The sequence below is a fragment of the Treponema sp. OMZ 798 genome (assembly GCF_024181385.1).
In the GTDB taxonomy this organism is placed as follows: Bacteria; Spirochaetota; Spirochaetia; order Treponematales; family Treponemataceae; genus Treponema_B.
In genome coordinates, this window is sequence record NZ_CP051305.1 from 2,018,373 (window position 1) to 2,076,043 (window position 57,671).

The 57,671-nt window shown below is 39.0% G+C and carries 55 protein-coding genes, 1 tRNA gene and 3 pseudogenes (2 of these 59 cut by a window edge); 28 read left to right on the forward strand and 31 right to left on the reverse strand.

Annotation, left to right across the window (positions count from 1 at the left end; translation table 11 throughout):
- Positions 1-472: the 3' portion of a GNAT family N-acetyltransferase gene (locus tag E4O07_RS09370; RefSeq protein ID WP_253685180.1), read on the forward strand. 35 nt of this gene lie to the left of the window's left edge; 472 of the gene's 507 nt are visible here — the last part of the coding sequence; its start codon lies off the left edge, out of view; its stop codon occupies positions 470-472.
- Between the two features lie 39 nt (positions 473-511).
- Here E4O07_RS09370 and E4O07_RS09375 read toward each other — a convergent pair.
- Positions 512-682, reverse strand: a pseudogene (locus E4O07_RS09375) (AAA family ATPase); the annotation flags it as partial.
- A gap of 106 nt (positions 683-788) precedes the next feature.
- Between E4O07_RS09375 and E4O07_RS09380 the strand changes: the two are divergent.
- Entirely contained in the window at positions 789-1,340 is a 552-nt protein-coding gene (locus E4O07_RS09380) for a hypothetical protein (RefSeq protein WP_253685181.1), read from the forward strand.
- 2 nt (positions 1,341-1,342) lie between these two features.
- Here E4O07_RS09380 and prmC read toward each other — a convergent pair whose 3' ends face one another.
- A complete protein-coding gene (gene prmC / locus E4O07_RS09385) occupies positions 1,343-2,323 on the reverse strand; it encodes a peptide chain release factor N(5)-glutamine methyltransferase (protein WP_253685182.1) in 981 nt (326 codons plus the stop codon).
- 6 nt (positions 2,324-2,329) lie between these two features.
- Positions 2,330-3,415: a peptide chain release factor 1 gene (prfA, locus tag E4O07_RS09390; RefSeq protein WP_253685183.1), complete on the reverse strand. Its 1,086-nt coding sequence runs from the start codon at positions 3,413-3,415 to the stop codon at positions 2,330-2,332.
- A 131-nt stretch (positions 3,416-3,546) separates the two neighbouring features.
- Between prfA and E4O07_RS13410 the strand changes: the two genes are divergently transcribed.
- From E4O07_RS13410 to E4O07_RS09400, 3 genes and pseudogenes are all read left to right on the forward strand, one after another.
- The gene (locus tag E4O07_RS13410; protein ID WP_256487849.1) at positions 3,547-3,675 is read left to right on the forward strand and encodes a hypothetical protein; all 129 of its coding nucleotides are present in this window, start codon (positions 3,547-3,549) and stop codon (positions 3,673-3,675) included.
- Positions 3,676-3,911: 236 nt separating this feature from the next.
- Positions 3,912-4,109: pseudogene (locus E4O07_RS09395) on the forward strand (DNA-binding domain-containing protein); the annotation flags it as partial.
- Between the two features lie 63 nt (positions 4,110-4,172).
- Positions 4,173-5,501: a leucine-rich repeat protein gene (locus tag E4O07_RS09400; protein WP_253685184.1), complete on the forward strand. Its 1,329-nt coding sequence runs from the start codon at positions 4,173-4,175 to the stop codon at positions 5,499-5,501.
- A 215-nt stretch (positions 5,502-5,716) separates the two neighbouring features.
- Here E4O07_RS09400 and E4O07_RS09405 read toward each other — a convergent pair whose 3' ends face one another.
- From E4O07_RS09405 to E4O07_RS09450, 10 genes are all read right to left on the reverse strand, one after another.
- On the reverse strand, positions 5,717-5,917 hold the full coding sequence (locus E4O07_RS09405; RefSeq protein ID WP_002684168.1) for a DUF3791 domain-containing protein: 201 nt from the start codon (positions 5,915-5,917) through the stop codon (positions 5,717-5,719).
- Positions 5,914-6,396: a DUF3990 domain-containing protein gene (locus tag E4O07_RS09410; RefSeq protein WP_253685185.1), complete on the reverse strand. Its 483-nt coding sequence runs from the start codon at positions 6,394-6,396 to the stop codon at positions 5,914-5,916. The genes E4O07_RS09405 and E4O07_RS09410 overlap by 4 nt, the downstream gene beginning before the upstream one ends.
- Positions 6,393-6,623 carry a DUF3791 domain-containing protein gene (locus E4O07_RS09415; RefSeq protein WP_253685186.1) on the reverse strand — a complete coding sequence of 77 codons (231 nt, stop codon included), beginning with the start codon at positions 6,621-6,623 and terminating at the stop codon, positions 6,393-6,395. Before E4O07_RS09415 ends, E4O07_RS09410 begins: the two co-directional genes overlap by 4 nt.
- Positions 6,624-6,671: 48 nt before the next feature.
- Positions 6,672-8,654 (reverse strand): replication restart helicase PriA, encoded by a 1,983-nt coding sequence (gene priA, locus E4O07_RS09420; protein ID WP_253685187.1) that lies wholly within the window; start codon positions 8,652-8,654, stop codon positions 6,672-6,674.
- Between the two features lie 9 nt (positions 8,655-8,663).
- Positions 8,664-9,491, reverse strand: a complete 828-nt coding sequence (locus E4O07_RS09425; protein ID WP_253685188.1) for a uracil-DNA glycosylase — start codon at positions 9,489-9,491, stop codon at positions 8,664-8,666.
- A gap of 8 nt (positions 9,492-9,499) precedes the next feature.
- Positions 9,500-10,405 (reverse strand): SPFH domain-containing protein, encoded by a 906-nt coding sequence (locus E4O07_RS09430; RefSeq protein WP_253685189.1) that lies wholly within the window; start codon positions 10,403-10,405, stop codon positions 9,500-9,502.
- 2 nt (positions 10,406-10,407) lie between these two features.
- Positions 10,408-11,271, reverse strand: coding sequence for a methyl-accepting chemotaxis protein (locus tag E4O07_RS09435; protein WP_253685190.1), 864 nt, complete (start codon positions 11,269-11,271; stop codon positions 10,408-10,410).
- Between the two features lie 14 nt (positions 11,272-11,285).
- Positions 11,286-12,053: an oxygen-binding di-iron domain-containing protein gene (locus E4O07_RS09440; protein WP_253685191.1), complete on the reverse strand. Its 768-nt coding sequence runs from the start codon at positions 12,051-12,053 to the stop codon at positions 11,286-11,288.
- An 85-nt stretch (positions 12,054-12,138) separates the two neighbouring features.
- Positions 12,139-12,900, reverse strand: coding sequence for a class I SAM-dependent methyltransferase (locus tag E4O07_RS09445; RefSeq protein ID WP_253685192.1), 762 nt, complete (start codon positions 12,898-12,900; stop codon positions 12,139-12,141).
- Positions 12,900-13,454: a DJ-1 family glyoxalase III gene (locus tag E4O07_RS09450; RefSeq protein WP_253685193.1), complete on the reverse strand. Its 555-nt coding sequence runs from the start codon at positions 13,452-13,454 to the stop codon at positions 12,900-12,902. The genes E4O07_RS09445 and E4O07_RS09450 overlap by 1 nt, the downstream gene beginning before the upstream one ends.
- Before the next feature lie 76 nt (positions 13,455-13,530).
- Between E4O07_RS09450 and E4O07_RS09455 the strand changes: the two genes are divergently transcribed.
- The 10 genes from E4O07_RS09455 to rsmG all read left to right on the forward strand — a co-directional run bounded on the left by E4O07_RS09455 (position 13,531) and on the right by rsmG (position 25,242).
- Entirely contained in the window at positions 13,531-14,745 is a 1,215-nt protein-coding gene (locus E4O07_RS09455; protein WP_253685194.1) for a response regulator, read from the forward strand.
- Positions 14,732-16,762, forward strand: a complete 2,031-nt coding sequence (locus tag E4O07_RS09460) for a response regulator (RefSeq protein ID WP_253685195.1) — start codon at positions 14,732-14,734, stop codon at positions 16,760-16,762. Before E4O07_RS09455 ends, E4O07_RS09460 begins: the two co-directional genes overlap by 14 nt.
- Positions 16,763-16,927: 165 nt before the next feature.
- Positions 16,928-17,842 (forward strand): Rpn family recombination-promoting nuclease/putative transposase, encoded by a 915-nt coding sequence (locus E4O07_RS09465; protein WP_253685196.1) that lies wholly within the window; start codon positions 16,928-16,930, stop codon positions 17,840-17,842.
- An 89-nt stretch (positions 17,843-17,931) separates the two neighbouring features.
- Complete coding sequence (locus E4O07_RS09470; protein ID WP_253685197.1) at positions 17,932-19,086, forward strand: divergent polysaccharide deacetylase family protein; 1,155 nt, start codon at positions 17,932-17,934, stop codon at positions 19,084-19,086.
- A 30-nt stretch (positions 19,087-19,116) separates the two neighbouring features.
- Complete coding sequence (gene tsaD / locus E4O07_RS09475) at positions 19,117-20,133, forward strand: tRNA (adenosine(37)-N6)-threonylcarbamoyltransferase complex transferase subunit TsaD (protein ID WP_253677184.1); 1,017 nt, start codon at positions 19,117-19,119, stop codon at positions 20,131-20,133.
- Positions 20,134-20,143: 10 nt separating this feature from the next.
- A complete protein-coding gene (locus E4O07_RS09480) occupies positions 20,144-20,527 on the forward strand; it encodes a hypothetical protein (protein WP_253685198.1) in 384 nt (127 codons plus the stop codon).
- A 34-nt stretch (positions 20,528-20,561) separates the two neighbouring features.
- On the forward strand, positions 20,562-21,557 hold the full coding sequence (locus tag E4O07_RS09485) for a radical SAM protein (RefSeq protein ID WP_253685199.1): 996 nt from the start codon (positions 20,562-20,564) through the stop codon (positions 21,555-21,557).
- A 95-nt stretch (positions 21,558-21,652) separates the two neighbouring features.
- Positions 21,653-23,002: a TDE2508 family outer membrane beta-barrel protein gene (locus E4O07_RS09490; protein WP_253685200.1), complete on the forward strand. Its 1,350-nt coding sequence runs from the start codon at positions 21,653-21,655 to the stop codon at positions 23,000-23,002.
- 134 nt (positions 23,003-23,136) lie between these two features.
- The gene (locus tag E4O07_RS09495) at positions 23,137-24,510 is read left to right on the forward strand and encodes an aldehyde dehydrogenase (protein WP_253685202.1); all 1,374 of its coding nucleotides are present in this window, start codon (positions 23,137-23,139) and stop codon (positions 24,508-24,510) included.
- A gap of 18 nt (positions 24,511-24,528) precedes the next feature.
- Positions 24,529-25,242 (forward strand): 16S rRNA (guanine(527)-N(7))-methyltransferase RsmG, encoded by a 714-nt coding sequence (gene rsmG / locus E4O07_RS09500; protein ID WP_253685204.1) that lies wholly within the window; start codon positions 24,529-24,531, stop codon positions 25,240-25,242.
- Between the two features lie 46 nt (positions 25,243-25,288).
- Here the strand turns inward: rsmG and E4O07_RS09505 are convergent, their stop codons facing one another.
- The 13 genes and pseudogenes from E4O07_RS09505 to E4O07_RS09560 all read right to left on the reverse strand — a co-directional run bounded on the left by E4O07_RS09505 (position 25,289) and on the right by E4O07_RS09560 (position 37,307).
- A complete protein-coding gene (locus E4O07_RS09505; protein ID WP_253685206.1) occupies positions 25,289-25,966 on the reverse strand; it encodes a metallophosphoesterase family protein in 678 nt (225 codons plus the stop codon).
- A gap of 377 nt (positions 25,967-26,343) precedes the next feature.
- The gene (locus E4O07_RS09510) at positions 26,344-27,459 is read right to left on the reverse strand and encodes a formylglycine-generating enzyme family protein (RefSeq protein WP_253685208.1); all 1,116 of its coding nucleotides are present in this window, start codon (positions 27,457-27,459) and stop codon (positions 26,344-26,346) included.
- Positions 27,456-28,295, reverse strand: a complete 840-nt coding sequence (locus E4O07_RS09515) for a hypothetical protein (protein ID WP_253685210.1) — start codon at positions 28,293-28,295, stop codon at positions 27,456-27,458. The genes E4O07_RS09510 and E4O07_RS09515 overlap by 4 nt, the downstream gene beginning before the upstream one ends.
- Before the next feature lie 83 nt (positions 28,296-28,378).
- Positions 28,379-29,093 (reverse strand): annotated as a pseudogene (locus E4O07_RS09520) (hypothetical protein).
- A gap of 203 nt (positions 29,094-29,296) precedes the next feature.
- Complete coding sequence (locus tag E4O07_RS09525) at positions 29,297-29,920, reverse strand: hypothetical protein (RefSeq protein ID WP_253685212.1); 624 nt, start codon at positions 29,918-29,920, stop codon at positions 29,297-29,299.
- 93 nt (positions 29,921-30,013) lie between these two features.
- Positions 30,014-30,145, reverse strand: coding sequence for a hypothetical protein (locus E4O07_RS13415; protein WP_256487853.1), 132 nt, complete (start codon positions 30,143-30,145; stop codon positions 30,014-30,016).
- A complete protein-coding gene (locus tag E4O07_RS09530; RefSeq protein WP_044901942.1) occupies positions 30,142-30,402 on the reverse strand; it encodes a type II toxin-antitoxin system RelB/DinJ family antitoxin in 261 nt (86 codons plus the stop codon). Before E4O07_RS09530 ends, E4O07_RS13415 begins: the two co-directional genes overlap by 4 nt.
- Positions 30,403-30,626: 224 nt before the next feature.
- A complete protein-coding gene (radA, locus tag E4O07_RS09535) occupies positions 30,627-32,012 on the reverse strand; it encodes a DNA repair protein RadA (RefSeq protein WP_253685214.1) in 1,386 nt (461 codons plus the stop codon).
- 20 nt (positions 32,013-32,032) lie between these two features.
- Positions 32,033-32,863 (reverse strand): Mrp/NBP35 family ATP-binding protein, encoded by an 831-nt coding sequence (locus E4O07_RS09540; RefSeq protein ID WP_253685216.1) that lies wholly within the window; start codon positions 32,861-32,863, stop codon positions 32,033-32,035.
- Positions 32,860-34,461 carry an ATP-binding protein gene (locus tag E4O07_RS09545; RefSeq protein ID WP_253685218.1) on the reverse strand — a complete coding sequence of 534 codons (1,602 nt, stop codon included), beginning with the start codon at positions 34,459-34,461 and terminating at the stop codon, positions 32,860-32,862. The genes E4O07_RS09540 and E4O07_RS09545 overlap by 4 nt, the downstream gene beginning before the upstream one ends.
- A gap of 54 nt (positions 34,462-34,515) precedes the next feature.
- Positions 34,516-35,796, reverse strand: a complete 1,281-nt coding sequence (locus tag E4O07_RS09550; RefSeq protein WP_253685220.1) for an aspartyl protease family protein — start codon at positions 35,794-35,796, stop codon at positions 34,516-34,518.
- Positions 35,797-35,821: 25 nt separating this feature from the next.
- Positions 35,822-36,937, reverse strand: coding sequence for a M56 family metallopeptidase (locus tag E4O07_RS09555; protein ID WP_253685222.1), 1,116 nt, complete (start codon positions 36,935-36,937; stop codon positions 35,822-35,824).
- A gap of 1 nt (position 36,938) precedes the next feature.
- Complete coding sequence (locus E4O07_RS09560; protein WP_253685224.1) at positions 36,939-37,307, reverse strand: BlaI/MecI/CopY family transcriptional regulator; 369 nt, start codon at positions 37,305-37,307, stop codon at positions 36,939-36,941.
- A gap of 182 nt (positions 37,308-37,489) precedes the next feature.
- On the opposite strand from E4O07_RS09560, the gene E4O07_RS09565 reads away from it, so the two are divergent.
- Both E4O07_RS09565 and E4O07_RS09570 read left to right on the forward strand, forming a co-directional pair.
- Positions 37,490-39,310: an ABC transporter ATP-binding protein gene (locus tag E4O07_RS09565; protein WP_253685226.1), complete on the forward strand. Its 1,821-nt coding sequence runs from the start codon at positions 37,490-37,492 to the stop codon at positions 39,308-39,310.
- A complete protein-coding gene (locus E4O07_RS09570) occupies positions 39,303-41,126 on the forward strand; it encodes an ABC transporter ATP-binding protein (protein WP_253685228.1) in 1,824 nt (607 codons plus the stop codon). The genes E4O07_RS09565 and E4O07_RS09570 overlap by 8 nt, the downstream gene beginning before the upstream one ends.
- A 24-nt stretch (positions 41,127-41,150) precedes the next feature.
- Here E4O07_RS09570 and E4O07_RS09575 read toward each other — a convergent pair whose 3' ends face one another.
- From E4O07_RS09575 to E4O07_RS09595, 5 genes are all read right to left on the reverse strand, one after another.
- On the reverse strand, positions 41,151-42,839 hold the full coding sequence (locus E4O07_RS09575) for a motility associated factor glycosyltransferase family protein (protein WP_253685230.1): 1,689 nt from the start codon (positions 42,837-42,839) through the stop codon (positions 41,151-41,153).
- A gap of 2 nt (positions 42,840-42,841) precedes the next feature.
- Positions 42,842-44,374 carry a peptidylprolyl isomerase gene (locus E4O07_RS09580; protein WP_253685232.1) on the reverse strand — a complete coding sequence of 511 codons (1,533 nt, stop codon included), beginning with the start codon at positions 44,372-44,374 and terminating at the stop codon, positions 42,842-42,844.
- Positions 44,375-44,496: 122 nt separating this feature from the next.
- A tRNA-Lys gene (locus E4O07_RS09585) sits at positions 44,497-44,569 on the reverse strand.
- Between the two features lie 163 nt (positions 44,570-44,732).
- Positions 44,733-45,506 carry a TPM domain-containing protein gene (locus E4O07_RS09590; RefSeq protein WP_253685234.1) on the reverse strand — a complete coding sequence of 258 codons (774 nt, stop codon included), beginning with the start codon at positions 45,504-45,506 and terminating at the stop codon, positions 44,733-44,735.
- On the reverse strand, positions 45,507-46,199 hold the full coding sequence (locus tag E4O07_RS09595; protein WP_253685236.1) for a TPM domain-containing protein: 693 nt from the start codon (positions 46,197-46,199) through the stop codon (positions 45,507-45,509).
- 154 nt (positions 46,200-46,353) lie between these two features.
- Here E4O07_RS09595 and E4O07_RS09600 point away from each other — a divergent pair, with 154 nt between their 5' ends.
- The 11 genes from E4O07_RS09600 to pyk form a co-directional block, all read left to right on the forward strand.
- Positions 46,354-46,995, forward strand: a complete 642-nt coding sequence (locus E4O07_RS09600; protein WP_253685238.1) for a hypothetical protein — start codon at positions 46,354-46,356, stop codon at positions 46,993-46,995.
- Positions 46,996-47,037: 42 nt separating this feature from the next.
- Complete coding sequence (locus tag E4O07_RS09605; RefSeq protein WP_253685240.1) at positions 47,038-47,754, forward strand: methyltransferase domain-containing protein; 717 nt, start codon at positions 47,038-47,040, stop codon at positions 47,752-47,754.
- Positions 47,744-50,314, forward strand: coding sequence for a polynucleotide kinase-phosphatase (locus E4O07_RS09610; protein ID WP_253685242.1), 2,571 nt, complete (start codon positions 47,744-47,746; stop codon positions 50,312-50,314). Before E4O07_RS09605 ends, E4O07_RS09610 begins: the two co-directional genes overlap by 11 nt.
- A 44-nt stretch (positions 50,315-50,358) precedes the next feature.
- Positions 50,359-51,960: an ATP-binding protein gene (locus E4O07_RS09615; RefSeq protein ID WP_253685244.1), complete on the forward strand. Its 1,602-nt coding sequence runs from the start codon at positions 50,359-50,361 to the stop codon at positions 51,958-51,960.
- A gap of 6 nt (positions 51,961-51,966) precedes the next feature.
- Positions 51,967-52,833: an SPL family radical SAM protein gene (locus E4O07_RS09620; protein WP_253685246.1), complete on the forward strand. Its 867-nt coding sequence runs from the start codon at positions 51,967-51,969 to the stop codon at positions 52,831-52,833.
- A gap of 79 nt (positions 52,834-52,912) precedes the next feature.
- Complete coding sequence (locus E4O07_RS09625) at positions 52,913-53,137, forward strand: DUF6364 family protein (RefSeq protein ID WP_253677212.1); 225 nt, start codon at positions 52,913-52,915, stop codon at positions 53,135-53,137.
- Between the two features lie 58 nt (positions 53,138-53,195).
- Positions 53,196-53,549 (forward strand): PIN domain-containing protein, encoded by a 354-nt coding sequence (locus tag E4O07_RS09630; RefSeq protein WP_253685248.1) that lies wholly within the window; start codon positions 53,196-53,198, stop codon positions 53,547-53,549.
- A 49-nt stretch (positions 53,550-53,598) separates the two neighbouring features.
- Positions 53,599-54,783 (forward strand): MFS transporter, encoded by a 1,185-nt coding sequence (locus E4O07_RS09635; RefSeq protein ID WP_253730559.1) that lies wholly within the window; start codon positions 53,599-53,601, stop codon positions 54,781-54,783.
- 19 nt (positions 54,784-54,802) lie between these two features.
- Complete coding sequence (locus E4O07_RS09640) at positions 54,803-55,954, forward strand: alpha/beta hydrolase family protein (RefSeq protein WP_253685252.1); 1,152 nt, start codon at positions 54,803-54,805, stop codon at positions 55,952-55,954.
- A 23-nt stretch (positions 55,955-55,977) separates the two neighbouring features.
- Entirely contained in the window at positions 55,978-56,610 is a 633-nt protein-coding gene (gene nth / locus E4O07_RS09645; RefSeq protein ID WP_253685254.1) for an endonuclease III, read from the forward strand.
- A gap of 104 nt (positions 56,611-56,714) precedes the next feature.
- Positions 56,715-57,671: the 5' portion of a pyruvate kinase gene (gene pyk, locus E4O07_RS09650; RefSeq protein WP_253685256.1), read on the forward strand. The gene runs 459 nt beyond the window's last position; 957 of the gene's 1,416 nt are visible here — the first part of the coding sequence; its start codon is at positions 56,715-56,717; its stop codon lies beyond the right edge, outside the window.

A 57,671-nucleotide genomic window follows, 5' to 3' on the forward strand; every position in this document is an offset into this window, starting at 1 on the left:
GGTTGCAGAAATAAATGTTTACGGCTGGCGAAATACTTATAGGGGCATCGTTGATGATAATTTTTTGTTTTGCGAACTATCGGTTGAAAAATCTATAGAACGTTTAAAGGAAAAGCTTAACTTTGAAACAAGCACATCAAAACTGTATCTTTATGAAGATGACAAAGACGGGATAATAAAGGGAATGATGCGTACAGGAATGTGCCGGGACAGCGATAAAAGCGATAGTTTTGAACTCATGGCTATTTATGTCGAAAAGGCCTTTGAAAAGTCGGGAGTAGGCTCGAAACTAATCACCCATTTTGAAAAAGAAGCAAAAGAATTAGGTCTCCATGAGTTATGTATTTGGGTATTTCAAGAAAATGGGATTGCAAAAAGTTTTTATGAACATCACGGCTTTAAACCCGACGGCAAAACTCAAATCCAAGAGGTATTAAAGGCCCCCGAAATGAGGTATGTAAAAATAGTTTAAAAGTTTTATTCTTTAGTCGGCAATCAGCCGGCTTGGCTTCACAAGGTTATCCAAAAAGCCGTATTTTACTTCGTCATTGGGAAAGCCTAATTTGTAAAGCTGAAATTCCTTGTCATAATCTTTTATCGTTAAATAGCCGGACTGGAATAAAATGGGAATAGGATTATTCATATCGGGACGGTAATCCCGTAAGGCATTTTCGGTCATTTTCTACCTTCCTACGAATTAATTGTATCATATTTTTTAAACTTTTATAAGGGGAAACTCGGCTTGCTTTTATGCCGGAAATCGGTTAACATAAAGAAAGGACAAAAAGATGCCGGATAAAATTTCGCACATACTTATTTCAAAAATATATCTCGAAAAAACAAATGACATTAAAGAAAAGGAGTATTTTTATTATGGAGCGATATATCCCGATCTATACGATTTAAGCAAAAAAGAAGAATACTATAAAAGCCATTTTGTACAAAAAGGAGCCGGATATAGCTCAAAATTATTTGAAAACTTTATTAAAAAGCATAGTTATGCTCCGCCCTCATTTTTAAGAGGTTTGGATTTTCATATATTTACGGATCACTTTGTTTCTAAAAATTTGAATAGATATTATTCCTTTTACACCGATATAAAAAACAAAACCGATGAAGAGTTGTCAAAGATATTATCGGATTACGCCCTGCATCATTGCCGAAACGAAAAAATAATTCCGGTAATCTTAAAAGAAGATAACGATGAGCAAATTCAAAATTCTTTTTACGAATTTGAAAAATATAGAAAAACGGATATAGGAGATATTTCATCGGTCAACAAAAAATATCTCGAATTTATCGATGAGATAATCGCTCAATATTTAAGCACGAAATCTTAATTTCACTTTGTGCACTCTATCACTCGGTCGCTTCCTGCAAGGTCCTTATGGATTTGAACCGAAGAAAAACCTGCACTTCTAAAAATCTCCGCGGCTTGGGAGGCGTGGTATTCCCCTGCTTCAACAAAGAGCTTCCCGCTTGCGTTTAAGCCGGAATAAGAGTTTTGTGCCAAGGACGGAAATAGTTCTAGTCCCTCAGCTCCGCCGTCAAGGGCAAGACGGGGCTCGGAGCGGCCGTCCTCCAAAAGACTTTCCGTAAGCTTCGACGGAACATAAGGAGGATTTGCAGTTATCAAGTCATAGCTTCGGTTTGAATCAGGTACACTAGGAAAATCAAGGCGCAAATCGGCCCTTACTGCAAGAGTCTTTTTATATAGAGCGGAAGGCAAAAGAGAAGCCATATTCTTCTTACAAACCTCTAAAGCCCCTTCCGAAATATCCGCAAGCACCAAAAAAAAATTCTCATCAAAATAGTTTTGCACTTCGTAAGTGCTTTGCACTCTTTGCGCCCTCTGCGGTTTATTTAGAATACTTTCGTAAAGCTCCGCCGCAAGAGAGATTCCTATACAGCCTGAGCCCGTGCAAATATCCAAAACAAATAGGGGGTCATTTTTTTCAAATCTTTCACTCGCAAAGTTTAGGGCAAGCTCTACCAAGGTTTCGGTATCGGGCTTGGGGATTAGCACATCTTCATTTACATAAAAGCTTCTCCCGAAAAAACCTTTTTTTCCGATTAAATAGGCGATGGGAAGCCCTGCACTTCTTCTTTTTACGAGAACTTCAAAGTCTTTTTTGTAGGGCAAAAAATCTAAATCGGAATGAGCCAAGATCCAAGAGCGCTCTTTTTTTAGGACATGGGCTATTAAAATATCGGCATCAAAGAGGGCAGCATTCCTTTCATATCCGTTCCTTGTTAAAAAGTGAGACGAAAGAAAGGAATCGGCTGCAAAAAGACGGGCTTCCCTTATCGTAAAAAAAAGCATTAAAAATTATTTATGCTCCAAGTGATGGTCTGCGGCCTTCATCATTTCTTCGCGGGCGGCGATACAAAGAGCATCGATGAGCTCGTCGAGAGTTCCCTGCATAACTGCATCCAATTTGTAAAGGGTTAGGTTAATGCGGTGGTCGGTTACGCGGTTTTGCGGAAAGTTATAGGTGCGGATGCGCTCGGAGCGGTCACCTGAGCCGACCTGACTTTTTCTGTTTTGAGCCCGTTCTGCCTGCTTTTTACTTTCTTCCAAATCATAAAGACGGCTTCGCAAAACGCGCATGGCCTTTGCCTTATTTTTAATCTGGCTTTTTTCATCCTGACAAATAACCACTAAGCCGGTGGGTATGTGGGTAATTCGGACTGCGGAGTCTGTGGTATTAACGCACTGACCGCCCGGGCCGCCTGCACGCATAACGTCGATACGCAAATCTTCTTGATTGATTTCGATTTCGGTTTCTTCGGCTTCGGGCAAAACCGCAACGGTTACCGCACTTGTGTGAATGCGGCCTGAGCCTTCAGTTTCGGGAACACGCTGAACGCGGTGAACGCCCGACTCGTAGCGGAGGCTTCCGTAAACATACTTTCCCGAAATGGAAAAGGTAATTTCCTTGTAGCCGCCAAGCTCCGTTTCGTTTAAGGACAAAATCTCGTACTTCCAGTTTTTCATTTCGGCATAGTGGGTGTACATTCTAAAAAGATCGGCCGCAAAGAGGGCAGCCTCCTCGCCTCCTGTACCGCCCCTGATTTCCATGATAATATTTTTTTCTTCCAGAGGATCGGGCGGAATTAAAAGCATTTTTAAATCGGCCTCGCTTTTTTCAAAGGCGGCCTCAAGAGAGTGCAGTTCTTCCCTCGCCATCTCTTTGAGTTCGGGATCGCTTTCTTCTTGAATAAGGAGCTTGGAATCATCTATCTGTTTTTCGATAGAAAGATAGTTATCATATTCTTCCATCAACTTTGAAAGATAGGAATGCTCCCTCATGGTTTCTTTATATTTTGCAACATCTTTTATAAGGTTAGGGTCTTCGACTTCTTTTTCGACTTCAACAAGCCTGTTTCGTAAATTATCCAATCGTTCTTTCATAAAAATTCCTTGTATTGAGGAGGGAGTATAACACTTTTTAAGGAAAATGTATACAGGGATTACAAAATCATTTGTTAATGATATAAATATCAAGCCTTGCAATTTCGGCTTTAATGCTGTATACTGTTACTATGTTAAAAAGAGGAAATAGAAAAACTTATCGGCTTTACAAAAAAACTGAAAAAAGTTTTGCAAAAGTACCGTGCGAAGCACTTGACATAAGGCTGCCTATCGAACAAAATTCACAGCTTCACAGCTGAGGGGTACCTGTGCCCAAATAAATTTAAATATCAATTACTCAAACCATGCCCAAAGACAAGCCGTCAGTCAAAGCCCGGCCTCCTGTCCTTGGGCTTTTTTCATACACCGTTTAAAAAACCGCAAGGAACGCAGAGAACGCAAAGGATTATAAAAGAATGCCTTACAAAGCCTTCTTAAAACACCTTGCGTCCTTGGCGTGCTCCGCGGTTAAATTAAAAAATATAAGGAGAACAAGATGTTAAAGTATTGTTTGCGAGAAAACTTACTCACTCCTGCGCCGGACGATTACATGGTGCAGGCTGCGGATGTGCGCTCGTACACACTTGACGAGATTATCGACCTTATGATGGACAAGGGCACCACGCTTACACGGGCGGACGTGGCTGCAACACTGCAAGTCTACAGCGAGGTAGTAAGCACCATTATCAAAAATTAATTACCAATTATACATTACAAATTAACAATTAAAAGAAATTTTGATAAGGAGGTTTTCAAGATGAAAACAAACAACAAGCACAAGGCATTTGCCTTGACAAAGAAGAAGGGAGCCGCGGCGCTCATCATAGCCGCAATTATTGCAACGGCACTGCTTTTTACCGGCTGTCCGAATGCTGCAAAGGCATCGGAGTCGCTGACATCTAAGCCCACCGTAACCTTTAGCGTAGACGGATCGGGCGGCACGCTTAAAGCAAAGGTCGAAGGCGGCAGCGAAATCAATTCAGGCGACAAGGTTGCGCACGGCACAACCATAACCTTTACGGCAACAGTGGCGAGTAACGATTATGTTGTTGAAAAATGGACTATAGCCGGCGGTGTGTTGCAATCAGGCGGCACGGACGGCAGTCCTACCGCAACAGTACAAATTACCAGCGAAACGGCGGTAAAGGTAAACTTTAGCTGCTATAAAAGCGTTGCATTCGGCACAAACGGCGCAGACTTGGCCGATTATCTAAACACCGGCTCGGCGGCAGCCGATGGCATCTATTACATCAAAATAACCGGTCTTACGGCGGCGGACTTAAAGGGCGACTCCAACGCCCCTGCGAAACCGAGCCTTCTCGGAAAAATTCTTCAAGACAACCCGAGTAAAAAGTTTGCGCTCAAGTTCGGCGAACTGCCCGCCGTTACAGATATAAACAGCTGCTTTAAAGACTGCGAAAATCTTATAAAGCCGCCAGTTCTTCCTGCAACCGTTACAAACATGGAAAACTGCTTTTACAACTGTAAAAGATTGACCCAAGCGCCGCTCATACCAGCAAGTGTTACGAATATGAAGAAATGCTTTGCCTACTGCAAAAACCTTACACATGTTCCCGCTCTTCCTGCAGGCGTTACAAATATGAGCGGTTGCTTTACCTACTGCGAAAACCTTACGCAGGCGCCTGCTCTTCCTACTGGCGTTAAGGATATGACATCCTGCTTTGAAGACTGCAAAAACCTTATACAGGCACCCGAGCTTCCTGCTGGCGTTAAGGATATGACCTCCTGCTTTAAAGGCTGCGAAAAGCTTACACAGGCGCCTTCGGCAATACCGCAAGACGTTACAAATCTGGACTCTTGCTTTAACGGCTGCGAAAAGCTCACACAGGCGCCGGTAATTTCTGCTTCCGTTACAAATATGAGATACTGCTTTCAACATTGCAGAAGCCTTACATCAGTTACGCTTAAATGCAATTATGGTGGCAAATCAGCCTTTCTCAATGCTTTCGGTCTCTGCGACAAGCTGACCGCAGGCACCATAAAGGTTCCGTCGACGCAGCTTGATGCATATCGAGCCGGTGCCGATGATATGGGCACGCAGCAAAACAGGTTTGTTGGGGAGTAAGGTTAATTGGTAATGGGTGATTGGTGGCAAGTGTATGATGATGCGTAACACACAGAAAATGAAACAGAGATAAATTCAAACGATTTGGCTAATTCCACAACTGCTGCCAAGTATTTACGCGAAACTTATGCTGATAGATACTGGAAGAAAAGCTAGAAGAAAAAATATAAATGCTTAATTAGGAATTGGGTTCAATTCTTAATTAAGCATTAAATCTATTTTTCGCTCAAGAGTTCTTCTACAAGGTAGTCATCGCTCATACAGTGCATATCCGAAATTCCTTGCGACATTAATTTATATACATTAGAATGATAAAATTTTTTAAGGGCTGAAGATAGGCTCACTCCTGTTTTTTCGGCATAGAGAGCTGCAATGCGTGCATACTTTTTTTGTAATAAAATAGGATGAGCCGTCATAGAGTTTCACTCCCTGTAAACTTTAAGTATCTATCAATAACATATTGCTTTTTTAAGCAAATCTGCCAATTAGGTTTTTCATATTTCAGCCTTTTTATAACTTCCTTTTTATCGATTAAATCGGATAAAAAAAGTTCAATGGTATTAAAAACTTTATCGTTTGCAACACCGCCTTCAATTATATCGTATATCTCGTAATCATCTGCCGATTTACCGCTGCGGCAGCCGACTATAAAATCAAGCCATTTCTCATCATAATAATCAAATCTTAAAACCTTACATTCTTTATATGCAGAAGTATCAAACTCATAGCTTGAAATTATTCCCGTCTTTTTAAGAGTCATAAACTTTCGGCACCATTGTTTAGCCTGTTCATAATGAGGCGTTAAATAAAAACCTTGGCCGAAATCTACACGGCTTCTTGAATGGAGTACATCAGGCTTAATAATTTCAAGGTTTGACCCGTGATATAAAATCATATTTTAACACCTTTTTCTTTTGCAGCCGCAAGAATATCGTTTACAATATAATCCTTATCCTGCGTATGCAGTATATCGTAATTCGGTAAGATATAATCAAACAATAAGCTGCTTTTTTCCGCGAGAGCTGTATATACCTCACTGCCGTCTTTTTTTAGTTTAATGGCAATGTTTTCTATACAAAAAATTGCAAATTCAAGACTGTTTTTATCCGTTATTCTATCCATTCTGAATATATAATAGCATAGTTTTATTTTTTTTTCTATTCCTTTGCTTCACATAAGATTGACCGGATCGGTGTCGACTTCGATGTAGATGCCGGTCATCGGTTTATATTCTTTTACAAAGCGGGAGGCTGCATTTTGAATTAGGGGAAAGTTAGAAGAGCGGAGCAGAACCTGTTGACGGTGGTTTCCTGCTATCATCGATAAAACGCATTCGGAAGGCCCCATTATTTCGGCCTTGTCTTTGTTTTGTGAGGAGAGGATATATTTTAGAATGTTTACGGCGCCCTCTGCGGCGAGCTCGGCTTTTTTTAAGTCCTTGCTTCTAAAGACCAAGCGGATGAGGCGTTTAAAGGGCGGGAAATCCAAGAGCTTTCTTTGGCCGAGTTCATAGTCGTAAAACTTTTCGTATTCGTGTTTTTTTGCACAAACAATCGAAGGATGATTGGGCTTTAAGGTTTGAATAATAACGAGGCCGTCCCCGCTAAAACGCCCTGCCCTTCCGGCTGCCTGAGTGATGAGGGCAAAGCTTCTTTCGGCGGCTCTAAAGTCCGGCATTTGAAGCCCCGTGTCTGCAAGGATAATTCCGACAAGTCTGACTTTCGGAAAATTCAAGCCCTTTGCTATCATCTGAGTTCCGAGGAGGATGTCTATTTTCCCTTCCTTAAAATCCTTTAAGCGGTTTTCAAGGCTGTTTTTTTTGGAAACCGTATCCGTGTCCACCCTCGCAACAGTGCAGTCGGGAAATGCCCTGGAAACTTCCTCTTCGATAAATTCCGTACCGACACCTGCATAACCTATGTCGAGGGAATTACACTCGGGGCAAAGAGACGGAGGCCTCGCCTGCATTCCGCAATAATGGCACTTCATTACGTTTTCGGCTTTATGAAAGGTCATCGGCACGGAACAGTTTTTGCAAAGCATCTCATAGCCGCAGGAGCGGCACCTGAAAATATGGGAAAAGCCCCGCCTGTTTAAAAAGAGGATGGTTTGCTTTCCCTCATTTTTGGTTTTGCGTATTTCGCTTATAAGCCTTTCGCTTAAAGCCCCTTTAAGCCCTGAAATATTTTCTATTTCGATTTGAGGAAGGCTTCCGCCTGCAAGTCTTTTTGAAAGGGAAAGAAGGGTGATCTTTTTGTTTTGAATCATGTTCCACGCTTCAAGTGAGGGAGTTGCAGAGCCCATCACCACGGGGCAGTTGTGTTTGGCGGCCAAGTACATGGCAGTCTGGCGGGCGTGATAGCGCGGCACCGAGCCCGACTTATAAGAAGCATCATGCTCCTCATCGATTATGATAAGGCCTATTTTTTCGGCAGGAGCAAAGACGGCGCTTCTCGCCCCGACAATCATAAGGGCTTCCCCCCGCCTTATCCTCATCCACTGGTTGAGTCTCTCGCTTCCCGTAAGGCCTGAGTGCAAAACTGCCGCCTGAGTGCCGAAGCGTTTTACGGCCGCACTTATAACCTGATGGGTAAGCCCTATTTCGGGAACAAGGTAGATGACGGCCTTTCCTCCCGAGATTATCTTTTCGGCGGCCTTTAAAAAAACTTCCGTCTTCCCCGAACCTGTTAAGCCGTATAAATAAAACAATTCTTTTTTGTTTGAGTTTACGATTTTTTCGACGGCAGTTTTTTGCTCATCGGAGAGGCTAAAGGTCTTATCTTCAACTTCGCTGCCCCATTTTAAATTTTCGAAAGAAACCTCCCTTTTACCTGAGGGGAGGATTGCAGAGAGGGCTTCGCCGAAGCTGCAAATATAAAAGTGCGAAATCCAAGAGGCAAGTTCTATCTGAGCCAGCCCAAAAATATTTTCCTTATCAACAACGCGTTTAATCGGCTTTATCTTATCCTCTCCCACAGGGCTATCTTTAGGAAAGGTATCGGATTCTTCTATTATAAAGCCTATTAAATTTCTTGAACCGAGCTGAACGGAGGCCCTCTTCCCCACAAGGCTTCCGCCCGCTTCTTCTATATTTTTATAGGTAAAGTTTTGATAGAGATGGAGATTAAAGGCAAGAGTCAGCCATTTTGCCATAGATGCCGCCTAGTTTTTCTCAAGCAATTCGTTGAGGCGGGCACGGAAGAGTTTTAAGTCCTCCCATGCAGGCCGTTTTAAATTGACATCCCGCAAGAGGGCGCTTGGGTGATAGGTCGCCATGAGGGGTATGTTTTGATATTCAAAAAACCTGCCGTGCATCTTGCCTATGCCTTCTTGAGTTTCCAAGAGGTTTTGAAGGGCCACCCGTCCGACCACAAGAATAGCCTTAGGCCTTATCAGGGCAATTTGAGCATTTAAGTAATTTCTGCATGCGGCCGTTTCATCGGGTAAGGGGTCTCGGTTATTGGGCGGCCTGCATTTTACCACGTTTGTGATATAGCAATTATGGGTGCGGTAAAGTTCGATGGCGGCAAGCATCCTGTCCAAAAGCTGTCCGGCCTTTCCGACAAAGGGACGGCCCTGAGCATCCTCATCGGCTCCCGGCCCCTCGCCTATGACCATTACATCTATCCTGCCTTCAGCATTGGAAAACTCCCGAGGCCCCTCCCCTGCAACAGTATTATGCCGCCTCTCGCACAGACGGCAGGACTTGCAGGAAGCAATCTGTGCATAGACCTTTTCAAGACTTTCAAAGCCTCTTTCTGAATCGGGCAAGGGATTTTTTGAAGCGTTTGCTATTTCGGCATCGGGCAAAATGTTTTTTGCACCGTCTGCTATATCCATATCGGCAATAGCGGTACTTCTTGACTCCGGATTTACCGAAATAGAGTCATCGCTAAAATCGGGACACTCTTCATCGATTTTAAAACCCGATAGGCATTCCGAGGCTGTGCGAAAAAACGTGTATAGTATTTTTTTTTCTTCGGCTTTCATCGGTAAAACTATTGCCCGCCGCCTTGAGTACCGTCGGCTTGAGCACCGCTCATCTTAGCCTTAAGTTCGCGCAAGGCTTTAAGGGTCTCGCTCGCATCACTTCTTGCTACAGCCAAAAAATCGATAAGCTGGGGATATTGCTTTAAAAGCTCGCCCCACTCTTTCATATCGTTCATGCGGAATTTTAAGGCAGCGGCACTTTTCCCTTCTTGTATCATCATGTCGGTAAAGGCCTTTGTCTGCTGCCTTTCATACTCGGCATAGGCATCTCTTATTACCGTATAAAGCTTAAGATCAGGGATTACAAAATCGGAAGAAAGCTCTGCGGAAATAATTTCAATTTCGCCCCCAAGGTCTTTTTTTAGCGAGTCTTGAATCTTTTCGCTAAATGCACCATATTGGAATTTTACCTTTTCATACTCGGCAGGATTAGATAAAAAAAACTCTATAAATTGATTTGCAGCTTTTTCTGCTCCTTCCCTTACCTTGTTTTCAACAAAGGCATCCAAATCGCTTTGAGTTTTTATCGAAGCATTTTTTACAAGAGGAAGAAGACTTTCAGGCTTTACGGATGCCGAAATCCTTATGCCGAATTTCCAAGTAAAATCATGCTTTTGCTCCATCACTACCGCAAATTTGTCGGCGGAAGGAAGCCGGCCCTCGCTTTTATATTCAAGTTCAATAGGGCTTAAATTAAAGGTAAGAATCTTCGAATTAGTGGGAACCAGCCTTTCCCATCTCCACATAAATTCGCCGGGGATAACGAGCTTATCGTGGTAACCTCCCGACTTTGAAAGCATAACTCCGTAAGAGCCGGCCGGAACGGAAAACTGCATCCAGCCGAAAAAAAAGGCTGTGCTGCTTAAGATAATCAAAATAAAAAACCAAATTAAAAATGATGTTCTTTTTTTCATAATTAAGACCTATCCTTTTGCTGAAGCAAGGTTCCCAGATGATCATGGGTCGTCTGCATTACATCCAATATTGTTGCGGCATCCCGCAATAAACCGTCTATTGTTTTAAGATAAGAAAAACCTTCCCTTATGGTTGCATCCTGTTCACGGGTTGAAGCGTTTATCTCGGCCAAAAAAGAACCTGCAGAGTTGAGGGTACCTGAGTTTTCGTCAAAATTATCCAATACATCCTTAAAAGCCTTTTGGAACCGTGAAAAAAGCTCGATAAAACCGGTCATACTTCTATTTATTTCCTCTACTGAACTGTTTAGCTCTTCAAGCTTTACTTCAATTTTTTTTGCAAAGTCTCCCGTTTGGGTAGCAAGGGAGCGCACCTCATTGGCGATGATTCTAAAACCGTTTCCTACGCTTCCTGCACGGGCAGCCTCGATTGAAGCATTAATGGCTAAGATACCTGTCCTTACCGATACATCTTTGATACCGGAAAGCATGTCTTCAACCTCTGTTGTTCTTTCCTTTAAGACCTCAAAGGCCGATGCGGCTGTTTGTGCAGTCTGAGCCGTTGTCTCAATTTCTTCAACTCTTTGATGAATTTCCTGTTGAATTTCAGAGCGTTTTTCCACAACCTTAGAAAGCATCTGGTCTACCTTATTTGTGTTTTCTGCCGAAAAGCTGCTTTCCTTTTGGATCTCTTCAAATAAAGATAAAATAGTCTCAAACCTTTCCTGTAGATTTCCCATTGCTTCATCTATAATATCAAAAGAATGGGAAGTTACAAAGCCGAGAACCGCGCCCTTATTATAGTGTACAACTATCTTATCTATTAAGTCGGAAAAATTTTCAACCGTATTTTTATCTTCAATCATAAAAAGCCCCTAAGCTAAAATAATTGCTCAAGATAATCAGAGCCGCATTTTAAATTAGACAGCCAGTTTAAAAAATTGTCTACCTGCTCGTCCTTATATATTGCACCGTGCTGGGGAGCTATCATAACGGGATTTAAGCGGCGCACATTCTCTGCCCATTTAGCAACAATTTTATTGGACGCCATATACCGCACATGAAATCCTTCGATCAAAGGCAGATGTTTTTCAAAATCTTCTACAAAGGTAGTTTCGTTGTCTTCATCGAATACGGCGGCCCCTATATCTCCGGTAAAAAGAATGCGGGATCGTTCATCGTATAAGCCGAATTGCCCCGGAGAATGCATAAAATGAGAAGGAATACACTTCATATTTGCTCCTGAAGGAAGAGAAATAGTCATTCCCTTGTCGGGTATCGGAACCATCCTCGAAATGTCTACAATACCGAAGTGAGGCATAAATCTAATCCATAAAGAAGAAATATAGATCTTAGCCTTTGTAATACCGAGCCAAAGAGCTATACCTGAAGAAACGTCAGGGTCTTGATGTGAAAAGAAAATAGTATCTATTTTATCAACGGAAATAAAGCGGCTTACGGCTGTAACAACCCTCGAAAAAAGATGAACTCCGCCCGGGTCGAGTAAAACACCTCGGCCCCTGTCTATGATAAGATACTGCATTGTCTGTACTGCGCCCTTTCTTTGCTTACTTTCCGAGCCCAGCCATATAAATTTATGATCTGAATCTTCATATAAGACAATACCTTCAATGTTGTTATTTTCCATATCGAAACTCCTTATCATAAGTCAACGAAAATTTACAAAGTACAGTATATCAATAATTGAGGTAATGTACAAGTGTTTGGCAAAGCTACTTTCTTGCAATCAAAACCATTGTACGGGCTTTTTCGTTATAGGGTGAAAAATCAAAGTCGCCGTATATTTCTACAGAAGAAAAGCCGCTTGCCAGCATGAGCCTTTTTAATTCTACTGCGGAATAAAGCCGCTGAACATAGGTGTGGTCGGCCTTTCTGCCCTGCTCATCGTAAAGAATCCAGCGAGACTTAAGCCCTTCCCAGGCTCCTTCCACGGAATATTCGGTTAAGACAGTAAAACCGCCCCTTTCAAACCATTCTCCCTCAGTAAAATCACGCACGGCGATTTCTCTTCCCGTCATTTCAAGAATAAACCAGCCGTTCGCTTTTATGGATTGGGCTATGTTTTTTAAGATTTGCATATCTTCTTCGATTGTACTGCAATATCCAAAACTGGTATACATACTGATAGCCGCATCAAAGCCTTCGGGACGGACAAATTTACGCAAATCTCCCTGAATAAGCTCAATGTCGACGCCCTCATCTTGAGCCGAATCCATGGCAGCATTTAAAAAGGGGCGGATGAGATCTATGCCCGTAACCTTGGCCTTTCTTATTGCAAGCTCGATGGCTATTCTTCCGGGGCCGCAGCCGGCATCCAAGATAGAAATCCCTGCATTATCCACAGGAACACCTATTATCCTTAAAATAGACTCCGCAACGGTAGGAGCCTCTGCCCACCTCTGCGTATCAAACATAATCGGGGCATATTCAGCCCAAAAAGTTTCGTTTTCAAACCAATCTGCAAGTTTTCCCATTATCGTGCCGCCACCTCGGTTCTAAGTTTATTTAATGCGGTTTTTCCGCAAATAGCTTCTACAATTGCAAAGGCAAATTCCTCTGCAGCTCCGGCTGCACAGGCCGTTATTATGTTTCCGTCCCTGATAACCCGCTCATCTGTCTTAGGCCTTGTATTCAAGTCTTGTCCCATGCCGGGGTAGCAGGTATAGTTTTTTCCTTCTAAAAGCCCCCAAGAACCCAGGGCAAGGGCCGGAGCCGCACAGATTGCGGCAACAATTCCTCCGCTTGCAAGGGTCTTTTTTGCGAAATCTCTTACAGCCTCGCTTTTTGCTAAGGTACTGCTGTTAGGAAGACCTCCCGGGAGGATGACGGCAATCAAATCACCATCCATTTGCAAGGCTTCCTCCAAGACGATATCACAGCTTATAGGGACCCTGTGCGCCGAAATCACCGTTTTTCCTTCAACACCGACAGTAATTAAATCTATGCCGGCCCTTCTCAAATAATCTATGGGCGTAAGGGCTTCAACATCTTCAAATCCGTTTGCTAAAAATAAAAAAGCTTTTTTCATTAATTCCTCCAATTTTACAAGACAACCAATTTGTGAACAACTAGATAATATTATTCTAATATGATATAATCATACCATGAAACAAGTTTTATTGATAGGGATAGCCCCTACTTTACGCTATTATATTACAAAAAAATTACAAGAAGTCGGCATTTATGTTATTTATGCCGAAACAGTTATAGAAGCCATGAATATTATGAAGCAGCAGCCTGTCATGCTCATAATAATCGACTACAGTTTTAGCAGAGATGCCTTATTTAACTTTTTTGCCGAAAAACAAAAAACACCGACCTTTGCCCCGATTCCTTCAATAGTATTGGGAAGAAAAATAGCCAAGGTTGACATAGCTTTATTGGCCTCATACGGAGTAAAAAAGGTAATTTCAAAGCCGGTAAGAGTTGATGAACTTTTATCTTCAATAGGCCTTGTTTTAGGCACAACATTTCCAATGGATCCGACACCCTGTATCTTAGAAACGAGGGTAAATGAAGACGTTATATTTATAGAATTAGCACAAGGCCTTAACAGGGATAAGCTGGAACTGCTCCAGTTTAGAATAATAGAATTAATTGAAGCTTATAAACTTACCGAAGCTAAAATTTTACTTATCTTGACCGATCTAAATTTAACCTATGCCGATACGGCTAATTTGGAGTACCTAATAGATAATATCTTAGCCGTCAAAGTAGTCTCCCCTAAAAATCTAAAGATCCTTACCCTCAATCAATTTATACGGGATTTTTTCTCTCAAAACCCTGACTATAAAATGATAGAGGTTGTAGAAAACTTAGGACAGGCTCTTTCAGCTCTTTTGAAAAAAACGGAAGACAAGAGAGCCGTAGCTCAAACGATGCTCAATGCCGACAATGAACATAACGAAAACACCAGTAACCTTGGAACCCGTTTTAAGATAGATACGGCCGAAAGTCTTTCCATAGCTGTCGTCGACGATGATTTAGTCATAAGAAAAATGATGTCTGCTATTTTTTCCGGCCTAAATGCCGAAGTAGATCTTTTTGAAAATGGGGAAGACTTTTTAAATAAGGTAAAAAATGATGTTTACGATGTTATTTTCCTCGATATGATTATGCCGGGAATGAGCGGTATAGATGTTTTAAACGGAGCAAAAAAGAAAGGCATTACAACACCCTTTGTTATTTTATCTTCAGTTACTCAAAGGGATACGGTTATCAAAGCCCTTGAAAAAGGAGCTAAACGATACATACTAAAGCCTATAAAAAAAGAAATAGTTTTGCGCAAAATGGAGGAAGTTTTAGGTGCATCTCTTTAATAAAAATATTTCCAATTTTAAATTGGGGAAATATTTAACCGAATCAAATATAGCTTATATAATTTTTTCTCCCGATTATATTCCGCTTTTTTGGAGTCCTGAAGCGGAAAAACTTTTGCCTGAATATTTGGTCAAAAACACAAAAGTACAATTGCAGGATTATTTAAAAACGGTTCTATCTGAAGAAGACTATATCAGACTTTCTGCATTTTTAAAAAGCGATCCAAAAACAACGGCTTTTGAAGCCAAATTTGATAAACCCTCAAGTCTTTCCGATAAGACAACTTTAAAATTCAGCTTTACACAGCATGACGATAAAAATTTTTTTGTAACCATTGATGACATTACCAAACAAAAACTAAAAGAACAATTTTTGATAATTGCAAGACAAGATGCCGAAAAAGCAAACAGTATGCGAAGTCTTTTTTTGGCCAATGTAAGCCATGAAATAAGAACACCTATCCAAACAATAATAGGTATGATGGAGCTCATAAACGAAACAAATCTTGATGAAGAGCAAAGCGAATATACCCGTCAGGTGAACTTTAGCGCTGAAGTATTGCTTACGCTTGTAAACGATGTTTTGGATTTTTCAAAACTTGAAAGCGGAAATATGACAATGGAAAGAACGGTTTTCAATCTGACCGATTCGGTCGAACAAACCGTAGATTTGATTTCGATGGAAGCCCATAAAAAAGGATTGGAAATTGTTGTAGACATAAGCGATAAGATTCCCGACTTTATCTACGGGGATCCTGCAAGATTGCAGCAGGTTCTTTTAAACTTTGTAAAAAATGCGGTTAAGTTTACAGAGACAGGTTATGTTTCCGTTTCGGTAAAATTAACCTTTGAAAATAACTCGGATGACCCCTATGCGGATAAACACTTCTTTATTCTTTTTGAAGTTGCAGATACGGGAATAGGTGTTAATAATGAACAAAAATCAAAAATATTCAAATCCTTTTATCAGGGGAATGCTGCAATAAACAGAAAATACGGAGGAACAGGGCTAGGCCTTGCAATTTCTAAAAATATTATAACCATGATGAAGGGGCAAATAGGCATAAAAGACAATATTCCTAAAGGTTCTATTTTTTGGTTTAAGCTTCCCTTGGCTCCTTCAAAGAAAAAAGCGCCTCATGAAAGCACCCTATTGGATAAGAGAACCAGATTTTTAATTGTAGATGATAATATGCAAACCCGCTCTATTTTAAGACGGATGCTTTTTAAATTCGGTTTTCAGGACATAGCCCTGGTAAGCTCCGGAGAGCAGGCAATAGAAGTTATGAAAACGGCAGCCGAGCATAAGAATCCTTTCAATGTGGTATTTATAGACATGGTTATGCCTAAGATGGACGGATGGCGGCTGGGGGCCGAAATTCACAATGATTCTAACCTATCCGATTCAAAACTCTTTTTGATGATTCCTGAAGGCAGCCTAGGAAGGGATGCAAAGATGAAACTTTTAGAGTGGTTCGACGGCTACCTTTATAAGCCTTTAAAATCAAGAATAGTCTTTCATTTGATTAACGACCTCTATAGAAAATTTGCAGAATCTTCAGAAAATGACGATGTTTCGGAATTGGAGCCGGTTGAAACAGGAGACCAAGGTCAACACCCCGAAAATGACCATGATTCCGATGAAGACAATTTTTTCGGCTGTAAGGTTTTAGTTGTAGACGATCATCCGGTAAACCAAAAGCTGTTAAAAATTATTTTGGAAAAGGCTCACTGTATTGTAGGCACGGCAAATGACGGCGAAGAAGCTATCGATACGGCATCAATCGAAGACTTTGATATTATCTTTATGGATATCCAGATGCCCGGCATAAACGGATATGATGCTACACAAATCTTGCGGGATAAGGGTTATTCAAAACCTATTATCGCCTGTACTGCCGGTTCTCAAGATAATGAAAGGAAGCTGTGTGAATCCATGGGCTTAAACGATATAATCAAAAAACCCTTTAACAAAAAACAGCTTTTTGAAATGGTAAAAAAATATTATAAAAAATAAGAAGTTCGAAGTACGAATGACGAATAGCAATTCGGCATTCGCCGTTCGCACATCCCCTTATTCGACATTTGTCATTCGCACTTCGCCCTTCCCCTCATTCAGCTTTCCGCCCCTTTTAAAATCCTATAATCTATGCTATAATAAACTTAAGTAGAGGACATAGTTATGAGTACGGCAAACAGAAAATATAAAGACTCGGTATTTGTTGACCTTTTCAGTGAAGACGAAAAGGCAAAAGAAAATTTTTTATCGCTATATAATGCTTTGCATAATACCGCACTGAAAAATACAGAACAGCTGAACAACATCAGGCTTGATCAGGTCTTGTATATGACATTCTATAATGATGTGTCCTACCTTGTAGATAACAAAATTATAGTTCTGGCGGAGCACCAATCTACGATTAATCCCAACATGCCTTTACGCTGCCTTGAATACATCAGCCGTCTGTATGAAACTCTGCTTGAATCAAAAGAAAAATACAGCCGAAAACTACTTAATATTCCGACGCCCGAATTCTATGTATTTTACAATGGAGAGGAAACTTATCCTTCCGATAAAACATTGAAACTCTCGGATGCTTTCATAGAAAAGACAACAGAAACTAATCTTGAGTTGACTGTTAAGGTAATAAACATAAACCGGAACAATAGGCATCCTGTACTGGAAAACTGCAAAACGATGCAGGAATACACCGTATTTGTAGAAACAGTAAGGAGATGGAAAAAAACTGATTCTCAAAACGGCTTTCAAAAAGCCATTGAGGAGTGTATACAAAACAATATTTTGCGTGATTATTTAAAACGCAAAACTAAGGAGGTAATAAACATGCTGCTCGCCGAATATGATTATGAGACCGATATAGCCGTGCAACGAGCCGAAGAAAGAGAAATCGCATTTGCTGAAGGCATTGAAAGAGGTATTGAACGAGGCATTGAAAGAGGTATTGAACAAGGTATTAAGCAAGGCTCGTATCAAACAAAACTTGAAACGGCAAAAAACTTAAAAGAAATGGGATTTGCCGTAGAAGCTATCACAAAAGCTACAGGGTTAAATATTGAAGAAATAAACACTCTATAGAGCATCAGCCTTTTTGAAAATAGGCGGAGCAGACCGATGAAATTCTCCCCGATTGACAAAAGCCCGCTTAATGCTTATCTTCTATACCTATGGCAAAAAAGAGTACAAAGACCGGAAAAACAACTAAGCCGGCAAAAAAATCAGGAAGAAAAAGAAGAAAAAAGTTGAAAATTAACTATACCGCAGTTGCGGCAGGTTTTTTGGCTGTCTGCGTGATAATGCTTGCCGTATTTTTGTTTGTAATTCCTTCCATAAAAAATAAAGATGAAGCAGGGAAGACTCAAATTGCCAAGGAAGAGGTAAAAGAACAAGGAGCTAAAATTTCCGATAAGCCTAAAGAAACGGAGAAACTGTCCGCACCCGATAGGCCTAAAGCAGCAGAAAAACCTTCCATAAAAGATAAACCTAAGGAAACCGAAAAAGAAGCTGCAAAAAATCAGCCTAAAGAAGCCGAAAAGCCGGTCCCGGTAAATCGGCCTAAAAAGCCTGAAAATCCCCCAATCACGGAAAAACCTAAAGAGCAGGAAAAAGAAGAAGATGCCGCGGCCTATCCTATTCAGGACTTACCTGAGCTTCCTTCAAAGGGAAAACTCATCTTTGTGTTTGACGATGCGGGGCATAACTTGGAGCAGTTACAGCATTTTTTGAATTTGCCCTTCCCATGCACCATCGCAGTTTTGCCTAAGCTGCCCAACTCAAAGGAAGCAGCAAGAAGAATAAGAGCGGCCGGAAAGGAGCTCATCCTTCATCAGCCCATGCAGGCCATAAACCCGAACATCGATCCCGGCCCCGGAGCCGTCAAGCCCGGGATGAGCCGTGAAGAGATAAAAACTATTGTAGCTTCCAATGTAGAAGAAATAGGCCCCATAGCCGGAATGAATAATCACGAGGGCTCCCTTATTACCTCTGATGAAACCGCTATGGAAGCAGTCCTTGAATTGTGCAAAGAAAAAAACATCTACTTTTTGGATTCACGCACCAGTTCAAAAAGCGTCGTTCCGCAGACTGCAAAAAAACTGAACATGAACACTTGGGAAAGGGCAGTCTTTCTTGACAATAAGCGGGACAAGGCCTATATGAAAAAACGGATTATAGACGGCTTGGAGATTGCTTCACAAAGAGGAGAAGCGATTATGATAGGCCATGTGGTTACTGTAGATCTTGCAGCCCTTCTAAAAGAAATGTACTCCGATTTAACTCGGGAAGGGTATACATTTTCTACAATTTCAAAATCAAAAAACTAGATAACCCTTTATTATGGGAGTGATAATACAATGAAAATATTAGGAATAGAAAGTTCTTGCGATGAAACTGCGGCGGCAGTCGTCGAAGACGGAAATAAGATTTTAAGCAATATCGTGGCTACACAGATTCCGTTTCACAAAATGTATAACGGTGTCGTTCCCGAAATAGCAAGCCGAAAACATACCGAGTGGATCTTGCCGATTGTAAAACAGGCCCTCGCCGAAGCCGATTTGAGCCTTGACCAAATAGACGGAATCGCCGCCACGGGAAGGCCGGGCCTTATGGGCTCTCTTTTAGTCGGACTTACCTTTGCAAAGACCCTTGCGTGGTCTTCGGGTAAGCCCTTTATCGCCGTAAACCACATGCTGGGTCACCTGTATGCAAGCCATCTGGAACACGATATACCCTATCCTTATCTGGGGCTTTTAGTTTCGGGCGGACACTCGATTATCTGCAAGGTAAATAATTTTGACGACATCGAAGTTCTGGGCACCACAATTGACGATGCGCCGGGAGAGGCCTTTGACAAGGTTGCCAAGTTTTATAATTTGGGCTACCCGGGAGGAGCCGTAATCGACAAGCTCGCCAAAACCGGAAATCCCAAGGCGGCAAACTTTCCCATGCCCATAATTCACAAAGAAGGACACAAGTACGATGTTTCCTATTCGGGTTTAAAAACCGCCGTCATAAACCAGATAGACCAATTTTGGAATAAGGATTTTGAAAAAACTCCTGAGAATATAGCGGCGGCCTTTCAAACAAGGGCAGTGAAGATTTTGCTCAGGCCGCTCTTGGATGCCTCGATAGATACGGGCTTAAAAACTATAGTCGCAGGCGGAGGCGTTGCAGCCAATTCTTTGTTGAGGGAAAAACTTGCAGAGCACAAGGAATTAAAATGCATCTTCCCTTCTCTTAAATTTTGCACGGATAACGCAGCGATGATTGCAGGCCTAGGCTATCATTACCTAAAACGCGGCGACAGAACGCCCTTTACCGTCGAAGCCTCTGCCAGAGTAGAAGGCTTCAGCAAAAAAGGCCGTCATTAAGGAAAAGATTATGGATACAATGGAAAAATTTTATTCGGATGGAATAAGGCTTGCCGAAAAACAAGATAAGGACGGAGCCGAGTTTGACAGCCGTCTTACCGAAATCTTTTGTAGGGCAGTGTCTCTTTACGATAAGCAGGCTAAAGCCTTGGCAAACGATTTTGCAGATTATTGGCTTTCGGAATATTCTGAAGGAAGGCAAAAAAAAGAAGAAGCAGTTGAATGGTTCTATAAAATATTTTCTCTTATTGCAGGCAATTTTGAAAAGGACATGGACTTTCCGCAAGAAGATTGGGAGCAAATAAATTTAATTATTTCTTCCGAGGCTGAAAGTTTAGACATGGATCTTTTAAATTCGATAATGACGGTAATTGTCGAACGCAAAAAAATATAAACCTTTGAGCCGCCCTTAAAACTAATTTTAAAAAATGCTTTCATTTGAAGATTTTGATTTTAAAGAATATGACTCATGCACTCTCTGCCCGAAAAATTGCAAGGTAAACCGCAACAAGGGCGAAAAGGGCTTTTGCCGAGAAACAAGGGAGCTTCGCCTTGCATGGGCCGGCCTCCACTTCGGGGAAGAGCCGCCTATCACTGGAGCCGGAGGCTCAGGGACAATCTTTGTTACGGGCTGCAACCTCCGCTGTTCCTTTTGCCAAAACTATCAGATATCCCAAGAAGGCATGGGAAGGGCCGTAAGCCTTGAAGAATTTGTCTCCTTGTGTTTTCTACTTGAAAAAGGGGGAGCCGAAAACATAAACATCGTTACGGGAAGCCACGCAATCCCTGCAATAGCCCGCGGCTTAAAAGAAGCAAAACTGTGGGGCTTAAAAATTCCTGTAGTTTGGAATTCTTCCGCCTATGAAACCGAAGAAGCTATAAACCTTCTTTCGGACTGCGTTGACGGCTGGCTCCCCGACTTAAAAACATTGAACCCGCAAGTCTCTTCTCAAATTTTTTATGCGCCCGACTATCCCGAAACGGCAACAAGGGCCGTCTTAAAAATGGCGGAAATCTCCCCCTTAAAAATTGAAACGAAGGATGAAGAAAAATACCCCTTCGGAAAACTATATTCGGGCGTAATAGTCCGTCACCTCGCCCTCCCATCCCGAATGGCGGACTCAAGGGCGGTCTTAAGATGGTTTGCAAAAAACTTGCGGGGCAGGGCACTCATCTCGGTGATGACCCAATACACTCCGGTTAAAAGGATCGGAGGAATAAAAAGCGCTTTGCCCTTTGAAAACCGAATGCTAAGCCCGGAAGAAGACGAGGACTTAAAAGAGCTTCTTTTAAAGCTAAAAATAGATGAAGGCTTTTACCAAGAGCTTGTCGCCTCCGATGACTGGCTTCCCGATTTTAACCGGGTACAAACCTTTTCGTCGGAACTTTCAAAACCGCTTTGGCATTGGAGAAATTTGACTTAATTTTATACATATAGAATAAGGGTCCTTATATATTGACAAATACTAAATTTTAAGTCATAATTAACCTCATTATATTTTAAGGTACAGGAGTTATCATGAAAACACAAAAAAAATTATTTGTTTTGGCAGCTTTTATTCTTGCTGCATCTATGGTTTTCGCTCAAACATCAATGACCTCACACAGCACTCAGGGGCTTTTCGGAACTGATGTTGACGATTTTATGAATGTAAATGAATGGCAAAACGTACAGCCTAAAAACATCTTCGGTTTTTTGGGCTACGGAGCCGAAGGTGATGAAGACATAAACCTTGGTATTGCCCATCAGTTTAAGGCCCTCTATTTAGGCACCTACTTTGAAGGTAAGATTCCAGGCTGGAGTAAGACAACGGCAGCAAACACAACAACCACAGAAACAGACCCGGCAATTGCAAATAAAACTACTACCGGTAAGTTACTTTTCGGTTTTGGCAATATCGGTGTCTTGGCTGACACAAGTTTTACCCCTAAAGCCGGCAATCAAGAGACATGGAATTCCGACACAAAGACAAAAACAACCGCTAACAAATTTAACTTAAAGATTAATTTAACAGCGGGTATAAACTTAAACGCAAATAATAAGATCTTTAAGATTTCTCCAAGAATCGGTCTTGATTCTGAGGCAGATAAAACACAAACCATTACAGACGGAAAACTCACAAGTTTAAACGATGCGAGCTACCATGATCTCATGATAGGGACAGGGTTTTATCATGATTTTTCAAAAAAAGATGCTGTAACCCAGACTATAATAGCCGAATTAGATACTTCTTGGCGTATATACCCCAAAAAAACAGGTGCAACAGCAGCTTCTACAACCTCAACCTACGGAAGAATGCATAATGAAATTACACTTGCACCTGCATGGCAAATAGCCTATGAGCCTGAAGGTAAATTTGCAGTCAAAGCAGTAGCCGGTTTAGAGACAACACTTACATTTGATAGAAATTATGATTACACATTGAACTCTGACACAGGCAAAGCATATAATGGAACTAGAAAATACACAAACACATTAAATTTTAGCCCCATTCTAATGGCAGGTTTTACCTATATGCCCATTTCAAAGCTGAGATTTAACCTCGGCATGTCTTTTAAGCCTTCTACTTTTGAATGGAAATCAACAAAAACGCAGACACGTAATACAGCAACAGGCGAGGTAACAAAAACAGTAACGGCAAATGACTTAAAATTCGCTACTTCTGATGGAACTTTTACCTCCAGCTCAGGCTTTACTTGGTTTATAACAGAGAATGTAACCTTGGACGCAAACTGGAACATCATTCAAAATTTACTTAATAACACATTTAAAACACAATTAACTGAAGGTGACGGAACATCAATTTTAGACACAGTGAACAAGCTCGTTGTTCATAATATAGGTTTCGCAGTATCGGTTAAGTTCTAAAAAAATTAAAATCTACTTTAAATAAAACCTGTTAGTGCCCTAAAAGCATTAGCAGTTTTTTTTATATTTTATAAAACCTTGAATTTTAATCGGTTTATGAGTATAATCAATCCGGCAAGTTTAAGGAGCCCGTCATGAATAACGAAATAGAAAGCATTGTAAAAAATTGCAGAAACTTTTTTGAAACAAATCAAACAAAAAGCTATGAGTTTAGGCTTTCCCAATTAGTAAAGCTTCAAGAGGTCTTGGACAAAAATAAAAAAGAACTTTTAAATGCCCTTTATTCCGATTTACATAAAACTACAATGGAAGGCTTCTTTTCGGAATTTGCCATCGTGCGGGGAGAACTTAAATTTGCCATCAAGCACTTAAAAAAATGGATGAAGCCTAAAAGGGTTCCTACCTCGATTTCGCATTTTAAAAGCTCAAGCAGGATAATGTATGAGCCCTTCGGAACCGTCCTCATCATGTCGCCTTGGAACTATCCTTTAAACTTAACCCTCGCTCCATTGGTAGGCTCCATTGCCGCAGGAAACTGTGCCGTCGTAAAACCTTCAAACTATTCGCCTGCAACTTCCGCTCTTTTAAAAAAGATTATATCCGAAAACTTTCCGCCCGAATATATATCGGTAATTACAGGAGGACGGGAAGAAAACTCAAAGCTATTGGAAGAGCGTTTTGACTACATCTTTTTTACAGGCGGAACAACCGTCGGTAAGCTCGTCATGGAAGCGGCCGCAAAATATGTAACTCCCATAACCTTGGAGCTCGGCGGAAAGTCTCCCTGCATAGTCGAAAAATCTGCAAACCTAAAAGTAGCCGCACGCCGCATAGCCTTCGGAAAATATCTTAACGCCGGGCAAACCTGCGTAGCGCCCGATTATCTTTTAATTCAAGATGAGGTAAAAGAAAAATTTATCGAAGAGTTAAAAGCAGCCTTAAAAGAATTCTTTCCCACGGAAACCTATTTGGATATGCACCTTCCCCACATCGTAAACGAAAAACATTTTGACCGCCTTATGGGCTTGATTGAGGGTGAAAAAATAATCATAGGCGGCACGGGAGAAAAAAACAGAAAATTTATCGAGCCCACGGTTTTGGATAATATCACCTTCGATTCCAAAATAATGCTGGAAGAAATTTTCGGGCCCATCCTTCCCGTGATAAGTTTTAAGACAATGGATGAAGCGATTAAACTGATTAAGTCACGCGAAAAGCCCTTGGCATCTTATCTTTTTACAACCGATTTAAATATCGAAAAAAAATTCCTCAATGAAGTTTCCTTCGGAGGCGGCTGCATAAACGATACTATCGTCCACCTCGCAAGCGATTATCTTCCCTTCGGAGGAGTCGGCTTTAGCGGCATGGGAAAATATCACGGCGATGAAAGTTTTAAGGTTTTCAGCAATGCAAAAAGCATCTTAAAAAAATCCAACCTCATCGACATTAAGCTCCGCTATCATCCCTATTCCGAAAAAAAATTAAACATAATCGACAGGATGATGTAGAGCCGGAGGTTTTAAGATATGGAAGATAAACTTTTATTGGACGGCTTAAAAGAATTAAACTTAAACGCCCCAAACCTGCCGAACTTAGGCGAAGCCTTTCTTAACGAATTACATGAACTTTTAAGCCTTTACATGAGGGAGCTTAAAATGTTTAATGCCTCCTTTAATTTGGTAAAGGTCAAGGATGACAAGGAATTGATTATCTCCCATATTTTGGATTCCCTATCGGCTTGGCGTTTTTTTTATGATGAAATTATGCATGACAGTCAAGCCCCGATTCCGCAAAAAGAATTTTACATAGCCGATGCAGGAACGGGAGCAGGCTTCCCCGGCATTCCCCTTGCAATTCTTTTTAAAACATTGGGACTTCAATGCGTAAATTTCAATTTAATTGAAAGGATGCAAAAGCGCTGCACTTTTTTAGAAAACGTCAAGGCTGTTCTCCAATTAAAGAACACCGAGATTATCGAAAGCGAAGCCGAAAAAGCTCCGCAAGTCAAATTCGATATTGTAACATGCAGGGCCTTCCGCACCTTGGATAAGCATATTCTAAATACCCTGCTCTCTCTTGCAAGGCCTAAGGGTAAATTGTTTTTATACAAGGCCACGGAAGAAAAAATCAATGAAGAAATGGAGCTTATTAAAAAAGAAAATCTAAACTATAAAATAGAAGATCTCCATGTTCCTTTTTTGAACAGGGAGCGCCGTCTCCTCATAATAGAAAAGCCTTAAGCTCAAGCTTAAGTTTAAGGCTTTTCATTAATCTAAAATTCTTTTCTTAATCCAAGCTTTTTAATTCTACCGAGACCTCAAAGCCCTTTTCTTTCTTTGTAATTTCGGCAAGGGCATAGCGGCCTTCCATCAAGGCACCGGGATTTACCAAAACAGTTTCTCCGATTTTATCGACTGCAAAGGACTCGTGAATATGACCAGACACAACCAAAAGAGGTTTATGCTTTTCGATTAAAGCCGTGATCCCCTTTGAACCCACATGCACCATTGGAGCCACCTTATCCACCTTTGCCCCATGCGGAGGATTATGACAAACCAAAACTAAATTATCGGCTTCAGTAATATTTGCTTTTTCAAAGGCATCGGTTAAATCTTTTACAAGCTCTTCATCGGTTCTTTCGTAAGGAGTCATTCCTGTAAATTTACTTCCGCCCCCTGAACCTGCAAGGATGAGCCCTTCAAAATTTTTTACCTCGCCCGTAATCGAAACACCGGCATCTTTTAATTTTTTTTCAAACTCAGGTTCATCGCAATTCCCCAACACGGCAAAAATATTTTTATGAATCTTTAAAAGCTCGTTTAAAAAAGGCGCCCCCGTTTCAATCTTTTTAAAAGCAGCAAAGTCCCCTCCGAAAATAAGGGCATCAACCCCATCGGCAACAGGTTTTATTTTTTTTAGTTTTTCAAGATCCCCATGCCCATCCGAGATAATCAATAACTTCATAAGTATTAAGCCCTCCTAAATTTGTTTGCGATGTTTTTCATAAGTCTTAAAGACTTATGAAAAACTCGACGGCATAATATAAAAATCCAATTTGATTTTTATATTATGCACATTATACATTATTTTGGGGAAATGGTATATGGGAGAGATAAGTAGGGTTTAGGATGCTATCCAGCTGACGCGGCACCTTATAAGGTCCATACCGTTTTTAGCCAAAAAATTTTCGAGCCGCTAAAGCGGCTGGCACAGTGCAGGTCACTCTTCTTTTCAAAAATTTACTGCACCCAACAACACATTTTGCCTGTTCGGTTTCACTGCTTCGGGCGGCTTACGCTGCGCCCTCCACTGCTTACCCGCCTACGCACAAATGTGTGAACTCAAGGGCACCAAGCCAGCCGGAAGCCAAGATTGCCGTACCTGTCGTCAGGACCGTCGATGCCCCGCGTGCCTACAGTGCAGCCGCCCGCGTAGAGGCTCCAGCTGCCGCCGCGTATGACGCGGTTAGTACCCGACGCGGCCCCTTGAGGATCGGTAACAATACCGCCTTGCATATAAGCAGCATCGTTTGATGCAGGGTCATCCTTATACCAATCAAAACACCATTCCCAGACATTCCCGCTCATATCGTGTAAACCGAGTGCATTCGCTCTCCTTTTTCCTACAGGATGAGTTTTGCTTTCCGAATTACCATTATACCATGCAACCTCTCCTGTTTCAGCCGTATCCCATTTATCTTTGGCTCCGCTTGCACTGTTTAGTTTGGTCAGCCATACATTACTACCACCTTCGCCGTAGTCTGTCGCATTTGTGTTGTCATTTTGCCGGCGGGCTGCATATTCCCATTCAGCTTCCGTAGGAAGTCTAAAACCTTTTTTATTCATATCGGCATAGGCTGAATCACAAGCAGCTCCATCCGTTGCGTTTTTTAATACGGTACTGTCGGTTTTGCTTTTGCGGTATATGCATTGCTCATCGGTGCCATTCGTCATTTCCGTATACGCATTACACCATACTATGCAGTCCCGCCAGCTTACCATTGTTACAGGATGATTTTTGTTTGCTGTAGGAGGCTTGCCTATGTTTGTAAAATTAGGATAATAACCTCCGCCGCCTGTGCCGTCCCAACCTTCAAGCCCTTTGTTTGCAAAGACGTATCCCTTACCATTATCAGTATTCCATTTGAGTACACTATACCATAACTCATAGGTTACCTCCATTTTGCCGATCTTATAGGGACTCAGTTTTACCGTGCGCCCTGCAATAAATACACCTTTCCAAGAATCGTACGAGAAGGGTAAGGGATAGTTAGGAGCAACGCCTACGATGCCGTTTGCAGGAGGTGTGACAAGAACAAAATCGTAACTTTGAGAATTCCAATTTCCGGCCCCTTCACTCCCCGAATCTTTGTCCAGCATGTTTTTAAAAAACGGGTTTTTACAAGCAGAAACCGATACAAAAAGTATCGCCAAAAATAAAGCAAAAATTTTTTTCATATTCTATATCCTCCGCTGATTCCTATCGCCCAGATTACGGGATAGCCGCCTCTTAGATAGGGTTCGATAAAAAAGTTATTTATTGTAAAGCGGTAACCGAATGCGGCTTCGCCGAGGGCATACATAAAAAGTTTTGAAGGCTCACTTTCTTTTAGGCCGAAAACGGCACCGCCTTCCAATTGGATAAAAAAGCCCGAATCCCGTTCTTTTATCTTTGAAAAATCATAAAAATTCCAACGGAATAAGAGGGCTGCATCAAAAATATGGTGTTTTTTAAAGTCATATGAATAAAGGGCCTTTGCTCCCAAGGATAAGTGCCCTATTTTGAGTTTTAAAGGAAGCATAAAAAGGGTGTAAAGCCCCGCCCCCATCGCACAAGCTTCAGGCGAATTCATATTTGCCTCGGCCAAGAGTCCTAAGGACCAGTTAAAAGTTTTTTTATCCCTATCGGCAAGGGAGATTCCCATTGAAGGTTTTTCAGGCGGTTCAGCCGGTTGAACATGGTCAGCCGAAACCTCACTCTCTTTTTCCTTAGAGGCTTTTTTAGGTTCTATTTTTTTGGGTTCCGCCTTTTTAGGTACTTCCTTCCTAGGCGTTTTTATAGGTACAACCCTTTTAGGTTCTTCCTTTTTAAGTTCTTTTTTAGGTTCCGTGTTTTCGGTCTCTTGTTTAGGCTTTTCAAGCTCGGCAGTTTCCGTTTTAGAAAGCTCCGCCTGTGCTTTAGCAGGCTGTCCCAAAGGGACTTTTAGTTTTTGATACACCGCAAGTGTTCCCGCACCTACCAGCCCCAAAAAAATGAGAATCAATACACCTAGCTTCCGATAATTTTTCTCCATAAAGTATATTATAGCACATAAATGAAAAAATTGTCAAATCAAAAATTCGGCATAATTACACATTACCCATTAGAAATTACCAATTAATTAATCGCTTCTACTTCTTCTTTGGAAAGACCCGATATTGTACAAATTTCGGCAATCGGGTAATTATGCATACGCATCAGCTTTGCCGTTTCAATAGCTTTTTGGTATGTACCGTCAGAAAAGCCTTGTTCAATTCCTTGTTGTATGCCAATTTTTAGGCTTTCTTCTCTTTGTACTGCAATGTCTGTATCATAATCATATTCGGCTACCAGCATATTGATTACCTCTCTTTTGCAAATATACGGGTATCTACTGCGTTCCTTCGCAAAAAACAGTCCTCGACGTGCAAAAAGCACGCCTGCGGGTGTTTTTTGTTTGTGCCTTGTATCTACCTCGTCTATTTGCAAAAGTCATTTTAGTACCGCCACGGATGGCGGAGGTTTTAGCGTCACGATGTTTTGAGCTTTGCTCAAAACTCGAAGTCAAGGAATGTACACGGAAGTATATTCCCTGACTGGGCATATTCTCGTTTATAGTGGATTGATGTTCTGCAAGCACAATTATTTTACCATCGACGAGGCAGGAAACATCATTGATTATGTTCATATACATAACATTATCGAGTCTTATATTTTCTACCGGAGACGAAAGCGGAAGGTTCGTACCGTGCAAAGCGTTGTAAAGAGATAAGAAATTTTCTTTCGCTTTTTTGTCTTCACTGAACAAATCGACAAACACTGAGTCTTTATATCTTCTGTTTGACGTACTCATAACTATGCCCTCTCTTGATTGTATTATACCACAACTTCGGCAATTTTGTAAGGGCAGTTTTTTATTTAACCACAACGCCCGCAGAGAGCGCAAAGGAATTTGAGGGTAGCTTTGTTAAGATATTCTTTAATTTTCTCTTTGCGAAGTTGAGCGAAGCTCAACGCTTTGCGGCCTTGGCGTTTTTTTTAATTTAACCCCTTAGTCTATTCATCCTTCATGCTTTTTTCAATTTGTTTTACATAGTCTTCGCCCCAGTAATCGCAGAGGATTGCGTAGGCTTCGGCTTGGAGGGAGGGGATAACACGTTCCAGATGGCGGATGTTCATGCGGGCGTGATTACGGCATAGACCTTCCAAAGCAGTAATTAACTCAGCGGAACGAGGAATGTTTAGGGGGTGTTCTTCAAGATAAGAAAAAATCACGGTAAAAACGGAAGCGGCGGTACAGGCTTTTTCCCAGCGGTCGAGGCTTGATATTTCGGTACTGGATGTAATGCCGGTACCGATATGATAAGTATATACCGTATCTTCAATACCGCAATAAGAGCGGGCATACAGCAAAATAAAAAAATAGATGAGGAATGTTTCGGTCATCGTGCAAAAGGTATGGGGAATATCGGCAAAGGCGGATTTTACTATAGATGAGCGGAAAAGCTTTGTACATAAAAGGCCGGAATGATTCTTATCAAGCAAAAAAGAAGAAAGTTTCCTAAACATTATTACGAGCAGCGCGGCTGCCAATATTGCGGCTATGATGAGCGCCGCAGCTCCCTTAACTGTGAAGGCTTTTGCCTTCTTCTTGTTTTTGTTTGTTTTAAACTTTGTCATAAGTTCCTCCTGCCAAAGTTAATTTTTAATTTAACTGCCGGCGGGGTATTTGTCTTTCATTACGGTATAGTGTAACACGTTTCCACACAAATATCAACCGTTTGAATGGTTCAAAACCAATTTAAAATAACCGATAACACAAGGGCCGAATGAACTGTCGGCTGTCCCCAAATGGGGCAGCCTTTTAATTCGGTAAATAAATTCATCTATAGATATTTTTTTCATTCGCCCGCCTCGATAAGCTCATGTTCTACCCATTTTCCGGCGTTCAGAGCTTCAATTCCGCGGCGTAAGTGAGCCATGTTACTTTCACTGTAGAATGGATCTGTTGATATTTCAAACGGTATTTTTTGTTTCCTAACCGCCGCTTTTGCAAACACGCAAAATGCTGTTGTCATTGTCATTCCAATATCGGAACAAAAAGCTTCAAACTGGTTTTTTAAGTCCTCATCTATGCGGATATTTATGTTTGTCTGTGCCATAGTAGTAACTCCTTTTTGTATATTATAAATAAATATATTGGCAATGTCAACTTTTTCGATTCGACATGTCATTGCATTTCCTCTGTCAATGTAAAATTTTATATTGACATCAAATATACAAGCATATATAATTATGGATACAACCCAATTACAATACCAAATCATGAACCAATCAACAAAATCTAAAGAAACAAGATTAAGATAAATTTTGTTCACGCACAAATTTACCCAAACACCTTTTTGATAGCCGAGCTTAAATCTTCTGCCTTAAAAAGCTGTGAGGTATTTATATCTCCTGTCTCGGAATCGGAAGGAGGCGGCGACACTACCTTTGTAAAGCCCATGCTTTGGGCGGTTTTGATTCTTTGCTTTAATTTTTTCACGCTTCGGATTTCTCCTGCGAGGCTGAGCTCGCCTATATAAGCCCCTTCTTTTTGTGCAGGAATATTCGCTCTCGCGGAATAAAGAGCCAAGGCTATGGCAAGGTCTGCGGCAGGTTCTTTAAGCCTTATGCCGCCTGCAACATTTACGTAAATATCCTGATCCGAAAATTGCAGGCCTATTCTTTTTTCCAAAACGGCAGCGATGCGGCTGACTCGGGCAGAATCTATTTTGTCGGAAAAAACTCTTGTAACCGCACCCTTGGCAGGAACCGTAAGGGCCTGTATTTCTACCATAAAAACGCGGCTTCCCTCGCAGACGGGAACGGCAGCGGAACCCGCAGGCAGAGCCCCGGTCCGATTGGTAATAAATAATGAAGAGGGGTCATCTATGGCTTTTAACCCGCTTTCATCCATCGAGAAAATTCCAAGCTCATCTACTGAACCGAAACGGTTTTTTAATGCACGCAAAAAGCGTACATCGTCTTCAGTTCTTTCAAAAGAAATAACGGTATCGACTAAGTGTTCAAGCACCTTGGGGCCCGCTATGTTTCCGTCCTTGGTTACATGGGCAGTTAAAAACAAAACGCTGTCTCTCTCCTTAACCCAAGACACAAGCTCGTGAGCGCATAGCTTTAACTGATTGACCGTACCGGGAACAGCTCCTGCATCTGCGGAGTACATGGTTTGAATTGAATCGATTATAACAAAAACGGGATTTACCTTGTTTAAAACCCTCTCTACATCTTCCAACCTGCAAGTGCATAAAAGTTCAATATTTTTTAAAGGAAGATTCAGCCTGTCGGCACGGGAACGGATTTGCCCGCCCGACTCTTCTCCCGAAACATAGAGCACTTTTTTTACGGAGCCCGAAGAAGAGGCCGAAGCGGCTTGTAAGAGCAGTGTCGATTTTCCTATGCCCGGCTCTCCTCCGATCAAAATTGCCGAACGCTTTACGGCTCCTCCGCCCAGCACCCTGTCAAATTCCGCAATCCCCGTCGAAATGCGGACTGCATCATTAGCCTCAATAGCATCGAGAGGAACGGAGTGAGCTTCCTTTACAAATTTTTCTGCAAGATTCCTTTCGGCTGCGGAATAATTTTCATTGATTGTAACTTCTTCAAATGTATTCCACTCGCCGCATTCGGGACAGCGCCCCAGCCATTTGGCTTGAGTATAACCGCAATTAGAACAGCGGTGTGCAAGGTTTCCTGTTTTCTTTTTTGCCATAAAGTTTCCTATTTTTTAAATTAAAGTTTTGCAATACATTCAACAATAGGGTCAAACCATGGCGCATCGATGTTTTCTATTTCACCCTTATCACACGCCCTTGCAATTTCAGGATCAATAGGAAGTTTTGCAAGTACCGGAATGCCGTATTCTAAGGCTATTTCATCAATACCGCTTTCCCCAAAAATATGATAATTTTTTCCGTTATCCGGACAGGTAAAATATGAAAAATTTTCAACCAAACCGATTATGGGTATATTCATTTTTTTTGCCATATTGACGGCCTTGGTAACTATCATTGAAACAAGTTCTTGCGGAGAAGTTGCTACAATAATACCGTCGATAGGTATGGATTGGAAAACAGTGAGAGGCACATCACCGGTTCCGGGAGGCATATCGATAAACATAAAATCTATATCCTTCCAAATAACATCTGTCCAAAATTGTTTTACCGTGCCGGCAATTACGGGTCCTCTCCATATAACAGGATCCGTTTCATTTTGGAGAAGTAAATTAACCGACATAATATCAATTCCGGTTTTAGTCTTTGCAGGAAAAATACCGGAGTCATTTCCTACAACAGTTCCCGATATACCGAAAGCTTTAGGAATAGATGGTCCCGTAATATCAGCATCAAGGACAGCACATTGATAACCTTTTTTTTGAGCGCGTACTGCGGATAAAGAAGTAATAAGAGATTTCCCAACTCCGCCCTTACCGCTTACAACTGCAATAATTTTTTTAATACTGCTAAATTTATTCGGACATTCAATAAAACTGCTTGGCGCAGAAGTTCTTTCATTACAGGTTAAATTACAACTTTCACATTCATGATCACAAGTTTGACTCATATTACCCTCCAATCTTTGATAGTTCTTTTTTCTTCGTCAAAGCTTGCACCAATAAGAATAATTTGTTTACCGCTTCCCGAATACTTATTCTCATAGTTTTTCTCTTTGATTTGCTTAAGAGCGTTTTCTTCGTTTGCATTTGATGTAAGTTTAAACTCAAAGATATAAACCTTGTCTTTTAATTCTACAATACAATCAGCCCTTCCCGTTGCACAATATACTTCCGTGTGTACAAACTGATTCATCAAAGCGAATATAAGATAGACAGCTGTCTGATAGTTTTGCTCACGCAGGGCTAAATCTTTTTCGGTTAAGTTATCATAAGGAATTCCCGATATTATGCCCTTCATCTTTTCCATAAATAAATCTACATTCCCTTCTCTTACAGCCTTGGTAAATTCCATAACGGAAAAACCTGTCTTATCGTAAGTGATCGAAGTATAGGCAGGAAGTAAATTATGTAAAAAGCCGTAGCGCACCTCATCATTGGGGAAGCCTAAGCGGTAAAGTTCAAATTCCTTATCATAATCTTTAATCGTAAGATATCCCGATTGAAACAAGATCGGTAAGGGGTTTACGGCCTCCGCCCTATAGGTCTCCAAACCTGCCTCATTCATTTTTACGTTTCCGTCGAGGTCGGGAATATTGTAATAAGCCCTTTTTAAGTAGTCCACCAAAAAAGTCGGAGTGCCTGTTGCAAACCAATAGTCTCTCATTCTTCCGTCGGCACAAACATTTAACAAGCTAAAAGGATTGTACATATTTTTTCCGTTCTCGGAAAATTTATAACCGTCATATCTTTGCTTTAAATTTATAAGAGCTTCTTCATAGCTTATGTCATTTTTTTCTGCAAGAGATTTAATTTCAGGTTCAAACCCGGCTTCAAGTTCTTCTTGCGAAATACCGCAGATTGCCGAATAATCGGACAATAGGCTTAAATCCCTCAAATTGTTTAAATCGCTGAATATGCTGACCTTACTGAATTTTGTAACTCCCGTTAAAAAAGCAAAACGGAGATACTGATCTGCACTTTTGATAACTCCGAAAAAGCCTTTAAGGATTGTACGGTAGGTTTCGTTTAGGGCTTCATCCTTCCACATGGTTTGAAGCAAGGGTTTATCGTATTCATCGATTAACACAACTACCTGTTTACCTGTTTTTTCGTAGGCTCGGCGGATAAGACCGGCAAAACGGCTTGAAAAGGAGGTCTCCGCAGTTTCGGTTCCATATTCTTTTTCCCATAAAGAAAGATGAGTGTTTAAAATGGTTTCAAGGCTTTTGATATCCATATAGCTTTCGGCGTTAAAATCCAAGTAGAATACGGGATATTTCTGCCAAATCTCTCTTTTGTCCTTTTCGGTTTCTTCCAGTTTCTCAATCGCTAAACCCTTAAAAAGCTCTTTTTGACCGAGAAAATAAGCCTTAAATGTTGAAAGCAAAAGGCTCTTCCCAAAGCGGCGCGGGCGGCTTAAAAAGTGAACTTTACTGCTGTCAACCAGCTTCCAAATAAATTCGGTTTTATCGATATAGATAAAATCTTTTAAACGTAAATCTTCAAAACTTTGAACACCTATGGGCATCTTTCGTATCGTACTCATAGTTAGATTATATCAGAAAAAAAAGAAATTTACAACATAAGCAAAGTTTAAAATTTATTTAAATAAAATAACTTCTCCTCGTTTATAACTTATAAGAACCGGCTGTGAAGACAAAAAGGGATAGCCTAAAAGTCCATCATAACTCTCAGGTCTTTTTCTTAAATGAGAAATATCCGAAAAAGAAGTCCTTAAATTTTTATATACATTTTTACCAACTATTAGCTTTTTTAATTCTCCTGTATATATTTCTTTTTTAATGCCTGCGGCTCCTCCAAGCACATCTTTTTGTTTATTTTGCAAAAGATACTCCAAATCATTAAAATAAGTGCTGTCTATCAGGTTCGTCTCTGCTCCGGTATCTATACCCATTTGATATGCTTTATTTCCGATTAAAACTTCAATCATAGGAATATGACCTATCATTTTGCAAGAAAGTTTAGAATTCGTTTTTAACTTATTATTTTTTATAAAATCATCAATATGGTCAGGATTAATGAGTACTAAAGTTTTTTTTGAATAATCTAAAAAGAAATCATATTCTTTTAACATATCATACCCGATTAATCCGTATATGCCGTCCGTTTCTAAAGACTTTTCAAGACTACTCATATCAAGAGTTACCATTTTTTGATTTTTTATTTTGCTGCCGGCAAATTCCAATTCTTTTACCGCAGCTATATCCATATTAGAAATTGAAGTATTGCCGGTAACATCTTGTAAGCTGCCTAACTTTTTTTGGCCTTTATTCAAACCTTCAACATATTTTGAATTCAAAATAGAAAACGGAGCTCCGCTGTCTAAAAAAAATAATCGATTTTCACCATTCAGAAATACTTCAACAAGAGGAATATTTCCTGCAAGAATTATTGGAACGGATATAAGATTAGCTTTATTATACTCTACGGTTCTTTCTTCCGGTGATAAGGTTTTTACCTTTATTTTCATAAGTTCAGCTCCGGTAAGTAAATTATCCTTATTAAAAATAAAGACGGAATCTTTTTTCCCCACTTGTGAATATTCAATCGAATACTCCAAAATCAATTTATCGGCTTCAAGCCGGCTTTCTTTTTTATTATATGAAACTATTGATCCTACAGCCGATACTAATTGCTTAAATATAGCCTCTGCCAAATTACCGCTATGTCCTGCAACTGAAAAATCTTCAGATAAATACGGCAGTATCTTAGTTAAAGATTTTTCATTACAGCAATCCATTGCTATTTGTACAATTTTTTCGCATTCAGCTTCATTTTGTGCAAATACGCTGCTAAAAACAAATAAAAATATTAAGAAAAAGCTTAATATTTTAATTAATTTACATTGACTTCTTTTCATTTTAATACTCCTTAAAATATAAAATTTATTCTGAATTATTGTTTTTATCAATTTTAATTACCGAAATAATCTTTCTTTCTTTTATTTTGCCGGGTAAATTTTTAATATCATAACTAGTTATTTCTCCATTGCCGTTTATCATGTAAACTCTAGGTTTAGAGCCGGCTGTTTTAAAGGATTTTTTTTCTGATGTTGCAAAGAGAAAGCTTACACTCAATACTAATAGACAAGAAAAAACCATAATAATCTTAGACTTCTTTTTTATTCTCATAATAGATAAAACTCTCTTCTCTATTAAACTTTTATTAAAAAAATTACAAACAGGTATAAAAGAGCTCTTTATTTCTTCCATTCTAATTAAAGCATTGGCATATTCTTTTTTTGATTTTCTACCGAAATATTTGATAACCTCTTCATCACAGGATAATTCGATATCTCGGGAAAGCAGAATATACAAAACCCAAACAAAAGGATTAAACCAATGAACTAAAACTGCAACTGTTGCAATTATTTTTATAACAGAATCAAAATTTTTAATATGTACATACTCATGATACAAGATATAACGGATATCTTTATCATTGATTAAATTATAATGTTCAGGAATAATTATAATAGGATTAAAAAGTCCATATGTCAGCGGTATATCTATTTTATCGGATATGAGTATTTTAATTTTTCTTCGTAAAGTATTAAAATTAAGCATAGTCTCAGTTTCTTTCTGAGACAGACTCATAGATGATCTTGATTTAATTATAAAACGAAGATATGAATGTAAAAAAAATAAGGCACAAATAAGAGAACCCGCAATCCAAACCCAAGTAAACCACGGCGGTAAGTTTTTTAAAAAAGGAAAAATCGATTTTTTTTCATAAACCAGTATTTTTAAATCCGAAATATTTAAAACTGAATCATTTTGAACTAAAAGACTAAGAGGTGAAAATACATTTTTATTAAAATTAAAAATAGAATAAATGCTCAACCTAAAAGGAATTGAAAAAGGTAATAAAAGATGAATAATGCTTATAAACCATAAAACTACAAAGGTTCTTTTAGGAATTTTATCCAACATAAATAACCGAATGAGCATAATAACAAAGATTAAAAAAATACCGGTTATGCTTTTTTCCATTAAATTCATATTAATCCTCATCTTCAAAATCTTTAACTATTTGCCGCAATTTATTTATTTGAGCCTTCGACAGTTTTTTTCGGCCCAAAAGTGCCGAAAAAAGTAAATCTGCAGATCCGTCATAAATTTTGTCTATTAAATTTTTTGTCTCAACTTCTTGAACTTTTTGTTTTGAAATCAGAGCCTTACACATAAAATTAGGCTCAACACGCTCAATTGCACCCTTTTTAATACAGCGGTTTATCAAGGTATAGGTAGTATTCACATTCCATCCAATTTCTTCATTCAATATCATAGAAATTTGTTTTGCAGTCATCGCTCCCCTATCCCAAAGAATATTCATCACTTTTAATTCAGAATCAAACAGTTTTATTTCCATATACTACTCCGGTAGTTTCAGTTTATTTTAATAAAAATAATCAAACTTGTCAATACTACTACAGTAGTTTATATAAAAAAATCATATTTTTTTTATATATTTCAGTAAAACACTTGACTGATTTATTCAAGCGTGTTAGAATGAGTTAACTTATTTAAAAGATAAAAGTAAACGAGGGCAGCATGGAAAAAAACGTAAAAAAATTAAACCTTATAAATAACATCTTCTATTATTTGGGTATCTGGTTAAAAACCTTCCCGGCAGGTATCGTCTTTATACTTATTTCTATACCTATCCGCATTTTTATGATTTACCAAACCATCCTTATTCCGAAAGCCATTATACTGGGTATTGAAACGGGGGCAGAAGCTAAGGAAGTTTTACTTTCCATATTGACGGCAGGACTCTTGATAACTGCCTGTAAAGTTATCTTACAGGTACTTGAAACAAAACTGATGGCCCTAGGTTCCCGTCCCTTATTCTATATTTATTCGGTACCTGTAAATAGAAAAATCTTTGAACTTAATTACCAAACCCTAATTTCTCCCGAAATGCAGACAAAGATAACCAAGGTAAAAAACATAGTTATGACGGGAAGCTCAGGCGGGCCCTTTCATTTTTTTGGGCTCAACCTATCCTTTCTTTTAACTGCAATTGCCGGAGCCTTTTTCTTTAGCTCAGGTATCATAAGCATCGACTTAATTCTTCTATTTATAGTTTTGGCTTCAGGGACCGTGAATTTATTGTATGGAATATACACAGGAAAATACACTCACAAAAATATGGAAGAACGCGGTGATGATGAAAAAAAAGAAGGATACATTCTTACAACCGCAGAAGACAGACGTTTTGCAAAAGACATACGCCTTTATAAGATGAAGGATTGGCTGATTGAAAATTTTGAGCACTATCACAGGCGGGTAAAAAAATTTTTAAAAGCAGAATCCAATGTTCAGGCAGGAGGAAAAATCTTAAACGCCTTAATGATTTTTATAAGAGATATTTTTGCATACATTTACCTAATTTACCAATTAAATGCAGGAACCATTGCCGTTTCTCAATTTGTTTTTCTTATCGGCTTGGTCATGGAATTTTCAAAATGGATGGACGCTATTGTTCTTCAAATAAGCAACTTAATTATATTTAACAGCGAATTAAGTCAAATAAGAATTTTTTTAAACACACCTGAAGAAAAAAAAGAAGGAGATTTGACCGCAAACGATACTGCCGAAAAGCCATCGATCGAATTCCAAAATCTTTCCTTTAGGTACTCGGAAAATGCTTCATGGATTTTTAAAGACTTTAATTTAAAAATTAGTCCGGGAGAAAAGTTAGCTCTGGTCGGAATCAATGGAGCAGGAAAAACAACCCTCATGCATCTTTTAATGGGGCTTTTAGAACCGACAGAGGGAAATATTTTAATTGACGGGAAAAAGAGTTCCGATTTTAAAAAGCAGGAATACTATAATTTATTTTCTCCGGTATTTCAGGATATAAATATTTTTCCTGAAAGTTTTGCAGCCAATGTTGCCGGAACGGAAAGTATAGACAAAGAGAAATTAGAAAATGCAGTTGCTTTAAGCGGCTTAAACGAAATGGTTTCTAAACTCCCCAGAGGACTTGAAACTGTTTTAGTAAAGGAAAGTAATGATGAGGCTATCGATTTATCGGGAGGACAAAATCAAAGAATGCTTCTTGCGAGAGCTCTCTATAAAAATGCAAAAATAAATATATTGGACGAACCGACGGCTGCCTTGGATCCGGTTGCAGAAAGTAAAATATATGAAGAATACGACAAAATGAGTAAAGAAAAAACTTCTATTTTTATTTCACACAGATTAGCATCTACAAAATTTTGCGATCGAATTATTTTACTCGAACACGGGAAAATAATAGAAGAAGGTACTCATAATGAGCTTATGAAGCAAAACAAGACATATAAAAGAATGTATGATATTCAAAGTAAGTATTATAAAGAAAATAAAGGAGATGAAAATGAATAGGCTTAAAAGATTTTTTAGAATGTTTTCTTATTTTGAAAAAATAGAAAGAGGTTCAATGTGGAGTAATATCTTTTTTTATATTATAGAAGCCGTAAGGCCCTTGTGTCTCCTATATTTATCCAAGATAATAATTGAATCACTAATCAGCCAAAAATCAATAAATGAAGTTTTAAAATCAACTATTATTCTTTTAACCTCATTTATGCTTTTGTCGATAATTGCAGGAGTTTTAGAAAAACGATTTATGTACCACTTAAAATGTTTTTCTAAAAAGCATACTATGGAAAAAGCTCTTAAAGTTTTAAGATTAAATTTTGAACTTACGGAACAAAACGAATTTCAAAACGAGTTAAATGCGATTAAACAGTTTGAACGCTTTATAGTTTTTTCTAACAGCGATTTTATGAGAAAAACAGGAACCTGTGTGGGAGGTTTTATAGGAGCAGGGACTGCCCTATATTTCTTTATAGGTCTTTTTAACTCCCAAGGATTTATGGGGCTTTCCGCCACATTTATAAATTGCAGCTTTTTAATTCTTTTGATAGCATTTAATGTAATTTCTTTTTATTTATCAAAATATATTTATAAAAAATTTGGAGAACATATTTCAGGCGAAGTCAATAAAAATGCACGCTACCTAAAAACCTATATGAATTTAATTTACGATTATAGGACGGGAAAAGATATCAGATTATACGATAAAGGTTTAGCTGAAAAGTACACGGGAACCTATCTTGCAATGCAAAAAAGTTCTCATGATTTTATGGCAAAGTTTTTTTCGCGCACTATCGGAGCAAGCAAGCTCCTCGAAGGCTCTCTTTTACTTTTAATCTTTTTGTTTGTAGGTTTAAAAGCTATTTATGGTTCCATTGCAGTAAGCGAAGTATTTTTTTACATAGGAGCGATAAATATTTTTTCGGCACAAATATATGAAGCTGTTGACGGATTAACCACCCTTGTTCCTTCAGATAAGTCTCGCGAAAAACTATTAAACTTCCTCGGCATAGACGAAAAAAAGTATTCGGGAACTCTTTCGGTAAAAAAAGATGGACCTTTTATATTTGAATTAAAAGATTTAAGTTTTAAATATCCCGATCAAGACAAATATGCTCTTAAAAATATAAACCTAAAAATAGATGCGAATCAAAAACTTGCAATGGTCGGTAAAAACGGCTCAGGAAAAACAACCCTCATCAAATTACTTGTAAGACTTTACGAGCCGACTGAAGGCGAAATACTTTTAAACGGTGTAAACATAAAAGACTATGACTATGATGAGTACATAGATATTTTCTCGATAGTCTTTCAGGATTTTAAATTATTATCACTTAAATTAGGAGAAAATGTAGCGGCCTCAAGCACATACGATAAAGAAAAAGTTTCCGATTCCCTTTCAAAAACAGGTATGGAAGATTTTTATAAAAAGTACGGAAGCGAAGCATACCTTTATCAAAATTTTGAAACAGAAGGTATTGAGGCTTCAGGAGGCGAAGCTCAAAAAATTGCAATGGCCCGCGCAATTTATCACGGAGGAAAGATTTTTATCTTGGATGAACCGACGGCAGCCCTCGACCCTATTTCGGAAGCTGAAATTTATTCTCATTTTGATACTATAACTTCAAAAAATACTGCCATCTATATTTCGCACCGGCTTTCTTCATGTAAATTCTGTGACCAAATCGCAGTTATGGATGAAGGTAATCTTGTCCAATACGGAAATCATGATGAACTTGTTTCGGATACAACGGGAAAATACTACGAGCTTTGGAATGCACAGGCAAGGCACTATCAAGAGGAAGAAACTTATACGGTATAAATTCCAATAAGGCTATAAGTATTTTTAACCGATAAAATTTTCATTTATCAGATGTGTCTTTAAAAAATATTCTATCTCAATTCGTACACGGGATAAAAAATGCTTATCCAAGATTGTTTCGGACAAAGAATTATAATCAGGAAAATGAAGATATAGATATGGCATAGACAAAAGAAGTTCTTTTATTTCTTCATCGGAAGAATTCAGCTTCCCCGTAAAAATATTTTTAAGTTTAAGGAGTTTTTCTTTTTCGTAAGTTAAAAAATATTTAATTTCTTTTTCTTTGTTTTTATAATCAAAGGCAATAAAATTTATTTTATCATCATTTTTATTTACAAAAAAAGATTTTTCATAACTCGAATAAAAATCATCGATTATTTTTTTTGCCTCATTAAGGTTTATTTTTTTTGAATTTATTTCCAAACCTGATTGTCCTACATCAAAAAAATTTTCTTTAAAAGCAAAAAACTTTTTATAAAGTTCGGCATAATTTTTTAAGTTTGGAGAAGTAAAAACAGAAGCCTCGTCCTTTCCTTTTTCACAAATGAGTTTTTCAGGGAACAAAGATTCTCCCGAATACAGCCCTTTTATTTTAGAAAGATCCGAGAACAAATTTTTAACCTGATAACTCAGCTTTGAATGACTAAAGCCGCATCCCCACGAAAAATCCAATCCCGTATGAAAAATAGGAAGACCGCCAAAGGCTAATCGTTCGGCAACGGCTAAGGCCGAAAGCCCTACCGACCCCATGGCTTCAAGCCTTAAAGGTAAGATATTTTTTTTGTGTAACCCTGAAAAAAAAGAGCCGGCAAGACTGTCTTGAGCTGCATAATCGGTAAAGAAAAAGGCCTTATCTCCGTTTAACGTTGCAAGCAAAGAAGGATTAGCCGTAAGATCGGCAATGATGGGAATGCCCAAATCTGCAATACCGATAAAGGCCTTTTGAATCCAATATTGAGACTCAAGCAAAACAACAGCATCGGGCCTTATTTCGGGATAAAGTCCTGAAAGTGCAGCATCGACTGCAAGAACAAAAAGCCTATCCCTATCTTCTTTTATAAAAGCGATCGAAGAATCAAGGGAAGGACCCGCCCCTACCACAATAATAGGTTTTCTAACCGATTTTTCGATTAAAGAGCCGAAATGAGAATTTGTCTTTACAATAGAATAATAATTTTTAAAAAAATTGCGGGCATAATTTCTGCCGAATTGAATTAAGGTTAATCGGTTAATCCATATTTGCGAAATATATTGAGAAATAAAATCAAAGGCTTGGGAATAAAAGGCTTGATTTAAAGCAGCACCGCCCGAAAAATCAATCCTCACAACACGCCTGATCTTTTTTCCTTTAATAAAATTTTCAAGCCGGCTTAATAAAAGATTTATCGATTCTGTTCTTAAATACAAAAATCTAGTATCTTCTAAAATAGTTTTATCGATCTGTGATGTTGAAAGATTCATCAACTCTTCATCGGCTTCTAAACCGAGAAGAAAAGAATTGTGTGGAAGTTTTTCTAAAAGTTCTTTTAGCCCGTATCCTAAAACAGGCGATACACAAAGCACCAATGTTTCGCTTTGAATTATAATAGAAGATATTAATTGTAGAATATTTTTTTGCGGTGAGCGTTTTGAATATAAGAACTTACCCTTGTATAAAACCGAAAAACCTGAGTCAATCGGAATGAGCTCAGGTTTTTCATTATTTGTAATCATTATTATTTAAATAGGTTCCCAAAATTATCTTGGAATTTAGCATTGGTAAAAATATAATCCATAAAGGTTTTATGAGCAATCGGAAGAGGATAATTCATTCCCTGCATACTCATAATAGCTGCTATGTGATAATAGGGGAACCAAGCTCCTGCCTGATTTTGGTAATCCGTTTTAGTACGATCCATTGTGTAGCTGTCAATTTCTTTTTCTTCTGCAAGAGTTAAAATGGCAACCTCAGAACCGGCAAGAATAGGCTCGGAAATTTCTCCGCTCTTTAAAGCAAAGGCCTTTTTAAAAAAGGCTTCGTTTTTTGAAAGAGCTGCAAAAACACCCTGAGCCGGAAGAGGCGGAAGGGAGCTTGCGTTTCCGTAATTGATTCCAAAAAGATTTGAAGTCTCAACCGTTAAGGTTGTTTCTTTAAAATCTTCAGCAGCTTTTTCAAGCCCTAAAGCTTTTGCATTTTCCGCAAATTTATTTGCAGTTTGGAGCACATAATCTTCGAGCATTCCCTTTTCATTTCGATTCATGTAATTTCGAATATTTGAAATAAGAGACTCACTTTCAAAATCGGGAAGAGAAGGCTCTGCGTTACACCTTACAATTCCGAACATGCCGTTTTGCATAGAAACAACAGGGCTTAAATCTGAAGGCTTCAAAGCTAAAACAGCTTTAAGATGTTCGTTATCGGGGAAATATCTATTTATATCCGTTCGATAATTTGAAGTAATCTTTCCGCTTTCATCTGTCAAGGTTTTTGTTGCATTTAAAATAACGGCATCCTCAAAACTTACTTCTCCGCTTTTAAGAGAGGCAAGCATCTTCTTTGCTTCTTCTTCGGTGGGATAGCTTAACAAGGATAGATCATAGCTTGTAAAAAGATCGCTGTGTTCTTTTCCGTATTTTACGATTTCGGAAGAAGGATAGAGGCTCAAATTAAAAACGACATATTTAAAGCTTCTTTCTTTCTTTGCCATATCGACAATAAAATCGGTTTCGTTTGAAGATGTTTTAAGACCGTAGCTATTTCCATTTCCGAATAAATCTTCAATATATCTGTTATCCTTAATATATTTTTCGATTTCTTTTCTATATGTAACTCTGGTAGTTTCGGGAGTCTGCCGGTACCTTGTTTCGGAATAAACTCCGTTTTCATCCAAATAATAGTTTATTAGATCCTTATTAACTCGGAACTGAGGAACACGGTATCCGGCATTTATAACCTCATCTTCCATAGCTACTTGCACAACGGCAGCTCTAAAAGCCAAATATGAGAGCTGCTGCCAGAAAAATTCCCTCATTTGAGCATCTTCCGGCTCGATTTTTTGCCTCTCAACGTAATTAGCCAAAAAGTGATATTGGTCAACGAAGGGAGAAGACGGACCGTTATCGATTCTTACATTACCCCATTTCCCGACTACAGTAAATCCTTGAGAAGCGCGGTCTGTTACCATAGGAGCCACAACAAATGCGATTACACCCAAAACAAAAACTATAATGCCTCCTATGGAAGCAGCAACTTTTTTTGAACTAGCCATATAAACCTCTAAAAATGTAAATTTAGACTTAAAGCAGAATAGTACCACTTATACAGCCCCTTTGTCAATACATCAGGCATTGGGGCAAAAAAAAACGGAACCGATATAAACCGATTCCGTTTTGAGCTATTCAGGATTCGAACCTGAGACCCACGCCTTAAAAGGGCGTTGCTCTACCTACTGAGCTAATAGCCCATTTTGCATTTGCAACAGGGGCTATAATATCACAGGTTAAAATAAATGTCAATACTAAATTGGTCAAAAAAAGCATATTTTTGGAAATTTTTAGCTCCAAGACTCAAATTTCAGTTATAATTTAAAACAATTTTTATCTGAATATAAAGGTTCCCTGTAACATTTACCAGCTTCCGGAAGCACCTCCGCCCCCAAAACTGCCTCCTCCGCCGGAATATCCGCCGCCTTCTCCGGAACCTGAAAATTTAAACACAGTTCTTGAAGTAAATAAATTCGTCGCTAATTCATGACCGGTAAAACCTTGTAAAGTTACTAAGCGGAACAAAATCCAAAAAAAGCATGGAATCAGCCTGCAAATGATGAACCAAATCACAAGCATAAGCAAGAGTCCAATAATGATGGTAAGACCATCAAGATCTTCATCGGAGGAACCGATGTCGGATAAAATGTTTTCATCCTGTAATGCATGTCCTGCGATAGCCTTTACACCTAGGAATATTCCGGTACCGAAATTTTTAGATTTAAATTCCGGTGCAATTATATTGCGTATGATACGTCCGGCAGCAGCATCCGTAAGATTTGCTTCAAGCCCGTACCCTACTTCAATGCGCATTTTTCGGTCATTCACGGCAACAAGGAGCAAAACACCGGAGTCTTTTTCTTTGGAACCCAACTGCCAAGTTTCTGCAACACGCAAGGAGTATTCTTCAAGATTTTCTCCTTCAAGAGAGGGAATGGTAAGCACAACAATTTGTACATCCGATTTTTTTTCAATTCCAAAAAGAAAGTTCTCTATTTCAGCCTTTTTATCATACGATAGAACTCCGGCTAAATCGTTTACCGGCCCTTTGAGATTGGGCACAGCAAGGCTAAAAGCCTTAAACAAGGTCAAAAACAAAAAACAAAGGATAAAGAGATTTTTAATATTTTTTTTCATTTACTTCTCCAAGACAACAAGCCCGTCAGGGTATTCATTAGGATTTCCTTCCGTTTTAGGAAAATGTTTTGAAAGAATATTTCCGCATTCTTCCACAGCAGAACAAAGACTTTTTGCAGTCTGCTTCAATTTTAAACCTTCGGTTATTGTTTTACAAATACCGTTCCATTTACCTTGCTCAACTTTTTCGGCAATACCGGAATCGGCAATAATAAAAACCTTTCTTTCAAGGATGGAAACAAAGATCAAAATACCTGTTCTTTCAGCTGTCTTGTAGATTCCGCATTCTACAAAATGCCTTAAAGCACGCGCATACACTCTTGCTTCTTTTATTTTTTTTGGAATTATTAATCTGTCGAGCGCAGGAATATTTATCAGCAAAAAGAAAAGAAGCATTATAATCCAAACACTAAATCCGATTACCGCTGTAAGCATCTTAGGCGAAGGATACCATAATTTTGTTTGAAGAAGCCGCCAGATACCGTCTCCAAAATAAAGCATGATAAAAAAAGAAATAAAGGCGAGGCACAGTGCTGCAAACATTTCTACAAAGGAGTAGGAATCGCTTTGCGGAATAACGGCCAAGGCAATTTCTCCGTTTGTTGTTTTTTCAGCTTCTGCAACGGCATTTTTAATCAAATCCAAATCTTCATTCTTAATGTGTATTTTACTTAATATTCGGTTATTTTCCATAAAGCTATCTCCAACATTTATTATACCACTTTTATACGAAAATCGCAAGTTAAAACTTCCGTTTAAATACTGTATCTTAATCGCTTACTTGCGAAATTATCTGCGATATGCTAAAATACCGATTGTTTAGAAATAGTATAATAAGGAAGAATAAATGCTTTTAACGATAAGTGCTGAAGGAAGTAACTTGAATATTTTAAGTTTTTTGCTGCACAAGCATCCCGATAAATTACAGACAGCAGAATTATCGGTAGGAAAGGCCCATGTCTTTTATCCCGAATACTCGAAAGAAAAAACTACGGCAGCCCTGCTTTTGGAAATTGATCCTGTCGGCATGGTACGCAATGCAAAAAATTTTACGGGCAAGGATTTTTTACTTGGTCAATATGTAAATGACCGCCCCTATGTTGCATCCTCCTTTATGAGCTCTGCAATTTCAAAGGTCTTTTCAAGTGCCCTAAACGGAAACTGCAAGGAACATCCGGAATATGTTGATGAGGCACTTTCATTGACTGTCAAGATTTCAGTTCTTCCCGCTCCGCGAGGCGGAGAGATGTTGATTAAAAACATTTTTGAACCTCTTGGCTACAGTGTCGAAGCCGAGCGTCATATTCTCGATACAAAATTTACCGAATGGGGATACGGAAAATATTTTACACTCACATTAAAAAATAAATTACCTCTTAAAGATTTGCTTTCTCATCTTTATGTTTTAATTCCCGTATTGGATAACGAAAAGCATTATTTTATTACGCAGGATGAGGTCGATAAATTATTGCAAAAAGGAAGGGGCTGACTTGAAAATCATCCTTCTAAAGATTTAATAGTTTCACGCTATTTGATAAACATAAAATCTCTTGTGCGCTCAGCCTTTGATACGCTGGCTGAAGATACGGCGCAATCCGAAACCGAAGAAGAATCCGATTCTCCTCTTCAAAAAGAAAAAAAGGAAAGGCTCCACGATCAAAGACTGAATGCCGTTGCCGAAAAATTAAAAGAGAGCGGAGCGGCAAGCGTAATCGATCTAGGCTGCGGAGACGGCAAACTGATACGCCTTCTTTTAAAAGAAAAACAATTTGAAAAAATTGCCGGTATGGATGTTTCATATTCCGAATTGACAAAATGCAAGGAAAGACTCCATTGGGAGGATATGCCGCCTAAACAAAAAGAAAGGCTTAATTTATTTCAAAGCTCATTGATGTACAGGGACAAAAGATTTTCGGGTTTTGATGCTGCCGCTGTTGTTGAAGTAATAGAACACCTCGATGAAAACAGACTGCCTGCTTTTGAAAAATCCGTCTTTAAATTTGCAAAGCCAAATACGATTGTTCTTACTACACCGAACAGTGAGTACAATGTGCAATACGAAAATTTAGCAAACGGAAAAATGCGCCATACGGATCACCGTTTTGAATGGACCCGCAAGGAATTTGAAACATGGGCAAAAAGAGTTGCCGATGAAAATAATTATTCGGTTGAGTTTTTTCCGGTAGGTGAAGAAGAAAAAAATATAGGAGCTCCGTCGCAGATGGCGGTATTTAAATATGCAGATTAATATACCAAAGACCTCATTGGTTTTACTCGTCGGAGTTTCGGGCTCCGGTAAAAGCAGCTTTGCACAAAAGCATTTTGAAAAATACGAAATTATTTCTTCCGATGTTTGCCGCGGTATAGTTTCAAACGATGAAAATAATCAATCAGCCACAAACGATGCTTTTGAAGTTTTTAACTTTATTCTTTCAAAGCGGCTGCAAAACGGATTACTCACGGTTGCAGATGCAACAAATATTCAGCAAGAAGCAAGAAAAAAACTTCTCGACATAGCCCGCTCCTTTCATATTCTTCCTGTTGCAATTGTTTTTGATTTACCTCAAGAACTTTGCGAAAAAAGAAACGAAGCAAGAACGGACAGAAATATTTCTACCAGAGTTTTAAGACGGCACATGCAGGACTTAAAACATTCGTTAAAGAATTTAAAAAAAGAAGGTTTTAAAAAACTTTATATTTTACGATCTGAAGAAGAAGTAAATTCCGTTACCGAAATTGTCCGTGAAAAACTTTATAACGATAAAACCGATATGCACGGCCCTTTCGATATTATCGGCGATGTGCACGGCTGTTATGACGAGCTTCTGGAACTTTTGCAAAAACTAAATTACAAAATAGATTCGGCAGCCGATGACGGAAAAAATTACGGCTTGCAGGTAAGCCATCCAGAAAACCGCATGGCCGTTTTTTTAGGAGACCTCGTAGACAGGGGCCCGGCTTCACCTAAAGTTTTAAAACTTGTTATGAGTATGGTGCGGAACGGTTCCGCCCTCTGCGTTCCCGGCAATCACGATATGAAGCTTCACAAAAAACTAAACGGAAAGGCAGTACAGGAAAAACACGGACTTGCCGAAACTCTTGCACAGCTTGAAACAGAATCCGAAGAATTTAAAAACGATCTAAAAGAATTTTTATACGGCCTTGTAAGTCACTATGTTTTGGATTCCGGAAAACTTGTCGTCGCTCACGCAGGGCTTAAAGAAGAAATGCACGGCCGAGGATCGGGAGCCGTTCGCTCTTTTTGTTTATATGGAGAAACAACCGGCGAAACGGACGAGTTCGGTTTACCTGTAAGATATAATTGGGCTTCGGAATACCGCGGCAGGGCAAAGGTAGTTTACGGGCACACACCTGTGCCGGCTTCGGAATGGCTTAATAACACGATTGACATAGATACCGGCTGTGTTTTCGGAGGAACCTTGACTGCATTACGTTATCCCGAAGAGGAGCTTGTATCGGTTCGGGCAAAAAAAATTTATACAGAGCCGGTGCGCCCTATCGAGCCCAAACTTTCATTTTCATTGCAGCATGAAAACGATGATCTCCTCGATATTGAAGACGTAACAGGAAGACGAATTATTCAAACCCGCTTAAAAAACAATATCCTAATCCGCGAAGAGCAGTCCATTGCAGCCCTAGAAGCAGTCAGCCGTTTTGCGGTAAATCCCAAATGGCTAATCTATCTTCCGCCCACAATGTCGCCTTCCGAAACAAGCAGACTTGAAAATTTTTTGGAGCACCCTATCGAAGCTATCGATTATTACAAAAGCCGCGGATTAAAAAAAATTATCTTGGAAGAAAAGCACATGGGCTCAAGGGCCGTGCTTATTATTTGCAAGGACATTCAAACTGCGGAAAAAAGATTCGGAATTACAACTGAAGGCTTCGGTATTTGTTATACCAGAACAGGAAGAAACTTTTTTAACGATTCAAAAATAGAAAAAGAATTTTTGACAAAGGTTCAAAGAGCCTTAACGCTTTCAAACTTTTGGGAAAAGCACAGCACCAATTGGGTCTGCCTCGATGCGGAACTCATGCCGTGGTCTGTAAAGGCTCAAAGTCTTATCCATGATCAATATGCGGCAACAGGTTCCTCTGCAATAAATTCCCTTTCGGAAGCGGAAAAAATTTTAACTCTTACAAAAATGCGCGGAGTTGAAGGAGTAGAAAATTTATCGGCCGCCTTTACTCAAAAGAAAATCGCTGTTGAAAAATTTATTGACTCTTACCGCAATTATTGTTGGGAAGTAAAAAGCATAGATGATTATCAACTCGCACCCTTCCACATTTTGGCAACGGAAGACTTTGTGCACACCGATAAAAATCACGAATGGCACATGGAAAACATAAAAGAAATCTGTCTTGCCGATAAAACGCTTTTTAAAATTACACCCTATAAAATAGTTAATGTAGAAAATGAAGATGAAATAAAAGATGCGGTAAATTGGTGGCTCTCTCTTACACGGGCCGGCGGAGAAGGAATGGTAATAAAGCCCTTCGATTTTGTTTTTTATGCAGAAAAGCACGGCCTCGTTCAACCAGGCGTTAAATGTCGCGGAAAAGAATACTTGCGTATTATTTACGGCCCGGAATATTGCGAAAAAGAAAATTTAGACCGCTTAAAGAAAAGAGGTTTGGCAAAAAAAAGAGCTCTGGCCTTACAGGAATTCGCCCTCGGCATAGAAGCTCTTGAACGATTTGTAAAAAAAGAACCTTTAAGACGGGTTCACGAAAGTGCATTTGCAGTTCTAGCCCTCGAAAGCGAAGCTGTCGATCCGCGGTTGTAATTATAAGATTGCCAAATTTTTATTTTTCTGTTATACTAATAAATATGAGCAATATTAGAAAGATGCCCATAGGCATTCAAAGCTTTGAAAAACTTATAACAAACGGCTTTTTTTATGTCGATAAAACCGAATATATATGGAATATGATTAAAAATCCTGTTCCATACTTTTTAAGCCGTCCGCGCCGTTTCGGGAAAAGCCTCCTTCTTTCCACATTAAAAGCCTACTTCCTTGGTCAAAAAGAACTATTTAAGGGTTTAGCTATAGAAAAACTTGAAGAGAGCGAAAAAGACAAAAGAGAAATCTGGCAGGAATATCCTGTGCTCTATTTGGATTTTAACATAGGAGTTTACGATACAAATGAAGGTCTTTTAAATAGGCTTAATTCTTTTTTACAAGAATATGAAAAAATATACGGCAGCACAGGTCTTGATCTTCCTGACCGTTTTCAAAATTTGATAAGGACAGCCTGTGAAAAAACCGGCAAGCAAATAGTTATTCTCATTGACGAGTATGACAAACCTCTTCTGCAAACTATGTGGAAGGATGAGCGCCTAAACGAAATCTACCGCACAATTTTAAAAAGTTTTTTTGGAGTGATTAAAAGTGCTGACCAATATCTACGCTTTGTATTTTTAACGGGAGTTACAAAATTCAGTAAGGTTAGCATATTCAGCGATTTAAATAATCTTAGAGATTTGAGCCTGTTGCCGGACTATTCTGCTCTCTGCGGTATCTCACAAGAAGAACTTGAAGAAGACTTTAAACCTGAAATTAGATCTCTTGCAGAAAAAAATGACATAAGCTATGAAGACGTTCTTACAAAGCTAAAGCAAAGATATGACGGTTATAAATTTTCCGAGATTGGAAAAAATATGTACAATCCTTTTAGCTTGTTAAATGTTTTTGCCGCCGGAAGGATGCGAGACTATTGGTTCGCAACAGGTACTCCGACCTTCTTAGTCAACTATTTAAAAAGAGCTCATTATAATATTCCCGACCTTGACGGTAATGTAAAAATGAACGAAGCCGGCTTAGAGACTTACAGGGCAGATGCAATTAATCCGCTGCCGATTCTTTTTCAATCGGGCTATTTGACAATTAAAGATTATAACGATTTTTCGAGACTTTACCGTTTAGGTTTTCCTAACGATGAGGTAAGGTACGGTTTTTTAGATAATTTGCTTCCCGCTTACACCCCGATACGGACCGACAAAACAGGACTTTCAATTTGGGAATTCTATGAGCAAATCGAGGCCGGAGATGTGGACGGTCTTATGCAAAAGATGAAGGGCATAATATCCGGAATTCCATACGATAATTTCACAGAAAAAGATCTTACCTTGCGCGAGCAAAACTATCAAACAGCGGTTTATCTTGTGTTCGCACTTATGAACCAATTTGTACACACGGAAGTACATTGTGCAACAGGGAGAGCCGACTGTATTGTTGAATTAAAAGATAAGGTTTATATATTTGAATTTAAACTTATCTCAACCGGAACGGCTGAAGACGCTATAAAACAAATCAAAGATAAAAACTATGCCGGTAAATATTCGGGCAGCGGTAAAAAAATCATCATCGTAGGTACAAATTTTGATGAAAAAAAAAGGACTATTCAGGATTGGAAGATTGAGGAATTATAATATCTCATGCACTTTGTAAAAGCAAAAGGAATTTTATCTCCTAAAAATGGAATGAATATTTATAGGGGCTGCTCCCACGGCTGCATCTACTGCGACTCAAGAAGTGAATGCTATCAAATGGCTCATGACTTTGAGGATATCGAAGTCAAAGAAAATGCAGTAGAACTTTTAGAAGAAGCCTTACGAAAAAAAAGAAAAAAGTGTATGATCGGAATGGGTTCAATGACTGATCCCTATCTTCCTCTTGAAAGGGAACTAGGTCTTACAAGAAAGATTATCGAAACAATTTACAAATACGGTTTCGGCTTTACCCTGATAACAAAATCTTCCCTCATCCTTAGAGACTTGGATCTTCTAAAAGCAATAAACAAAAAAACAAAATGCGTTGTTCAAATGACACTGACTACCTATGATGATTCCCTGTGTAAAATACCGGAGCCCAATGTTGCAGTAACAAGCGAAAGATTTAAGGTATTAAAAAAGCTGAATGAAGAAGGAATTCCGGCAGTGGTTTGGCTTACTCCCATTCTTCCATTTATAAATGATAATCCTGAAAACATAGAAGGCATTTTGAGGTATTGTATTGAGGCTAAGGTCTTAGGAATAATCTCATTCGGGATGGGATTAACTCTAAGAAAGGGCAACAGGGAATTCTTTTATAAGAAACTTGACCAACATTTTCCCGGATTAAAACAAAAATATATCAAGCTCTACGGAGAAAACTACTCGGTAATGAGCCCTCATAATGCAAGTCTTATGAATTTATTTTTTAAGCTATGTAAAGAAAACGGCATCGAGCATAATCCCGATAAGATATTTTCATATTTAAACAAGTTTGAAGATAAACAGCAAACGCAATTGGAATTTTTTTGATAAGTTTATTGTTGATAAAATCACATCGAATCTTGTTTTTTTTGGAAAAATTATATATAATTATCTAAGGAGGATTACAATGAAAAATATAACATTAAGCCTTGATGAAGATATATTAACAGCCGGACAGGAATATGCTAAAAATCAAAATATTTCTTTCAATAGCCTAATTCGTAAATTGCTTGAACAAACAATTCACTCTCAAAAACACAAATGGCTGGATGATACATTTTCTTTAATGGATAAAGTTTCTATTTCTACAGAAAAAAAACAATGGACAAGGGATGAGTTATATCGTGAATAAAATATTTATTGATACAAATATACTTGTTTACGCACTTGACAATCGAGATAATGATAAAATGAATAAAGCACGCAATATATTAAGAAAGGTAATTTATGAAAACAAACCGGTAATATCTGCGCAGGTAATAAATGAATTCTACGTTGCTGCAACTAAAAAATTAAGCATAGACAAAAATCTTATAAAAACTATAGTCCACAATTTTAAAAATATGGAAATTATAGCAAGTGATTTACAATTAACAGAAAATGCTATAAAGATAAGTATAGAATCACAGATATCCTTTTGGGATTCATTAATTATTGCTGCTGCTGAAAAAGCTAATTGTAAATTGATTATATCCGAAGATTTAAATTCAGGACAAAAATATCAAGACATTTCACTTATAAATCCATTCCAAGAGGAAATATAGCTACCCTTGACTATTCCTATAAAAAGCACTATCATAATATTAATTCCTTATGAAAGATTTACGAAAAAGAACCTTCAATGTTTCAGGTCTTAGTTTTTTGGTTTATTCTCTTTCTTCTATTGCAATCTCGATATGTCTGGTAAATATTAAAAGAGACTTAAATTTTTCGCTGACACAAGCGGGCTTATTCGGAATGCTTTGTGCTATCGAGCAGATGATAATTCTTTTTATAAGCCCCATCTTTGCCGCAAAATTCGGTAAGATAAAGGTACTAAGAGTATCTCTTTTGATATTAACCGCAGGGCTTTTTTTCTTTTCAAAAAGCATCAACTTTGTTACGGCTCTTTTAAGCACCCTTTGCATGGGCTTGGGAGTTGCAAATATGGAAGCCCTGCTGACTCCCATAGTAAACGATTTATATCCGAACGATACCGGAGCCAAGATGAATATGATGCACGCCTTCTGGCCCTTGGGAACTTGTTCCGGGCTGATAGGTTTCGGCTACATCCTTTCAATAGGAATAAACTGGAGATATATTTATATAGGCCTATCGATCTTTGCACTCTTAATTTGCCTTTCCTATCCTTCATCAAAAAAAATAGACCTCCCGCCCTCGGACGGAAGCAAGGCAGCCTTTAAAGAAATATTTTCCCTGCCCTCCTTTTGGCTTTTCGGCCTTGCCCTCTTCTTTGCAGGAGGAGCTGAAGGAGCCTTTGCTTTTTGGTCGGCTACTTTAATTCAGCTTTATCTAAAGGCCTCTGCCTTTTATGCAGGAATTGTAACGGCAAGCTTTGCCCTCGGAATGTTTATCGGAAGATCCTTAAACAGCAAGATCTTAAAAAAAGTTTCTATTCAAAAAGCGATTATAGTTTCTTCAATTGCGTCATTTATAGTCAGCCTCTTATTTATTTTTGTAAACTCTCTTTTAGGCCTCGCTGCTTTTTTATTTTGTATGGGGCTTTGCCTTGCATGCCTTTGGCCGACAATTCAATCCTTTGCCGCTGCCATCCTTCCGGTAGATGCTACAGCCCTCATGATTTTTTTATCATGTTTCGGCGTGCCCGGCTACAGCACTGCAAGTTTTATAATGGGAATAGTAGGCGATAAATACGATTTATTCATTGCCTTTATTACGGTAGTACCCGTATTTTTAATTTTGGTTCCGATTCTTTTTATCATGGGCTGCAAGTTTTCAGGTTCGCCTAAACTACGGCCGGTAAAAAGAAAAGTATGATTGGAAATTGGAGGAGTGTATGATTAATTTTAAAAAGGGAATGTATGAGTTAAATGATGAAAAGAATTTCAACTTTCAGCTAAACCGTTTAATTAATTGGGACGGAGGGAATTTAGAAGAAGTTAAAAAGGTTTCATCATCGATTAAAACTTGTGAAGACTGGCAGAATGTTCTAATAGACTTAGGCGACAAGGCCTTAAATGAGGGAAGAACTGAGGAAAGCATTGCTTATTACCGCATGAGCGAATTCTTTATGAGCGATGATAATCCGAACAAACTAAAATATTACAGTCTTGCAGTAGATCTTTTTTATAAGCACTATCAAAAATATTTCGATGAAGGAATTGTAGAAAAACTATCCGTTCCGTATAAAAACATAAATCTTCCTGTGCTGCATGTTCAAGCAAAGGGTGAAAAATTGGGAACCATATTGCTCCATGGAGGAAATGACAGCTATATGGAAGAATTCCTTTTTCCTATTCTGTACCTTTCCGAAAACGGCTATGAGGTTTTTCTTTTTGAAGGTCCCGGACAGGGAGGCGTGCTGCGTGTACAAAAAATGGGATTCACCTATAAATGGGAAGAACCTGTTTCTGCAATCTTAGATGCCTTCAACTTGAACGATGTAATAATCATAGGAGTATCCTTAGGAGGAATGTTGGCCCCACGTGCTGCCGCCTTTGAAAAAAGAATAAAGAAAATTATAGCATGGTCGGTATTTCCGAATTTTATGTCGGTCGCCCTCCACCATCTTCCATGCGTTTTAAAAACCTTCCTCATTCTTTTATTGAAGTTAGGCTGCAAGCATATAGTCAATTTTATCGCAAGACAAAAAATGAAAAAAGATCCTATGATGGAATGGGTTTTTAAACACGGTATGCACGCTTATTCGATGCCGAGCCCCTATCATTATTTAAAAAACCTAAATAATTTTCAGATTCTTAATATAGCCGATAAAATAACTCAGGACATTTTAATATTGCACGGAAAGACCGATCACTTTATCGATTGGCGTTTATACAAGCCCGAAATCGATTCTCTTGTAAACGCCCATTCCGTTTCTCTTCGTCTTTTTACAAAGGAAGAAGAAGCCTCGGATCACTGCCAATGCGGAGACACAAAACTTGCCCTTGATACAATCCTTTGCTGGCTTAAAAGTTTTAACTCATAATAAATTTTATATAATGGTAAAAAATGAATTTATTGGATAAGGACAAAATCGAAGAAGTATACCGCCGCCTAAAAAAGAATAACCCTAACCCGAAAGGCGAATTACACTCTGCAAATATTTTCACTCTTTTGGTGGCGGTAGTACTATCGGCTCAGGCAACGGATGTCGGTGTAAACAAGGCAACAGGCCCTTTGTTTAAGGCAGCCGACACGCCTCAAAAAATGATAGAGCTGGGCGAAGAAAAAATTCGCGAGTACATAAAAACAATAAATTTATATCCGACAAAGGCAAAGCGTATTTTCGAATTAAGCCGCATAATCCAAAACGAGTATGCAGGAAAAGTCCCCGATACTATGGAAGAACTTATAAAACTTCCCGGAGTCGGCCGCAAAACGGCAAACGTGGTTTTAAACATGGGCTTCGGAAAACCTGCAATCGCAGTTGATACGCATATCCTCCGCACAGCTCCTCGCATAGGACTCTCATCGGGAAAAACTCCCATTCAAGTTGAAGAAGACCTGCTTAAAGTAACTCCAAAAAAATATTTACTCAATGCTCACCACTGGATTCTCCTCCACGGCAGATATATCTGCAAGGCCGGAAAACCCGAATGTGAAACCTGCTTTTTATCGGATATCTGCATGAAGAATCTATAAACCTAAATTGACTTCTCTTGTCTGCTGACATTTCTCTCATCTTGAGCATTTGAATTTTTTTACGATTTATAGTATTATAATAGAATAATTTTTGGAGGAATACTATGAAAAAGACAAAGATAGTATGCACAATAGGCCCAGCTTCCGAGTCGGAAAGGGTCTTAACCGAAATGTTTAAGGCCGGCTTAAATGTGTGCCGCCTTAATTTTTCGCACGGAAGTCATGAAGAACATAAAGTTAAAATAGATCGAATAAAAAAAATAAGGGAAGAGCTGAAAATGCCCGTTGCCATCTTATTGGATACAAAGGGACCCGAAATCAGATTAGGTGTTTTTGAAAAACCTGCTCAAATTGTGCAGGGACAGGAATTTATTATCACGACAAGAGATGTTGTAGGCACAAACCAGATATGCAGCATTTCTTACAAAAATATCGCAGCCGAAGTTAAACCGAAAAGCAGAATCCTTATAAACGACGGATTGCTGGAATTACAGGTTATAGATATCTTGAATGATACGGACATAGAATGTGTTGCAGTAAATTCGGGAACCCTAACCAGCCGAAAAGGCGTAAACATTCCGGGCCTGAGGGTAAACCTTCCTTACATGAGTGAAAAAGATATTTCCGATATCGAATTCGGAATTCAAAATGATGTAGATTTTATTGCAGCTTCCTTTACCCAAAGAGCCGACGATATTATCCAAATAAGAAAACTTTTGGAAAAACACAAAAGCAAAATCGGCATTATCGCAAAAATAGAAAATCAAGAAGGCTTGGATAACATAGATGAAATCTTAGCGGCAGCTGACGGAATAATGGTTGCCCGCGGAGATCTAGGTGTCGAAATAGAGCCGGAAAAAATTCCTCATCTTCAAAAGCGTCTTATAAAAAAAGCAAACCTTGCAGGCAAACCGGTTATAACCGCTACCCAGATGCTTGAATCGATGACCCACAACCTGCGTCCGACACGTGCTGAGGTCACTGACGTTGCAAACGCCATCTTAGACGGAACATCAGCCGTAATGCTTTCGGGAGAAACGGCAGCAGGAGAATATCCCGTC

What these genes read in the sequence shown, in the direction of transcription:
- E4O07_RS09580 (WP_253685232.1), bottom strand. Translation starts at nt 44,374, where the DNA reads ATGGCTAGTTCAAAAAAAGTTGCTGCTTCCATAGGAGGCATTATAGTT.
- E4O07_RS09560 (WP_253685224.1), bottom strand. Translation starts at nt 37,307, where the DNA reads ATGGAAATAAAACTGTTTGATTCTGAATTAAAAGTGATGAATATTCTT.
- E4O07_RS09575 (WP_253685230.1), bottom strand. Translation starts at nt 42,839, where the DNA reads ATGATTACAAATAATGAAAAACCTGAGCTCATTCCGATTGACTCAGGT.
- E4O07_RS09380 (WP_253685181.1), top strand. Translation starts at nt 789, where the DNA reads ATGCCGGATAAAATTTCGCACATACTTATTTCAAAAATATATCTCGAA.
- E4O07_RS13415 (WP_256487853.1), bottom strand. Translation starts at nt 30,145, where the DNA reads ATGAAAAAAATATCTATAGATGAATTTATTTACCGAATTAAAAGGCTG.
- E4O07_RS09590 (WP_253685234.1), bottom strand. Translation starts at nt 45,506, where the DNA reads ATGAAAAAAAATATTAAAAATCTCTTTATCCTTTGTTTTTTGTTTTTG.
- E4O07_RS13410 (WP_256487849.1), top strand. Translation starts at nt 3,547, where the DNA reads ATGTTAAAAAGAGGAAATAGAAAAACTTATCGGCTTTACAAAAAAACT.
- priA (WP_253685187.1), bottom strand. Translation starts at nt 8,654, where the DNA reads ATGGCAAAATGGCTGACTCTTGCCTTTAATCTCCATCTCTATCAAAAC.
- E4O07_RS09405 (WP_002684168.1), bottom strand. Translation starts at nt 5,917, where the DNA reads ATGACGGCTCATCCTATTTTATTACAAAAAAAGTATGCACGCATTGCA.
- E4O07_RS09505 (WP_253685206.1), bottom strand. Translation starts at nt 25,966, where the DNA reads ATGAAGTTATTGATTATCTCGGATGGGCATGGGGATCTTGAAAAACTA.
- E4O07_RS09550 (WP_253685220.1), bottom strand. Translation starts at nt 35,796, where the DNA reads ATGAAAAGAAGTCAATGTAAATTAATTAAAATATTAAGCTTTTTCTTA.
- E4O07_RS09540 (WP_253685216.1), bottom strand. Translation starts at nt 32,863, where the DNA reads ATGAGTCAAACTTGTGATCATGAATGTGAAAGTTGTAATTTAACCTGT.
- E4O07_RS09425 (WP_253685188.1), bottom strand. Translation starts at nt 9,491, where the DNA reads ATGAAAGCCGAAGAAAAAAAAATACTATACACGTTTTTTCGCACAGCC.
- E4O07_RS09615 (WP_253685244.1), top strand. Translation starts at nt 50,359, where the DNA reads ATGAGCAATATTAGAAAGATGCCCATAGGCATTCAAAGCTTTGAAAAA.
- E4O07_RS09620 (WP_253685246.1), top strand. Translation starts at nt 51,967, where the DNA reads ATGCACTTTGTAAAAGCAAAAGGAATTTTATCTCCTAAAAATGGAATG.
- E4O07_RS09485 (WP_253685199.1), top strand. Translation starts at nt 20,562, where the DNA reads ATGCTTTCATTTGAAGATTTTGATTTTAAAGAATATGACTCATGCACT.
- E4O07_RS09410 (WP_253685185.1), bottom strand. Translation starts at nt 6,396, where the DNA reads ATGATTTTATATCACGGGTCAAACCTTGAAATTATTAAGCCTGATGTA.
- E4O07_RS09430 (WP_253685189.1), bottom strand. Translation starts at nt 10,405, where the DNA reads ATGAAAAAAAGAACATCATTTTTAATTTGGTTTTTTATTTTGATTATC.
- E4O07_RS09445 (WP_253685192.1), bottom strand. Translation starts at nt 12,900, where the DNA reads ATGGGAAAACTTGCAGATTGGTTTGAAAACGAAACTTTTTGGGCTGAA.
- E4O07_RS09450 (WP_253685193.1), bottom strand. Translation starts at nt 13,454, where the DNA reads ATGAAAAAAGCTTTTTTATTTTTAGCAAACGGATTTGAAGATGTTGAA.
- E4O07_RS09635 (WP_253730559.1), top strand. Translation starts at nt 53,599, where the DNA reads ATGAAAGATTTACGAAAAAGAACCTTCAATGTTTCAGGTCTTAGTTTT.
- E4O07_RS09515 (WP_253685210.1), bottom strand. Translation starts at nt 28,295, where the DNA reads ATGGAGAAAAATTATCGGAAGCTAGGTGTATTGATTCTCATTTTTTTG.
- prmC (WP_253685182.1), bottom strand. Translation starts at nt 2,323, where the DNA reads ATGCTTTTTTTTACGATAAGGGAAGCCCGTCTTTTTGCAGCCGATTCC.
- E4O07_RS09640 (WP_253685252.1), top strand. Translation starts at nt 54,803, where the DNA reads ATGATTAATTTTAAAAAGGGAATGTATGAGTTAAATGATGAAAAGAAT.
- E4O07_RS09525 (WP_253685212.1), bottom strand. Translation starts at nt 29,920, where the DNA reads ATGACAAAGTTTAAAACAAACAAAAACAAGAAGAAGGCAAAAGCCTTC.
- E4O07_RS09495 (WP_253685202.1), top strand. Translation starts at nt 23,137, where the DNA reads ATGAATAACGAAATAGAAAGCATTGTAAAAAATTGCAGAAACTTTTTT.
- E4O07_RS09545 (WP_253685218.1), bottom strand. Translation starts at nt 34,461, where the DNA reads ATGAGTACGATACGAAAGATGCCCATAGGTGTTCAAAGTTTTGAAGAT.
- tsaD (WP_253677184.1), top strand. Translation starts at nt 19,117, where the DNA reads ATGAAAATATTAGGAATAGAAAGTTCTTGCGATGAAACTGCGGCGGCA.
- E4O07_RS09415 (WP_253685186.1), bottom strand. Translation starts at nt 6,623, where the DNA reads ATGGATAGAATAACGGATAAAAACAGTCTTGAATTTGCAATTTTTTGT.
- E4O07_RS09510 (WP_253685208.1), bottom strand. Translation starts at nt 27,459, where the DNA reads ATGAAAAAAATTTTTGCTTTATTTTTGGCGATACTTTTTGTATCGGTT.
- E4O07_RS09565 (WP_253685226.1), top strand. Translation starts at nt 37,490, where the DNA reads ATGGAAAAAAACGTAAAAAAATTAAACCTTATAAATAACATCTTCTAT.
- E4O07_RS09600 (WP_253685238.1), top strand. Translation starts at nt 46,354, where the DNA reads ATGCTTTTAACGATAAGTGCTGAAGGAAGTAACTTGAATATTTTAAGT.
- nth (WP_253685254.1), top strand. Translation starts at nt 55,978, where the DNA reads ATGAATTTATTGGATAAGGACAAAATCGAAGAAGTATACCGCCGCCTA.
- E4O07_RS09625 (WP_253677212.1), top strand. Translation starts at nt 52,913, where the DNA reads ATGAAAAATATAACATTAAGCCTTGATGAAGATATATTAACAGCCGGA.
- E4O07_RS09470 (WP_253685197.1), top strand. Translation starts at nt 17,932, where the DNA reads ATGGCAAAAAAGAGTACAAAGACCGGAAAAACAACTAAGCCGGCAAAA.
- E4O07_RS09400 (WP_253685184.1), top strand. Translation starts at nt 4,173, where the DNA reads ATGAAAACAAACAACAAGCACAAGGCATTTGCCTTGACAAAGAAGAAG.
- E4O07_RS09610 (WP_253685242.1), top strand. Translation starts at nt 47,744, where the DNA reads ATGCAGATTAATATACCAAAGACCTCATTGGTTTTACTCGTCGGAGTT.
- E4O07_RS09555 (WP_253685222.1), bottom strand. Translation starts at nt 36,937, where the DNA reads ATGAATTTAATGGAAAAAAGCATAACCGGTATTTTTTTAATCTTTGTT.
- E4O07_RS09455 (WP_253685194.1), top strand. Translation starts at nt 13,531, where the DNA reads ATGAAACAAGTTTTATTGATAGGGATAGCCCCTACTTTACGCTATTAT.
- E4O07_RS09440 (WP_253685191.1), bottom strand. Translation starts at nt 12,053, where the DNA reads ATGGAAAATAACAACATTGAAGGTATTGTCTTATATGAAGATTCAGAT.
- E4O07_RS09595 (WP_253685236.1), bottom strand. Translation starts at nt 46,199, where the DNA reads ATGGAAAATAACCGAATATTAAGTAAAATACACATTAAGAATGAAGAT.
- E4O07_RS09480 (WP_253685198.1), top strand. Translation starts at nt 20,144, where the DNA reads ATGGATACAATGGAAAAATTTTATTCGGATGGAATAAGGCTTGCCGAA.
- E4O07_RS09435 (WP_253685190.1), bottom strand. Translation starts at nt 11,271, where the DNA reads ATGATTGAAGATAAAAATACGGTTGAAAATTTTTCCGACTTAATAGAT.
- rsmG (WP_253685204.1), top strand. Translation starts at nt 24,529, where the DNA reads ATGGAAGATAAACTTTTATTGGACGGCTTAAAAGAATTAAACTTAAAC.
- E4O07_RS09490 (WP_253685200.1), top strand. Translation starts at nt 21,653, where the DNA reads ATGAAAACACAAAAAAAATTATTTGTTTTGGCAGCTTTTATTCTTGCT.
- E4O07_RS09530 (WP_044901942.1), bottom strand. Translation starts at nt 30,402, where the DNA reads ATGGCACAGACAAACATAAATATCCGCATAGATGAGGACTTAAAAAAC.
- radA (WP_253685214.1), bottom strand. Translation starts at nt 32,012, where the DNA reads ATGGCAAAAAAGAAAACAGGAAACCTTGCACACCGCTGTTCTAATTGC.
- E4O07_RS09630 (WP_253685248.1), top strand. Translation starts at nt 53,196, where the DNA reads ATGAATAAAGCACGCAATATATTAAGAAAGGTAATTTATGAAAACAAA.
- E4O07_RS09570 (WP_253685228.1), top strand. Translation starts at nt 39,303, where the DNA reads ATGAATAGGCTTAAAAGATTTTTTAGAATGTTTTCTTATTTTGAAAAA.
- E4O07_RS09465 (WP_253685196.1), top strand. Translation starts at nt 16,928, where the DNA reads ATGAGTACGGCAAACAGAAAATATAAAGACTCGGTATTTGTTGACCTT.
- prfA (WP_253685183.1), bottom strand. Translation starts at nt 3,415, where the DNA reads ATGAAAGAACGATTGGATAATTTACGAAACAGGCTTGTTGAAGTCGAA.